A 57,671-nucleotide genomic window follows, 5' to 3' on the forward strand; every position below is an offset into this window, starting at 1 on the left:
CCGTCATGGGCCGAGACCGAGCGTGGAAAGATCTGCCGCAGCAGCATCACGATCTCGCCGATGACGAGCTCGGCGACGCTGCGCGTGTTGGAGAACGGCGCGTTGAAGACCGGAATACCGCGCTTGCGCGCCGCCAGCAGATCGACCTGGTTGGTGCCGACGCTGAAGCAGCCGACCGCAAGGAGCTGATCGGCGGCCGCCAGCACGTCGTCGGTAATCTGGGTGCGCGAGCGGATGCCGAGCAGCGACACGCCCTTGAGCGCCTGGCGCAGCGCCTCGCCGTCCAGGGCCTTGGTCAGACGCTCGACATTGGTGAAGCCCGCGCTCCGGAACAGGTCCACGGCACTGTCATTGACGCCTTCGAGCAGCAGCGCCTTCGCGCTCCGCTCAGGGCTTTGGCCTGGGGCTGGCATAGAATCTCCATGAATGGCGGCTTTGCCGCAGCTCATAAACCGCGGACGAGGCGCAGCACAATAGGGTTTGGATACGGGGAGAAGATGGCGGGGCGGGCGGGTGTGCTTGGCATCCCACCAGCCCCGGCATCCCAGCACACACAATAGCCGCCCCGTCATCCTGAGGTGCAAGTGGCGCGATGCTTGGCAGCGCGCCGGGAGCCTCGAAGGATGAACGGCCCAGATGCAGCCGGGCCGTCGCCCTTCGAGGGCCGCTGAAGAAGCGGCCACCTCAGGGTGACGGTATCCAGAATCAAATCACATAAAACCCGTGCGTCCCGTCGAGCCGGAGCTGCTCGACCAATCCATATTCCCAATCGAGGTAGGCCTGCATCGCACCTTCGGCGACATCGGTCCCCTCATAGGGACGGCGGTAGCGATGCGCCGGATCCGGCTTCGGCAGCACGAGCGGCGGACCGACCTCCAGCGCACCGTCATAGCCGCTCTCGAGCACGTAGACCTCCCAGCCCATCTGCGCGAGCCAGGACGCCGTCATGTCGGCGCGCACGCCCTTGTCGTCGGTCAACAGAATGCGTGCGCCGCGCACCGGTGCGGCCATGTCGGTCTCCTGGACGAGCTGACCGCCCGGATAGTGACGGAAGCCCGGAAGGTGGCCAGCCGCATAGTCCTCCGCATCTCGCACGTCGAAGCGGTAGAGCGTGCGATCGGTCTGCGCGAGCAGAGCAGCCATCTCGCTCGCGCCGATGTGGCGGACGCCGGCGCGATAGGCGACGTCGCGGGCATTGGCCGGACCGCCTTCGAACGGTCCGATCGCCCCGCGCCGGTCGGCGCCATGGTTGAGCGCATGCCGTGCCAGCGTCCAGCCGATGGTGCCGTTGCGCAGCGCGCGGACCTTGTTGGGCACGCCGGCATTGATCAGCGACTGGGTGCCGATGATCGAGCGCGTCCGCCCGGCACAATTGACGATGATGGTGGTGTCGGGATCGGGCGCGGCTTGGCCTGCCCGCAGCACCAGCTCCGCGCCGGGCACGCTGACCGAGCCCGGAATGTTCATGGTCGCATATTCGTCGAAGCGGCGGACGTCGAGGATGGCGATGTTGGCCTTGTCCGCGATAAGCTTGGCGACCTCGTCAGCACTGAATGACGGCGTGTGCCGGCGCGCCTCGACCAGCTCGCCGAACGCTTTCGAATAGGAGTTGACGTCCTCGAACACCTGATAGCCCGCATCGCGCCAGGCCTTCAGCCCGCCATCGAGCGCGCGGACATTGCTGTAGCCGAGCGCAGTCAGGCGTTCTGCTCCGGCCGCGACCAGCCCCTCACCGTCATCATAGAGCACGACCGGCACGTCCTTGCGCGGCAGCCTCACCTCGGCTTCGACCGCAATCCGGTTCGCGGCCATGTTGGCAGCGAACAAGGGATGACCGGTGGCGAACGCGGCCTCGTATCTGAGATCGAGCAGCGCGATCTCCTCGCGCAGCAGCAGCGCGCGGCGGATATCGGCGGGGGTGACGGTCGGGATCGTCATCGGACATGCAGCCTTCGAAGTTTGAACAGGGCGCTTTTGGCCGATTGCGGACCGCTTGACCAGCCCGACGGGGGCATGCCCTTCCGCTCTGCGGCGTGCAATCCCGTGGAGCTGCTGAAAAGAAGCATGTTGTCCGAGGGCGCGGGGCGGGTAAAGCTCCGATTCGTGCGTGGGGGGAGGGGCAGCATGCGAACCATAAAATTCCTGGTGGTGTTTCTGGTGCTTCCGGGTGCGGCCATGGCCGCGCTGACCAATGCGGAGCGCAAGTCCCAATTCGAGCGGGCGATGGCCTCGATCATAGCAGCGACGACGCCGACCGTGTTCGGCTTCGTCCGCGACACGCTGATCAAGGACTACGTCGCCTGCAAACCCAACAAGGGGCAGGCCGTGGAGCTCATCAGCGCGAGCTATTTTCGGTCCTGTGAGCACGAGGACGCGTCGGCCACCGGCGAGCGCTCACTGGAAGCGTGCCAGTTGCGCTATGGCAAGCCGTGCGCCCTGCTGGCGGTGAACGAGGAGATCGTCGCGGAAGGTGAACTGACAGCGCGGGACATGCCGCGCCTGCATTATGCGGGCAAGTATGATCTGTCCCAGATTCCGATCATCCGGCGGGTGACGCGACAGCGCCCCGACGTGCAGAATTACGACAAGGCCATGGAGCCGAAAGCGATGGCCATCCACCCCTGGGGGAAGCTGTTCATCTCGGCGGGCGATGCGAGCTTGAAAGATGCCCAGGCCTCCGCACTTGCAAAATGCAACAGCGATCCCACGCGAAATGGCCGGGATGGCGGCTGCTTTGTCTATGCCGTCAACAACGACGTCATCATTGGTGAACGGCACATGCAGCCGAAGTGACGTGTCGATATCGTGACTCGATCCAGGCGGATTTGAAGAGCGGCTTGTCGGATCACTCGCCCGGAACGAGGCGCCCGAGCGGCGGTTGCGCAGGGCGCCGCAGCTTGCGGCGCGACAAATAGAGCAGGATGCCGGTGACCGAGAACAGCGGCATCAGGGCTGCGGCAATCATGAACGCGAGCTTGCCGGGCCAGCCGAGGACCGCGCCGCGATGGATGTCGAGCACGTTGGCGATGGTCTTCTCGCCGAACGTCTTGTCGGCGTAACGCTCCGCCGAGACCAGTTGACCGGTGACGGCATCGACGCGGAATTCGTCGCGCGTCGTATCGAGCGTGGAGTCCTTCCCCCACGACCTGATCCGGATCGCCGTGCCCGGGCCGGCCGGCAGCGTCAGCAAGGCCCTGGCGAAGCGGTCACCCTCCTCGCGCCGGAACGTCGCCCAGGCACGGTCGAATCCGATCGGCTGGGCGGGCTCGGAAGCGGCCGCCACGCGCGGCGCCTTTGCGGGCATCTTGGGCTGCATTTTCGCGGCGACGACCTCCGGGCGCGACAGCAGCCAGACGACTCCGTCCTTGTACCAGTCGAACGAATACCACAGTCCGGTGAGCGTCATCACCAGATAGATCGGCAGGACCCAGGTGCCGATGACGGCATGCAGCGACCGGTGCAGCCCGCGGCCGCTGAGCCCGAGATTCGGCTTAAGCCACATCTTCACGCTGCCGGCACGGCGTGGCCAGCGCAACACGAGGCCCGAGACCAGCATGACGATCAGGCCGAGCGCGGCGACACCGGTGATCTGGCGCCCCCAGCCCTTGGCATCGCCGGGGATGAGCAGCCAGCGATGCAACCTGCGAACGGTCGCGAAAAACTCTTCGCCGCGCGGCGAGCCCAGCACGCGCGCGTCATAGGGGTCGACATAGAGTGAAGCCGGCCGCCCACCCTGCTCGTCGCGGCCGAAGCGGACACGCACCGCCGCGGCCGGATCGCTCGATAGCGTGAGAGCCGAGACCTTGCCGAAATCCTGCGCCGCCTTCAGCGGCGCGACCAACTCGTCCGGCATCAGCGGCGGCGCGGTCCGCGGTGCGACCTGCATGATGCCGGAGTTGAGATGGTCGACGAGCTCGTCCTCGAAACTCATGATCGCGCCGGTCAGCGCGAGCACGGCAAGCAGCAGCGCGAGCACGAGGCCCGCGATGGAGTGGACCTGGAGCAGGACGGCCTTGATCGCGCGGCCAGGCTCACGCATCGGCATGGCCCCTTCCGGTCGGCGCCGCCTGCGATTCCCGATCCGTGCGTGGCGCGCGCACGGCTAGAACTTCACCGTCGCCGACAGCGAGAAGCGCCGCGCGTCACCGATCGCGACGTTCAAGGCGCTCGCGGTGGTGGAGGTATAGTAGAGCTTGTCGAACAGGTTCTTGACGTTGAACTGGTAGGTCACCGGCAGGTTGTCGATTTTCGTGTCGTAGGTCGCAAAGACGTCCGCGACGGTATATGCCGGCAGAAAGAAGTTGTTGGCGGAGTCGCCGGGCCGGTCGCCGACATAGTGCGCGCCGCCGCCGAGCCGCAGCCGTCCCGGAAGCGCGTCGCCGAAATCGTAGACGAGATAGAGCGAAGCCGTGTTCATCGCGGCGTTCAGCAGCTTGGCGTTGCCGTTGACGGGATCGTTGATCAGGCGTGCGTCGGTATAGCCGTAACTACCGATCATGCTCCAATGGTCCGTCAGCTTGCCCGTCACGTCCAACTCAACGCCGCGCGACCGAGCCTTCGCAGACGTCCGTATTGCGATGTTGTTGTTGCCGAGATCATCCCGCACCAACACGTTCTTCTTCTCGATGTCGTAGACCGCCAGGGTGCCCGACAGCCGCTTGTTGACGTCGAACTTCAGGCCGGTCTCCCATTGGGTTCCCTCTTCGGGCGCAATGGTGGAGTCGACGACGAAGCCGACGGGAGCACCGGTGAAAAGCGCAATCGTCGAGGTCGGCTTCAGCGACTGCGTGTAGCTCACATAATACGAGAGCTGATCGTTCAGCTTGAAGATGACGCCGCCGAGCGGCAGCACCTTGTCGCCCGCCAGATTGGTGTTCGTGACGAAGACAGGCCGGCCCTTTCCGGCGAGTTGCTCGTATTCCATCCAGCGCACGCCGCCAACCACGGACAGCCAGTTGGTCAGATGGAACGTGTCCTGGGCGAAGAAGCCGCGGGTGCCGAGCTTGTCGGTCTGCTCGCTGTCAATCGGCGAAACAGTCGTACCCGGTGTGATCAGCCCGTAGACCGGGTTGTAGAAATTGAAGTTCGGGGTCGCCTGGCGAATCAGGTCGTGGCGATCGATCGTGCGATACAACGCCTCGCCACCGAACAGGATCTCGTTGCGGAAGCCGCCGACCCAGACGTCACCCTGCAGATAGGAGGTGCCGTAGCTGGCGTTGCTCAGCGAGTCGTGGGTACCGTCGTTGCTGCGGGTCTCGACGCCGGTCTTGGCGTTGACGCCGGTGATGCGAAGCTGATTGGCGCTGAAGGTCTCGGTGTTGTAGCTGTAGGCCGCCGTGACCTTCCAATTGTCGTCGAGCTTCTGCTCGACCGAGCCCTGCACGAGGTCGGAGGTGCCCCACATGTTGTTGAAGGGCTCGTCGAGCCGGCGCGTCTTCGGGATCGCCAGCGGAGCGCCGTTGACGAAGGCCGTGCCGCGGTCGAACGGGGAGATGAACTCGCGGTGCTCATAGGTGAGTTGGATCGTCGTGGTGTCGCCGTACCAGGCAAGCGACGGGTTCACCAGCATTTCCCTGTGGCGGCCGAAATTGCGCCAATAGTCCTCGCTGACCCCGTAGCCGATGAAGCGATAGGCGAGACCGCCGTCGCCGATCGGACCGGTGATGTCGAGCGTGCCGTCGGCACCGCTCCGATTGTTCGCATAGGTCGAGCCGAGCAGCGTGACCGAGCCGTGCTGGTAGAGCTCTGGACGTTTGCTGATGGTGTTGACGATGCCGCCGGGATCCATGATGCCATAGAGCAGCGAGGCCGGTCCCTTCAGCACCTCGACGCTCTCGACCGCGGCGTTCAGGCTGCGGCCCTGCACCAGCGGCATGCCGTTGCGCATGATCGAGCCGTCGCGGTTGTCGCCGAAGCCGCGGCGGATCACGGCGTCCTGGGTGCCGGCGAGCGTGTTGGTCTGGGTGATCCCGCTGATGTTGACCAGCGCATCGTCGATGTTGCGCGGCAACTGGTCCTTCAGGACCTGGGCGGGCACGACGTTGACGGTCTGCGAGGTGTCGAGCGGCGATGCGCCCGAACGCAGCGTGGTCGCGCTCGGCATCGCACGGTAGCCGAGCTTGGCGGCTTGCTGCGCGGCGGCCTCCGCGGCGGCGCGCTCCGATGGCGTCGGCGCTGCCGGCGCGGCATTACGATTGCGCTGGCGCGCGGCGGCCTGGGTGCGGCGTGACGACTGCTCCGATGCGCGCGCCGGTTTCGGCCGCTGCGCCGGCGCTTCCACCGTCACCGCTGGCAGCGCCGATTGCGCCTGTGCGGTCGTCGTGTTGGAGGGGCATTCGGCGAGCAGCACGGCTGCTCCGATGAGAAGACCAGCACGTCCCCGGCCGGCACGAATTCGATGACCGCTGACGCGGTCATCCAGATGAGCACGCACTTTCGATTCACTTCCAAGTCAGACACAGCATTGCAGCTGGCGCGTCTAACAGCCGTTGCAGGTGAAGAGAACCGTAGGCGGAATTGAATCGCTCTAGTGTTGAATGGTTCTAAGCGCGGATCAATGCGAACCAGCAATCATGGATTGTTCTCGCGCCGATCGCGACACGCTGCGCGCGAAATTCGCGGCGGCGTGTCGCGACATTGCGGGATTTCATGCGATGGCAGGGCTCGTCAGCTCGTCGAGCTTCCGCTTGAGCGCGGTGCCGTCGGACAAGGCCCGCAGCGGCGGACGCACGCGCAGCCACGCTGCATCGCCGGTCTGCGCGGCGAGAATGGCCTTCAGCGTTGCGAGGAAGGATGGCGTCTTCACCACGATGTCGATCGCGGCTTGCATGCGTGCTTCGACATCCTTGCCGTCGATCATCGCCTTGACCAGCTCCGGCGCGATGTTGGCCATGCCGCAGATGGTGCCGGCACCGCCGGCGGCGATGGCGCGGGCGATGTCGGCTTCGTTGCCGACGGTGATGGCAAGCTCGGGCGCGGCGGCGCGGAACGCCTGGAACTGCTTGAAGTCGCCGCTGGAGTCTTTCAGACCCGCAACCACCTTGCCGTAGCGCTTGCGCAGGCTCGCAGCGACAGTGGTCGGGATCGCAACGCCTGAGATCTGCGGGATGTGATAGAGATAGGCACGCAGGCGATCGTCGGCAACGCCGTCGATGATCGCGGCGAAGGCATCCTCGATACCCTCGGGCGTGACGCTGCGGTCGAAGTAAGGCGGCAACAGCAGCACATGGCGCAGGCCGAGGCCGAGCACGGCGCGCGTCAACGCGATGCTGTCGCTGATGGCGGGGAAGCCGCCGCCGATTCCGATGCGCTCCGGCGCGACGCCGGCCTTGAGCATGGCCTCGATGGTCGCGACGCGTTCGGCGACGTTGAACGAGGTGCCTTCGCCCGTGGTGCCGAACAGCACGACGCCGTCGACGCCTTTGCTGAAGAGCTGCTTGGCGTGGGCGGCGAGCCGGCCGTGATCCACACCGCCGTCGGTCGCCAGCGGCGTCGCCGACGCCACCCAGAACCCGCGAATCGCCTCCGTCATCACACCACCCTTTGCTGCGGTCTCGGACTAAGCCACTGATCCCTAATGATCTTCTGCGCTTAGCGAAGCCTCGTTTTTGCTTTACTTTTCACCTTGTACCTTACATACAAGATGGACGCAAATCCCCATCGCAGCAGACGCGCGACAGACGCGGCCGGATTTTGAGGAGGCCTTGCATGGACATGGTGACCCCCGTGGAGCGTCCCGACCAATTGCTCGCCGCCTTGCGCGACAAGCTCGGCGGCGCCGCCGTGCTGATCGGCGCTGACGTGCCGGCGCGCAATTGCAACGACTGGAGCGCGAGCCTGCCGCAAACGCCGCGTGCGGTGATCCGTCCGCTCGATGCGCAGGGCGTTGCCGAAGCGATCGCCACCTGCCGGCAGGCGCATCTGCCGTTCGTGCCGCAGGGCGGACTGACCGGGCTGTGCCGCGGCGCCTCGCCTGAAGCAGGCTGGGTCGCGATCTCGCTGGAGCGCATGACCGGCATCGAGGAGATCGATCGCGCGTCCGCGACGATGACGGTGAAGGCGGGCACGCCGCTGGAGACGATCCAGAAGGCCGCGGATGAGGCCGGCTTCTTCTTTCCGCTCGACCTCGGCTCGCGCGGCTCCTGCGCGATCGGCGGCAATCTCTCCACCAATGCCGGCGGCAATCGCGTGATCCGCTACGGCATGACGCGCGAGCTGGTGCTCGGTCTCGAAGTGGTGCTGCCGGATGGCACCATCATCACCAATCTCAACAAGCTGATGAAGAACAATGCGGGCTACGACCTGAAGCATCTCTTCATCGGCTCGGAAGGCACGCTCGGGATCATCACCCGCGTGGTGCTGAAGCTGTTCCCGAAGCCGCGTTCGACCATGGCCGCGCTGTGCGCCTTGAAGGACTATGCCGCGGTGATCGCGCTGCTCGATGCTGCGCGCAGCGGGCTCGGCCCGCTGCTATCGGCGTTCGAGGTGATGTGGCCGGATTACTGGGACGTGATCACGACGCGCGCCGGCGTGAAACCGCCGGTCGCCGCGGGTCACGGCCTCTACGTGCTGGTGGAGGCGCAAGGCACCGACGAGAGCCTGGATGCGCCGCGCTTCCAGGCCTGGCTCGAAGAGCTGATGGAGCGCGGGCTGCTGGCCGATGCCGCGGTGGCGCAATCGCTGGCGCAGACGCAAGCCTTCTGGCGGGTGCGCGACATCTGCGCCGAGTTCGGCCAGGTGCTGGGCCCGCACATCTCCTACGACATCGGACTTGCCGTGGCGCGGATGGACGAGTTCGTCACGCGCTGCAAGGCCGCGCTCGCCGACGGCATCAAGGGCTGCGAGAGCGTCTATTACGGCCATATCGGCGACGGCAATCTGCACCTCGTGTCCTGGGTCACGGGCCTCACGGTCGCGCAACAGCCGAAGGAAGAGATGGACACGGTCATCTACGGTCTCGTGCGCGAGATGGGCGGCAGCGTCTCCGCCGAGCACGGCATCGGCACGCTGAAGAAGAAGTGGCTTGGTCATGCCAGGAGCGAGGCCGAGATCGCGCTGATGCGGACGCTGAAGGCCGCGCTCGATCCCGATCATCTGCTCAATCCCGGCAAGGTGATCTGAGAGAGCAATGCGATCGCTCAAGCTCGATACGCCAAAATCGCTGTCGCAGCGGGTGTTGCAGCGGCTGCGGCAGGCGATCATCGACGGCGAGTTCGCGCTCGGCGCTGCGATCTCCGAGGAGATGGTGGCGAATTCCTTCGGCGTCAGCCGGACGCCGGTACGCGAGGCGATGGGCCAGTTGCAGGCGCAGGGGCTCGTGGTGATCCGCCCGCAGGTCGGCAGTTTTGTCTTCACCCCGAGCGACGAGGACATCGCTGCGCTCTGCACCTTCAGGATCGCGCTCGAGCCCAAGGCCGCCGAGCTCGCCTTCCGTCACGATCGCGACGGTGCCGTCGCGACGATGAGCGCCGCGATCGCAGCGATGGAGCCGGCGATTGCGGCACGCGACAACATCGCCTATGGCCGCGCCGATGCCGCTTTTCACGAGGCGCTGTTCGCCCATTGCGGCAACCGCTACCTCGTCGAATCCTACCAGCTCGTCTCCGGCCGCGTCGCCGCGCTGCGCACCAACCTGACCTCGCCGATCGACGTGCGGACCCGCTCGTCCTTCGACGAGCACCGCAAGCTGCTGGATCTGTTCGCGCGCGGCGAGTTTGCGGCGTTCGAAGCGCTGATGACCACGCACATCACCAATTCGGGCGTGGTCTACGCCAAGGCCTTGAAAGTCGAGGCGCTGAAAGTGGATTGAGCGATTCTATCGCCCGTCCTCCGGACCCGGCCTGTCCAGGAAATCCAGCGCGGTGTTGATCTGCTCGAGCTGATGCTCGATCCTGTCGCGGTCCTCGACGGTTTGCACCATCTCGAGTTCCTCTACGAGCTTCTGCTTCCGCGCCAGCAAGTTCTCTATGACCGTACTCACAAGTCCCCCATCACCCCGAAGCGAGCAGCAAGGCAAAAATCCGGTTGCGGGCACTGGCGCCGGGATGGTCCGAGGCGCGCGCGAGCAGAGCTCGCGCCGGTGCCTTCATCAGAATGTTCGCGGGGGCGGTTGGTTCCCGCAAATGAACCGCAACGCGGGGCCTACGTAACTGGCGGCGCAAGCTGACCGCGATCAGAGGCTTCCGCGCGCGATTGGCGTTGCCGAATTGCGCGCCACGCGGGAACCGGAATCGGCGAAGACGGGCCGTTGATCGGTTGTATTCGCGCCTCCGGAGTCCTATGCGTAGGCCCCATGGACATCCAGATCATCACTGCCGAAAAGCCCCTGATGGCCCAGGCCCGCCCGCGCAAGCCGGCGCCGTTCCTGCCCATGAGCCGCACCGAGATGGACGCGCTCGGCTGGGATGCCTGCGACATCGTGCTGGTGACCGGGGACGCCTATGTCGATCATCCGAGTTTCGGCATGGCGATCATCGGCCGCCTGCTGGAGGCGCAGGGTTTCCGGGTCGGCATCATCGCGCAGCCGGACTGGCACTCGGCCGAGCCGTTCAAGGTGTTAGGCAAGCCAAAGGTCTTTTTCGGCGTCACCGGCGGCAACATGGACTCCATGGTGAACCGCTACACCGCGGACCGCCGCCTGCGCCATGACGACGCCTATACGGCCGGCGGCGAAGGCGGCAAGCGGCCGGACCGCTGCACCATCGTCTACGCCCAGCGCTGCCGCGAGGCGTTCAAGGACGTGCCGGTCGTGCTCGGCGGCATCGAGGCATCGCTGCGCCGGATCGCGCATTACGACTACTGGTCCGACAAGGTGCGCCGCTCGGTGCTGGCCGACGCCAAGGCGGACCTGCTGCTCTACGGCAATGCCGAGCGCGCCGTCGTCGAGGTGGCCAATCGTCTTGCCGCCGGCGAAGCGCCGCGCGAGCTCGACGACATCAGGGGCGTCGCGCTGTTCCGCCGCGTGCCCGAAGATTACAGCGAACTGCACGCCGACGATCTCGATTCCGCCGATGAGGGCGCAACGCGCCAGAAGGGCGCCACCGTCATCCGTCTGCCGGCGCTGGAGCAGGTCGAGCAGGACCGCGAGGCCTACGCCAGGGCTTCGCGCGTGCTGCACCGGGAGAGCAATCCCGGCAATGCGCGGCCGCTGGTGCAGCGTCATGGCGACCGCGACCTGTGGCTGAACCCGCCGCCGATCCCGCTGACCAGCGACGAGATGGACGCGGTCTACGACCTGCCCTATGCGCGCGCCCCGCATCCGTCCTACGGCGACGCCAAGATCCCGGCGTGGGACATGATCAAATTCTCGGTGACGATCATGCGCGGCTGCTTCGGCGGCTGCACCTTCTGCTCGATCACCGAGCATGAGGGCCGCATCATCCAGAACCGCTCGGAAGGCTCGATCCTGCGCGAGATCGAGAAGATCCGCGACAAGACGCCGGGCTTCACCGGCGTGATCTCCGACATCGGCGGCCCCACCGCCAACATGTACCGGATGGCGTGCAAGGACCCCAAGGTCGAAGCCGCGTGCCGGCGGCCGTCCTGCGTCTTCCCGGAGATCTGCCCGAACCTCAACACCTCGCATGACGATCTGATCCGGCTCTATCGCAAGGTGCGCGAGACCAAGGGCATCAAGAAGGTGATGGTCGCCTCCGGCGTGCGCTACGACCTCGCGGTGGAGAGCCCGGAATACATCAAGGAGCTCGTCACCCATCACGTCGGCGGCTATCTCAAGATCGCGCCCGAACATACCGAGCGCGGCCCGCTCGACAAGATGATGAAGCCGGGCATCGGCGCCTACAACAAGTTCAAGCGGATGTTCGATGAAGCGGCCGAGCAGGCCGGCAAGAAATACTATCTGATCCCGTACTTCATCGCGGCGCATCCGGGCACGACCGATGAGGATATGATGAACCTCGCGCTGTGGCTCAAGAAGAACCGCTACCGCGCCGATCAGGTGCAGACCTTCCTGCCCTCGCCGATGGCGACTGCAACGGCGATGTACCACACCGGCGTCAATCCGCTGCGCGGCGTGCGGCGCGGCGGCAGCGACAAGGTCGAGGCGATCAAGGGCCTGCGGCAGCGCCGCCTGCACAAGGCCTTCCTGCGCTATCACGACCCCGACAACTGGCCGGTGCTGCGCGAGGCGCTGAAGGAGATGGGCCGCGCCGACCTGATCGGCTCGCAGCCCCACCAGCTCGTCCCCGCGCACCAGCCCCCCGGCACCGGCAAGGCCGCCGGCACGCGGCGGCCGGTGCGGCCGGGCGGCAAGACGCAGCGGTTCACGACCAAGGGTCTGCGGGTGATGAAGTAGGCAAGAGCCGGATGAGATCCGGTTCAGCCTGCGGCTGTCGTGCCTCCAAAACAAAAAAGTCGAAAACAACCCCATGCACAGTAGACGGCATGAGCGGGATCAATAGCTTACGCGCTTTGCGCCGACGTTGACCCGTCGGGCAAAACAGGAGCAGGATGGCATGATCGCGGCGTGTGGGATCGGCGAGCCCCCGGCGCTACTCAGTATCGATATCCTCAAGCTTCACACCGCGTCCCGCGCGCAGACTATTCCGTGCCTGTTCGAGCCGCCGCCAAGCGCCGGAACGACTGTCGCGAATGAACCCTTGCTGCGACCAAGATCCACCCAGAGATATTCGAGCTTGGCTGTCCAGTTTCCGCTGATCACGCCCTGAGCGCCCGCGACAACCGCATAACCGACGCGAAGGTCGGTGTTGGAGAATGCGGCGGCTGCGGCACCGATGGTCTCCGTGGTCTTCGCACCGCCCTTGAATCAGTACTTGTGAATCAGTACTTGGCGACCACTGGTCCGGGCGTGAACTGGTAATTGAAGCCAGCCCGCAGGACATGATCGTGGAACTTGACTGTTGTCTCGTTGACAGTCCCACCGAAGTAGGTGGCCGACGCCAGATCGAGATAGAGGTATTCGAGTTTTGCTGACCAGTTGCGGTTGAATTTCTTTTCGATGCCGGCCCCTGCGGTCCAGCCCCAGCGAGTCTGGCTCTCAGAGACCGCCGCCCCGACAACCGTAACCGGCGCTCCGACGGGCGCGTTGTTACCATCGAACAGTTGCGCGGTCAGCGTCGCCTGAGTTCCGAACTTGACCTCTCCGACCGCCAGACCCCCGGTCGCATAGAGCAGCAGGCTGGGATCGGCCAAAAGTCCGGCGCGACCGCGGAAGGTTGCAAACCACGGAAAATCAGTGCTGCTGTTGGCAGTGCCGGTGATGGCAGCCGAACTGATCCTGACCGCTGCCAGCGTGTCAATCGAACGGCCGCGCTCGCCGGTTCCTTGAATATCGGCCTCGACACCCAGGACCCATTTCGGATCGACCTGCCAGTTGTAGCCGATCTGACCGCCGCCAAGCCCCCCATCAACGTTCTGTCCGATGCTCACAGCAAGTGGGGTGGTCGCCAGGACCGTGGCGTTGGAGCGGCCCCAACTATAGCCGCCGTTGAACCCCGCATAAAACCCCGTCCAATTAAAACCGGGATCGACCATCGGCGGCGCCTTGACGTAGGGCCTCGGCGCCAGGTCAGCAGCCATCGCGCCCGTTGCAAGCAGCGACACCGCCGCTGCCACTCCAATCACAATCCGGTTCATCGAAAACCCCTCAGCACGAATTCCTGAAAGCCGTTAGTCTGGTGCCGCCTCACCACTGATACCGTGCGATGCCCTTGCCGGCGTAGCTGCGGGTGACGTTCGAGAATTCACCTTCGAAGGTGCCGGACAGCGAGATACCGTTCAGCCATTTCAGCTCGGCAGCGCCGGTGAGCAGCGCGGCATCGTGCGCGGAGGCCGCGCCGTTCACCACGAAGCTCGCGCCCGGCAGGGTCTGGAAGGTGGCCGAAATCGCGCGATCCGGATTGAAATCGTGCGCCCACGCGGCACGGCCGCGCAGCGTGAGAACGGCCGTCTCCAGCGCATAGGAGCGATCGGTGCGCAGGCCGAGCTCGCTGCGCGTAGCGGTGACGTCCCTGCCCGCATAATTCAGCGCGAAGGTGTTGGCGCCGGAGATCGCCTGCTCGCCATAGCCCGGCAGGTACAGGCTCGTGAACTGCGCCGCCGCATACGGCGTGATCCCCATCCACGGCGTGACGTAACGATAACCGCCTTCGACGCGGCCCGACAGCGCGTTGGCATTGAACCGGGCCCGCAGATGATCGTTGCCTGCGATGGTCACCGTGCGATCCGTCGTGACGTCCTGCCAGCCATAGGCGAGCGCACCGGCAACATAGGCATTGCCCATGGTGTGGCGGGCATACGCGCCGGCCTGGAACAGGTCGGAGCTTCCGCCGCCGAGCCCGTTGGCCACGCTGAAACTGGTGCCGCCGCCGCCGAGCGCGAAGCCGACCACCGTGTTCGGCGACAGCTGATAATCGGCGCCCGCGGCCACGCCGGCGATGCGGCTGGTTGCGGTGTTCGAGCCGACCACCGCATTGCCGTCAGTGGTCTGCGAGCCGCCATAGCCGGCCGCCCACACGTTCCAGCGCTGTGCGAACAAACCTCCGCGCGCCTTGTCGATCGCCGCATAGGCGTCGCGACCCGCGCTCGCGCGCGTGGCCGCGCCGTCCTCGGCATAGCGCGAAACGCCGCCCGCCGGCGCGTCCGTGGCGTTCCGGTTGCCGAAGAACGGATCGAGCATCGCGTTGAGGAACTGGCCCATGGCACTGAAGGTGCCTTGCTGCGTGCCGGTGGCGGCTTCGCCGGAGGCCTGCGTCAGTCCGTTGAGGAGGTTCTGGCCGGTCGCGTTGAACAGCTTGTTGAAGCCGGTCGTCATCGAGCCACCCCCGATCAGACCGTTGTCGATCGCCGCGGCGACACTCTTCTGGTTAATGTTGGCGAAGCCGGGCAACGACGGCGACAGCAGGCCGGCATCGAGCGTCAGCAGCACGTTGTTGCCCGAATAGCTCACCCGCGCGTTGCGCGCGTAGGCCGAGTTGGTCATCGAGACAGATCCGAACGTCCCGATCGTGTTCGCCGATGTGAGGATGGTGTAGGTCGTGGTCGCCGAGACGCGGCCGGTCAGGTTCACCGCGACTATGCCGGCGAGCTGCGCCGCGCCGAACACCACGGTCTGGCTGGCAGATGCGCCAGAGACCTGGACCATGTAGGTCGCGGCGGAGGTCAGCACCAGATTGCCCTGCACGGTGAGCGTGCCGACCGAGTTGCTGCCCGGCGCCAGCATGCCGTCCGCATTCACCGTGGTGTCGCCGACGGTGCCGATGCCGCCCAGCGTGCCGCCGGTGTTCACAGTGGCGGTGGAGCTCGCGATCGAGCCGTTCACCAACAGCGTGCCGCCGTTCACGGTGGTCGGCCCGGTATAGGTGTTGTTTCCGGTCAGGATCGTGGTGCCCGACAATTGGTTGACGGCGCCGTTGCCGACGATATCAGGCGCGAAAACATAATTCGCCGAGGCATGATTGAAATTGATCGCGCCAGTGCCGGCGCCGAACTGAACCGCGGCTGCCGTCAATGTGCCAGGCGCCGCCGCCGCCGAGCCCGGCGCCGCACCGATGTTGAGATTGCCGATGGAGCCAGCCTGATTCGCGATCACGACCTGGCCATTGGCGGAGACCGCGCCGCCATTGGCGATCGTCAACGAGCCCGTGCCCGCGTCACCGATCCGAAGAAACGCCTGATTGATCCAGGACGATCCCGCGCCGTCGACGGTGACGCTGCCGTTTGAGCCGCCGTTCTGTCCGATCACCGCGTTGATGTTGACCATGCTACCGCCATGCGCGACAGCGACCGAGCCGGTGGTATTGTAGCCGACAGAGAGGTTGCTGACTTGCCATGATGAGCCAGCGCCGTCGATCACGGCCGATCCGCCACGCGCGCCGGGACTCACGCCCATCACAGCAGTGTCGGTTGAGACTAGACCGCCGTTGGAGATCGTCAGCGTTCCCTTGCCGGCGCCCCCGAGCGCCATCACACCGGCGGTGATCCAGCTCGACCCGGCGCCGTCGACGAGCACTGAACCGGTCGAGCCGGATGCCGTGCCGACAGACGCGTTGGCGCTAGCGACAGTGCCGCCATTGGTGATGGTGAGTGTACCGGTTCCGGCGTCGCCGACGTGTAAGGTAGCGTTCGAGGTTAGGCCCAGAGCCGAGCCTGCTCCATCGACCAGAACACTGCCTGTTGCGCCGCCATTGGTACCGATAGTGATAGGCCCCGTGCTCGTCACGAGGCCGCCATTCCTGATCGCAACCGAGCCGGTGGTATTGTAGCCGACATCGAGGGTGTTGAGTGCCCATGACGACCCAGCGCCGTCGATCACGGCCGATCCGCCACGCGCGCCGGGACTCACGCCCATCACAGCAGTGCCGGTCGTCACTGTGCCGCCGTTGGAGATCGTCAGCGTTCCCTTGCCAGCGCCCCCGAGCGCCATCGTATTGGTGGTGGTCCAGCTCGATCCGGTGCCGTCGACGAGAATTGAACCGGTCTCGCCGGCCGCCGTGCCGACAGACGCGTTGACGTTAAAGACGGTGCCGCCATTGGTGATGGTGAGCGTACCGTTTCCGGACTGGCCGACAGATAAGGTAGCGGTCGAGTTCAGGCCCAGGGCCGAGCCTGCTCCATCGACCAGAACACTGCCTGTTGCGCCGGCATTGGCACCGATATTGATAGCCCCTGTGCTCGTCACGAGGCCGCCATGGGTGATCGTCAGCGCGCCGGTGCCGGAGTGGCCGACAGTCAGTCCGGAGCTGATGTCCCAGTTCGAGCCGGCGCCGTCGACGGAGACCGTGCCGGTGCTGTTTGCAAAAAATCCGAGATAGCCGAAGCCGCTGGTGGTGAGGCCGCCGCCGTTCGTGATCGCGAGATTGCCGTTGCCGGAGTTGCCGATGACAAGCTGCTGGGTGGCCGCCGCTCCGCCATTGATGACGGCCGTATTCGGCGTCGTCGTGTCGATGGTCGTGCTAATGTCGGCCGCGCTCGGCACTGACGGCGGACTCCCGCTCCAGTTTCCCGCGATGAACCAGTTGCTCGACGCGGTGCCGAGCCATTGCGGCGTGCCGGCATGGGCCGAGGGCGCCAACGCGGTGGCGGTCAGCGCAGTGGAGGCGACCAGCAGTGCCATCAGCGAGGCCGCGCGTGACGCAAAGCGGCTCCGCGCAAGAGCCCGGTCTATACCTGCCTTGGGGGTGAATGAAAGACGTGGGCCCTTCGGCATGCATGACCTCGTGCGAAACCAATATCAATCCCGGTGCGGACACCGGTCAGGCGATCAGTCCCGGTCACATTGCGGGACTGAATCGCGCTGAAACTGCGTCTGGCATCAGTGAGGTATGCGGTGTTTTCTGTCTTGGAACGCAGCGCCAATCGCTTCACCTTCAGCGCGCTGCGGCCGCGTCGGCGGCTGCCTGGTGCAGAACGGCCACGGGCGGTAGCGCCCACAAGATGGGACTTCACCGCAACTGCTGACTGAACCTGCGCGCATCACTCGCCGCCCGATAGCAGCGCGGTCGAAACGTCGAGACACCGGTTTCACCACGATTGGACTCCAGCGCCAGTCGTGTAGATTGACGCGATATCCGCTGATCCCGGCCTTTCACTTCGGCAGTCTCCGAATATGGTCGCTGTCGCAAGCGAAGGAGTCATGATGCAACAAGCGGGCGTGCCGAATTTCTTTGTCAGCCGTTACACCGGCCTGCCGCGTGGGCGCGATTACGAGAGATGGCGCGAGGAATTGTGCCGGTGCAATTTCCGGGTCGACATCCAGCCGGGCGCCGGCGACAGCATCGACTGCAAAATGCAAGGCAGCTTGCTGGGTGGCATCATGATGGCTGTCGCCAGCGGATCATCGGCTGAAATCTCGCGCACGCACGAAACCCTGAAGGACGGTTACGACGGCCTGTCCCTCGTCATCGCCACGTCCGGCCGCATACTTCTGCGGCACGAGGAACAGTCGATGGAGCTGTCGGAATCGCAAATGGCTCTCGGGGACATGAGCGTGCTCTGCGGTACGCGCATGAGCAACGATTGCGAGGCCAAGGCCATACGTATCCCGCGATCCCTGCTCCTGACGATCTGCCCCAGGGCCGAGGACCGGCTGTGGCTGGTTCTTGGCAGTCAAGCTCCCATCAGAGATGCGATCGCACGCTACCACGCACTTGCTGCCAATATCGGCCCGCATACGGACGTGGTCGGCCAGCACCTGATGGCACAACACATGGTCGATCTCGTCGGGCTGCTGCTGGGGACGGATGCCGACCGCACTGAACTCGCGAACAACAGAGGGCACTCTGCGGCACGGCTCGACCTGATGCGCGCCGACGTCATGGCCAATCTGGGCCGAGGCGATCTGACGATCTATTCGGTCGCCCGGAATGCCGGCCTCAGCCCGCGCAACGCCCAACGCATTTTCGAACAGACCGGAACCACGTTCACCGAATTCCTGCTTGAACAGCGCCTGCTGCTGGTGCGCAAGCTGCTGCTCGATCCGCTCAACCGATGGCGCAAGGTCAGCGACCTCGCTCATTCGGCGGGATTCCCCGATGTGTCCTATTTCAACCGCGTGTTTCGACGGCGCTTCGGCATAACACCGTCCGACATGCGCGGGGCTTGAGATGCCGCCGCAGCCAAAATGCTCGACTGCGACAACTGCTCCAACCGGAGCCGACCGTCTGCACTGCAGACTGAATCTGTCTACGTGGCTTCGCCACGATTGGACTCCAGCGTCAATCGTTTAGATTACAACGATAACCGCCGGTCCCGGCCTTTCGCTTGCGCAGTCTCCGAATATGGTGGGTTGTCGCAAACGAAGGAGTCATGATGCAACAAGCGGGCGCGCCGAATTTCTTCGTCAACCGTTACTCGGGTCCGCCGCGAGGGCGGGACTACGAGAGATGGCGCGAGGAATTGTACCGGTGCACGCTCCGGGTCGACGTCCAGCCCGGCGCCGGCGACAGCATCGACTGCAAATTGCAGGTCAGCCTGCTGGGTGGCATCCTGTTAGGTGCCTCCAACGGAACGTCGGCTCAATTCTCGCGCACCCCCGACACACTGAAGGATGGCTACGACGGCATGTGCCTTGTCATCGCCACGTCCGGCCGCGTGCTCATATCGCACGAGGAACATTCGATCGAACTGTCGGAATCGCAAATGTGTCTCGGGGACATGAGCGTGCTCTGCGGCACGCGCATGAGCAGCGACAGCGAGGTCAAGACCATCCGCATCCCGCGATCCCTGCTCCTGACGATCTGCCCCAGGGCGGAGGACCGGCTGGCGCTGGCTCTCGGCGATCAAGCGCCCATGCGAGAAGCGATCACACGCTATCACGCACTTGCCGCCAGCCTTGGCCCGCACACGGACGCGGTCGGCCAGCACCTGATGGCGCAGCACATGGTCGATCTCATCGGACTGCTGCTGGGGACCGATGCCGACCGCAACGAGCTCGCGAACTTGAGGGGGTATTCCGCCGCACGGGTCGACCTGATGCGCGCCGACATCATCGCCAATCTGAGCCGAGGCGATCTGACGATCTATTCGGTCGCCCGGAATGCCGGCCTCAGCCCGCGCAACGCCCAACGGATGTTCGAACGGACGGGAACCACGTTCACCGAATTCCTGCTTGAACAGCGCCTGCTGCTGGTGCGCGGGCAGTTGCTCGATCCCCTCAACCGATGGCGCAAGGTCAGCGACCTCGCCCATTCGGCCGGATTCCCCGACGTGTCCTATTTCAACCGCATGTTTCGACGGCGCTTCGGCGTGACACCGTCCGACATGCGCGGCGCTTGAGATGCCGCCGTTGGGGTCCGGTCGGAAGATTGGATGTCCTGGATCAGTGACTCCGCAACAACGGGTTCGCAGCACCGGTATCGGACACCATCCTGAAATCCGGAAAGCGGGTCAGGAGTGCCTCTTTCAAAAAGCGGAAATGCTTGATGTTCTGCGACAACCGCTCCAACCGGAGCCTGCCGTTTGCGATTTCCGTGTCGAGCAGATCTTGGTGATAGGTGTCGAGCGAATCGCGGCTCAGGTACTCGTCGAAATCGTTGCCACTCGTCACCGCGGCGCGCGCCAGGACATCGTCAATTCGCGAATTGACCCCCGACCGTTCGGCTTCTGCTATAACGAGCGCGTCGTCGATCGAGCGGACGATCGAGGCCACGCACAGAAACTCCGTCTCGACGTCGCACACCATCAACCGCACCACCTGCTTGAAGCGAATCCCGTCCAACCTTCTGACGAGGCGCATGAGAACGTCCCGTATGTTAACAATCATTGCGTCACACCGTTGCCGTGGTCCAGTTAAGCAGCATCGCGATACGATATCGGCCAGGCGATCCGCCGGGGCTCAATCGTTCCGAAGCTGACAATTCCTACCGGGCTGAGGCCTTCATTGTCTTGGAATTGAACGGCAAACGTTCAGCCGGCCACGTCAGGCAATCACGTTGGTAAATGGACGATGCCGATGACATCAAGATTCATCAGGCTATAGCGTCACCGATCCACCGGCACGCCCGGCCCGAGATGATACCGACTTGAAAAGAACACCAGCGGCGTGGTGTCGCTGTAATCGCAGCTCGAGACTTCGGCGATGATCAGGGTGTGGTCGCTGACGTCGACGTGGCGTGTGACCTCGCAGGCGAAATAGGCCATGCAGCCCTGAAGGCGCGGCAGGCCGTCGACGATGTCGTAATCCGGCACGGCGCCGGCGTTCGGCTGGCTCGCGAAATGCCGCGACAGGTCCCGGCCATGCTCGGGGAGGACGTTGACGCAGTAGCGTCCGGTCGCCGTGATCGCGCGGTGCATCCGGCCGGGCATGACCGAGACCAGCACGGTCGGCGGCGACAGGCTGACGGTGACGAAGCTGTTCGCGGTCATGCCGCAGACGCGGCCGTGCTCGTCCAATGCGGTCAGCACCGCGACGCCGGTCGCAAAGCGCGACGCGGCTTCGCGGAATGATGCGGGATTGACGCGCGGCATCTCACTCCTCGCCCGCATCGATCCTCACGCAATCGCCCTGACCGGCTCTGATGGTGCCGACATGCGTTCGATCCAGGACTGGATGCGCTGCGGCGTGGCGATGCGATCCCACTGCCGGTCCGGATAGTTGAAGTTCTCTGTGAACTCGTTGGCCAGCGCGGGATTCTGGCTCATCGCGCCGATCAGCATGCCCAGCGCTTCCGTGGGCGGCTGGAGCATCACGTTGGTCCAGCGCGAGGCCGCCAGCACGCGATCCTGCCGCTTCAAATCGATCTTCTCGCAGAGGCGCGCGTCGAGTGCGGCGGCGTTGACGATCTCCTCGCCGAGCACGAACGCCGCATAGGAGGCGACATTGGCGCCCTGCCCCATCATGGGATCGACGATCGCATGAACGTCGCCGAGCGCGATCGCGCATTTGCCGTCGTCGAACTCGACCACGGTGTTGCGCACCGTCGGGACCACGCCGCCTTGCAGCAGGTCCTGCGGCTGCGCGAGATCGAAGCGCGCGGCGTCGATGCGATCGTAGGTGGTCGGGTGATGCTTCTCCAGCTTGCCCAGGAGCACCTTCAGGAAGTGCTTCGGGTTGTCGTCGTAGCTGAGCGTTGCCAGCTCCTCCATGTCGCCGCCCGGCACGTTCTCCATCAGCAGCGCGTTGGCGATGCCGCCGAAGGTGATGGTCGGAATCACGATCATCTCACCATGTCCTGGTGACACCGAGAGCGTGACGTTCATGGGATCGGGCTGCCGCACACCGGTGTAGAGCCCGACGCACAGCCGGCGTTGCGGCTGCGAATAGGGCGTGTGCTCCGGCCGGTAGCTGAAGAGCTGGCCCAGCGGCCCCTTGCCGGTCGAGACGACCAGCAGATCGAAGCGCGCAACCAGCGGACGGATGTCGCGCTCCTCGATGCGGCGGTATTCGATCCTGCCGCCGCGCTTCATGAAGTCCTGCATCAGCTCGGGGAGATATAGCCGGTAGTCGACGGCGCGGCTCGGCTTCGAGAAATCACCGCGAAAGCTCAGCGGCTGCGGAAAATTGAAGACATGATCGTGGTAGTAATAATGGTCCTTCGGATCGGTCCAGTGATTGACGCCGAGATAGTCCTCGCGCGCGATCGTCACGTGGTGGTGCGCGACGGTGTTGAGCAGCCGGATGTTGCGATAATCCTCCGGCGGCCGGTCGGTGATCACAGTGGCGTCCACGCCATGCTTCTGCAGATAAAGCGCGAGATGCAGGCCGGCGATTCCGGCGCCGACAATTCCGATGTTGCGTGCCATGTCGTCCCCTCCCCTGTTTCCTTGCCCTGTGATTGCTTGTTTTGAGGGAGCCTAGCGGCCCGCCGTCTTGCTCACCACGGAATAAATTGGATATAATTTATTCCAGATTGGAATGAATTATGGACCGGATCGATTGCCTGCGCGCGTTCGTGCGCACCCTCGAGGGCGGCAGCTTCTCGGCGGCGGCCAAGGAGCTCGGCATCGGCCAGCCCGCGATCAGCAAGCGCATCGCGATGCTGGAGGGCGAGTTCGGCACGCAGCTGTTTTCGCGCACGACGCGCACGCTGAAGCCGACGGCGGAGGCGCACCGGATCTACGATCTCGCGCGGCAGATCCTCGACAGCTTCGACATGGCACGGTCGAGTGTCGAACAGGCGGCGCCCCGCCCGACCGGCACGCTCCGGATCGGCCTGCCATCGTCGTTCGGACGGCGCTACATGATGCCTGTGATCGCCGAATATGTGCGGAATTATCCGGAAGTTCGGGTCGACATTCGCTTCAGCGAGCGGTTCGTCAACCTGGTGGAAGAAGGCATCGAGCTTGCCTTGAGGATTGGAAACCTGGAGGCGAGCACGCTCGTCGCCCGCCGGCTCGGCACCGTGCAGCGCTACCTGGTCGCGACGCCGACCTATCTGCACGGCCGCCCGCTGCCGCGGACGCCGGACGATCTCGGCTCGCATCAGTGCATCGTCTATTCGCGGATGTCGCCGGCGCAGCAATGGGCCTTCGAATCCGAACACGGCCGTCACGTCGCATCGATCAACGGGCCCATTCACGTCGACGATGCCGATGCGATGCAGGAGGCGACGATGCATCATCTCGGCATCGCCATCCTGCCCGAGTGGAATGCAGCGGAGGGTCTTCGCAGCGGCGAGCTCGAGCATGTGCTGCCGGACTACAGCATCGCCGCGCTGCCTCTGCATGCGGTCTATCCGGAGACGCAGTGGATGTCGCTCCGCGCGCGAAGTTTTCTGGATCTCCTGGTCGAACGCGCCGAGCATTTCGTGCCAGCCCCGTCGCATACCGGCACCGCCGGCGCAGACGGTTGACGCCGCCCCTGCCCGCCCAACGTCATGCCAGCTAACAAGGGCAGCCTTTGACCCAAAGCGGCGCGTCAAGAAGTCTGGACACGGCTCATTTCATAGTTCGCCAGCTATAGCACTCCGATGCGGCTGATGTTTTCGCACGTGCGGGAGCATCACCGACGTTAACCCTGTCGGCAAATGATTCGTCGCAAGTCGGCAGCCGTCGACAAGTTGCCTCATTGGCGCGGAGAATTTTCAGCGGCACGAATCTGGGTCAGAGGCGCATTATGCTGAGAATGGCGTTGTTGGGCCTCCTCATCCTGTTGAGTGTAGGAATGCTGTCGGCAATGGAGCTGAGCGCGCCACCGCGTCGCGCGGCCGCGATCGTGCAGCCGCTTGCCGAGCAAGACGCCGGCACTTCTACTTCACACGACGCCCTGGCGAAGGCTGACCGCCTTGACGTTGCCGCCGTGAGCAGCGCGATGCCGACACAGACTGCTTCGGTGAAAGACCGCGTTGCTCCGCCAGAAGACGCCCATATCGGCTCGTCCGAGCCGGAGCCGATCGTCCGTCATCGGCATAATCCGAAAAAGATCGCGACCGCTGAACGTCCCAAGCCGAAGGCACCCGTTGTCAAGCGAACTGCCAACTTCCAGCGCTCAAAGGCCGCAAGCAATGCGGAGCCCTGTCGGCTCAAGGCGTTTGGTGGCTTGCGCAAGGCATTGAATTTGACCGGTTGCGACATCTGAGGACGCTTCTCGGCGTGGCCGATTGAAGTTGAGCGATCTGAGTTCGTGGCCCGCTGTCGGGCAGCAGTCCAAACCGCACCTAATCTGCTTTCCCCCAAAAAGAGGGCTTACGGGTGCACACCCTGTATCGCCATCTTTCCTCCGATCGACGTCTCGCAAACTCTTCCGATCATCCATATGTTGCCCCCATGAAAAAGATCGGATTTCTGTCCTTCGGACACTGGACGCCCTCGCCGCAGTCGCAGACCCGCTCGGCGGCGGACACGCTGCTGCAATCGATCGAGCTTGCGGTTGCGGCAGAAGAGCTCGGCGCGGACGGCGCCTATTTCCGCGTGCATCACTTCGCGCGCCAGTTGGCCTCGCCCTTTCCCCTGCTTGCCGCCGTCGGCGCCAGGACCAGCACGATCGAGATCGGCACCGCCGTGATCGACATGCGCTACGAGAACCCGCTCTACATGGTGGAGGACGCGGGCAGCGCCGACCTGATCGCCGGCGGACGGCTCCAGCTTGGCATCAGCCGCGGCTCGCCGGAGCAGGTGATCGACGGCTGGCGCTATTTCGGCTATCGGCCGGCCGACGGCCAGAGCGACGCCGACATGGGCCGCCGCCACGCGGAGGTCTTTCTCGACCTCCTGCGCGGCGAAGGCTTTGCGGAGCCCAATCCGCAGCCGATGTTTCCGAACCCGCCGGGGCTGCTGCGCCTCGAGCCGCATGCGCAGGGCCTGCGCGAGCGGATCTGGTGGGGCGCCGGGTCGAACGCCACGGCGGTTTGGGCGGCGAAGCTCGGCATGAACCTGCAGAGCTCGACGCTGAAGAACGACGAGACCGGCGAAGCTTTTCACGTGCAGCAAGCCGCCCAGATCCGTAGCTTTCGCGCCGCATGGAAAGAAGCCGGCCACACCCGCGAGCCGCGCGTGTCCGTCAGCCGCAGCATCTTCGCGCTGATGAACGATCGCGACCGCGCCTATTTCGGCGGCGAGCGTGGAGGCGAAGACCAGATCGGCTTCATCGACCCGCAGACGCGGGCGATCTTCGGCCGCTCCTATGCCGCCGAGCCTGATGTGCTGATCGAGCAGCTGCGGCAGGACGAGGCGATTGCGGAGGCCGATACGCTGCTGCTGACCATTCCGAACCAGCTGGGCGTCGCCTACTGCGCGCATGCGATCGAGGCGATCCTGACGCACGTCGCGCCGGCGCTGGGGTGGCGGTGAGACAGTCCACCGGCTCGCTGCGCAAGTCAGGCCGGCTGTTGCTGGCCCCTCATTTTGTCGAGCCAGGCCACCAAACGTGGGTGCCGCGCATATCGGCCTTCCAGGCTTGCCAGTTCCTGCTGAAAGACGGGCAACGACAGCAGCCTTTCGATATCGGGCTCCCTGATCTTCCAGATCGCCGACGGAAAGAAGCCATGCACTTTGAGCTCATAGAGCTCGAAGATCGAGTGGATGATCTCATGCACGGCCCGTCGCTCTTCCGCTGTGATCTCAATGTCGCCGGCAGCCCCGCGCTCGAGGAATACCGTGACTGGAAGGCGGCGTCGCAGGTCGGAGACCCGGTCGGAATACCGAAGGAAGATGTCCGCGCCCAGACGCCGATTGTTGGTGTGTAGCGCCGTGTAGATCGCAACACTGCCGACGATGACCGTCCCGAGCGTCATGAATCTGAGAATATGGTCGAGCACGCGTCCGTCTCCTTGCGCGGGGCATCGGAGCTGAAAATGTAGACCACACCGCGGGCTGATAAAATGGGGCGGCCGAGGCCTGCGGTGACCGCCCATTCTATGAGAGCCAATGAGATCACATGACAGTCCCGTTCGAGCGACCGGTTGATTTGTCATGCGCGCGCGCCGCCACGCCGGCGGCTAGCGCGGAGGCGAAGATCAGATCGGCTTCATTGACTCGCAGACGCGGCGATCTTCGGCCGCTCCGATGCGGCGGAGCCGGATGTGCTGATCGAGCAGCTGCGGCAGGATCAGGCGATCGCGGAGGCTGACACGTTGCTGCTAACCATTCCCAACCAGCTCGGCGTGGACTACTGCGCGCATGCGATTGAGGCGATCCTGACACACGTTGCGCCTGCGCTCGGCTGGCGCTGAGAGATCTGGCGAAAGCCGTGCATCACATGTCGGCCAATTCGCCACCGTGGATCTGTTGACCCGATGCGTCAAAGGCGTGTCGGCCCATCATTGATGGGCAACCGCCACCCAGGCGTTGGAACTTCGTCGCATCGCCCGCAGACCGGCGAACGGACGCCATGACACGCGACCTGCCAGCTGCTCCGCCGTCTTCTCGCCCCCATTGTCATTCAGGGAGCTAGGCGGGGCGGCGCTATGGCGGGCATAGTTCCCAAAGGTTCCGTGTGATCGTCCGACATCTTCTACAACGCGACTCTCATCATTCCCTTTCGCGCCGCGCGCTCCTGCGCGGGCTTGTCTCGGCAGGCAGTATTCTCGCGCTGGGCGGATGCGCAGGCTTGGGCGCGACCGGCGCGCGCTACGACGCGTCGTCCCTTTCCGCTGATCCCACGCTGCTCGTCGCCACCACACGAAAGCCCGTGAAGGGCGGCCGCACGAAACCCTGGTTCGGGCCGGAGCGCGCGACCGCAATGACGGTCGCGCGGGCAAGGCTGGTGGCGCCGGACGAGAGCCGACTTTCCCTCGCCTCGGTCGGACTGGGCGATTGGCGCCTTGATCAGGTCGAACCGGTGCAAGCCGAAATTGGCGATCTCCTTGCACAGGGCGGCGCGGGAGGAGACGTGCTGATCTATGTGCACGGCTTCAAGCAGACATTCGAGACGGCCGCGCTCGACGCCGCCCATCTCTCCGATGGGATCAAGTTCCGCGGCCGGACCATGGTGTTCTCCTGGCCCTCCAAGGCAGGATTGTTCGACTATGCCTATGACCGGGACAGTGCGATGTGGTCCCGCGACGATTTCGAACGCGTGCTCTCGTCCCTCGTGTCGACGTCAGGCGGCGGCCGCGTGCACATCGTTGCGCACAGCATGGGGACCATGCTGACGCTCGAGAGCCTGCGTCAGCTCTATGCGCGATACGGCGACACTGTCACGAGCAGGATCGGGACGGTCGTGTTTGCCGCACCCGACATCGACATGGACGTGTTCACGTCGGCGGTCCACCGCATCGGCCCGCTTGCCGGTAAGATCACCGTGATCGCCGCGACGAACGATCGCGCGCTGGCTCTGTCGGGACAAATCGCGGGTGGAATGACCAGGGTCGGCGCCGCCGAGAAGGCTGTCATCCAGCGGCTCGGCGTGCGCGTGGTCGATGCTTCCCAGGAAGGCTGGAGCATCATCAATCACGATCTGTTTCTATCGAGCGCGGAAGTGCAGCGGGAGATCCGCCGTTCGATCGACAGTACGGCCACGTAAGAGCGTGCACTTGCGGCGCATTAGAGGCCGCCTGCGCCGCCTTCTTCGCCGGCTTCATGTCGCGGCCGTGCTGTCGCTGATGATCGGCCGGCGGCCGGTGCAGCCCGTGCTCGCCGCGGCGTGAGCGTGAATTGCCCGGGGGATGCGCAAGTCTTCAGGCGACGGCCGCAACCTTCGGAAAGAGGCGGCTGAGCGCATCCGTGTCAACGCCACCCGCGCCTCGCCACCAGATGACCGGGTAGGACCAGTCGTTGGTGTGATCGGCATCGGCCGCAGCGCTCAGCTGATGTTCAGAAGGATCCGCCCCGACTCGCCGCTGCGCATCAAATCCAGCGCGTCGTTGATGTCATCGAGCGCGAACTCGTGGGTCACGATCCCGCGGTAGCTCACCTTGCCGGCATCGCTCAGACGAACCAGACGTGGAATATCGCGCGCGGGCTGGCATTGCCCGCCTTCCGAGCCCTTCAGCACCTTCTCGAAGTGCAGCGGCAGCGTATAGATTTCGGCCTTCTCGCGGGGAACACCGACGAGGATGCAGCGGCCCTTCTTCGCCGTGATCTCGTAGGCGAGCTCGATCAAGTTCTTGACGCCGGTGGTCTCGACGACCTTGTCGGGTCCGTCGGCCCCCGTGATGGACCGAACCTCGGCGGCCACATCCTTCACCGCCTCGGAGTTGATGGCGTGGGTGGCGCCGAACTGCCGGGCCATCTCGAGCTTGTTGTCGAGGCGGTCGATCGCGATGACCGGCCAGGCGCCGACCATCGCGGCAAATTGCACGATGTTCAACCCGACGCCGCCGACGCCGAACACGACGACGGCTTCGCCGATGGCGATTTGCGCGTCGTTGTTGACGACGCCGAGCGCGGTCGTCACCGCGCAGCCAAGCAGCGGCGCGCTGCTGCGATCGATCGAGGGGGGAACGGGCGTGACGCGATTTTCCGACACCACGGCATATTCGTTGAAGGTGGTGACCCAGCCCGCGTTGAGACGCTTGCCGCGCCAGGAATAGACCGGCGTGTTGGACTGGATGCCCTTACCCGGCCGCCAATGCATGACGACGGTGTCGCCCTGCTTGCAGGAGACGACGCCGGGCCCGGTTTCGACGATGGTTGCCAGCGCTTCGTGCCCCAGAAGGTGCGGCAGGAATTTGTCGACGCCCTTGACGGCGTCGATCTCGTTGATCTGTGCGCCGCAGATGCTCGACGTATGCACGTGCGCAAGCACCTGGCCGTGCTCGAGCGTATCAGGCAGGGTGAACTCGTCGACGATCAGCGGCTTGCCCGATTCGACCAGAATCGCCGCCTTGGCAGTCTTGATATCCATGAGCCGCGCCCGGTCACTCGAAATAAATGAATTCGTAATCGCCGGTGTAGCCGAGCTTTCCGTAGAGCCAGATCCATTCGGAGGTGTGCAGGATGGACTCCGCCGTCAGCGCCCAGCATTCGAGATTGTGCAGCTCGGCAACGGTCCGGTAGCCCTCGACCATGACGTATTTGTTCTTCCCGACCCGCTCGATCTCCTTGAGCGCCGCATCGAGCTCGTAGAGCCTGAGATTGTGCAGGGTGCCGAGCGAGATGACGAGGTCGAAACTGTCGTCGCCATAGGGATAGACGTCCTGGGCGCGATAATTGAACAAATACGGCCTCACCTGCTCGTGCGAATTCGCAAGACCGTGTCTGGAGATATCGAAGCCGACCACCTTCAAACCCGGAAGGATCTTTTGCATCTCGTACAACAGGAAGCCCTTGCCGCAGCCGACGTCGAGCACGCTGGAGCCATCCTTCAGGCCATAGGTCTCGATCAGCGCCTTGGCGACCGGCGCCCAGCGCCCTTCGATGAAGCGGTAGCCGCCATAGCCGAAACGACGATCACCATCCCAGTAATCGGCCTCGTATTCCCGCGCCTTCAGCGAGCAGCCGATCTTGTCGTCGTTCATGCGACCCATGTAGTCGCGCTTGGTCGCGGTATGCAGTGGCGTCACAATATTCAGTAGTCGTCCCATTGAGCCCTCGGATTCCAACACGCGCTGATTCTCTTGACCGGCCTGGGGAGCCCAGCGTCGTGACCTGCGACTCGACCTAGCATTTGTGCTGAAGATCGTCATTGTTTCAGATCAATGATCGCGCAGCGACGCCGCCGACAACGTGCCGACGCGCACGACCGACGTCGGCCGGTCAGGGATCGAAGGATTCCTTCATCGATGGGACGAGTTCGGACCACCTGCTTCGACAGGCCTTCGCGGTGGCGCGGCCCCGATGTCAGGCGGACGCTTCAGCCGGCTCTGACATCGTCACCCTGTTCTTGACGCTGGGGCGCTCCTGCATCCGGGCGTACCAGGCGCGAAGAGCCTCGCACTCCGCGGGCACCGGCAGCTTCAGGAGGTCCGCAAAGATCAAGCCGCCGATGACCGCAATGTCGGCCATCGAGAAGGCCTCGCCGGCGACGAATGGCTGCTGTCTCAGAATGCCGTCGAAGTAATGCATGCCTCTGAAGGCCTTGTCGCGCTGACGCAAGCCCCACTCGGCGTTCTGATAGATCTCGACCTCGGGCCCAAGCCCGGGGGTTGCGTGATGAAAGTACACGCTGATCGCATCGAGCAGCTCCAGCTCGGCGCGCTTGTTCATCATGTGGATCACGCCCTTCTCGCGCGGCGTCCTGCCGGTGAGCACGGGCGCGCCGTCGAGCGCGTCGAGATATTCGGTGATGGCGGTGCATTCGCCGATGAAGGTGCCGTCCTCGAGCTCGAGCACCGGCAGCGTGCCGGAGTAGTTCTTGGCGAGGAACTCGGACTTCTTGTGCTCGCCCTTCCACAGGTTGACCGACACGAAGGTGACCTGCGGCCGCAGATTCTTCTCGGCGATGGCGATGCGGACGCGGGCCGGATAAGGGCCGGTGGCCCAATCATGAATCTTCATCGCTGAACCTCTTCGCATTTCTCTACCTGCCACTTGGTAGGCAACTATAGCCTTCAAAATTTGGCGGTCAAAGCCTATCTGTCAGTTGGTAGATAACGAAGCGGTGAGGCGCCGACATGAGTTCCAGCGCGCGGGAAGCCATCCTGGCGGCCGCCAAACGCACCGCACAGGCGCACGGCTATGGCGGCCTGAACTTCCGCGACCTCGCCGCTGAAGTCGGCATCAAGGCCGCCAGCATCCACTATCATTTCCCGAGCAAGGCCGATCTCGGCGCGGCCGTCGCGAGGCGCTACTGGGAGGATACCGCGGCGGCGCTCGAAGCCATGCTGGCCGAAACCCCGGATCCCCTGCGCTGCCTGCACCGCTATCCCGACGTCTTTCGCAAGGCGCTCGAGAACGGCAACCGCATGTGCCTGTGCAGCTTCATGGCTGCCGAGCACGACGACCTGCCGGACGCGGTGAAGCGGGAGGTGCAGGCCTTTGCGGACGTGAATGTCGCCTGGCTGAGCAAGGTTCTGTCCGCTGCGGCGCTGGGCGGTTCCGGGGAGAGCGATCGGCGCGCCCGCGCGATCTTCGCCGCCATCGCCGGTGCCCAGCTCCTGGCGCGGAGCCGGTCGGATCTCTCGCTCTACGACGCCTTGATCGACAGCTACCGCGCGGCCGGCCTGCTGCCGGCCTAACGGATGGTTCCCGCGGGATCGCCCCGATCACGCCATGAGAGTGGCGGCAAAGCACGATTGCGTGCACCATGACGGCCGATTCGAACGTCGTGGACGCCTGCGGCGCCCGTCATGGTGCCGCGGACGATTTCGGTGTCGGGGAGGACTTCATGCGTAAGCCCGAACGCAAGCTCGGCTAGCGTTGGCCGAAATGCATCATCATGCGGCTTCTCACGATCCCGTTCTGGTCGCGTTATCGATTCTGATCGCGGCCCTCGCCTCCTATACCGCGCTGGACCTGGCGACCCGAATGCGGGCTGCCTCAGGGAGGGCCCGCCGATCCTGGCTGGCAGCCGCGGCGATCGCCATGGGCGGCGGCATCTGGTCGATGCATTTCGTCGGCATGCTGGCCTTCAGCCTGCCTGGGATCGAGATCTCCTACGATTCATTCCTGACTCTGCTCTCGCTGGTCATTCCGATCGTCGTCGCCGCTGCCGCCTTTACCGTTGTCGGACGACGCCCGCAGGCGCTGCTCGCATCCGGCTTCGCGATGGGACTTGGCATCTCCGGCATGCACTATACCGGCATGGCCGCGATGCGGATGGCGGCCCTCATCCAATATGATCCCCGCTGGGTCGTGGCCTCGATCCTGATCGCGATCAGCGCCTCGATCGTGGCGCTCTGGCTCGCCTTTCGAAACACCAACGCGGTCCAGCGGCTGTTCGCGGGCCTGGTGATGGGCCTTGCGATCTCCGGCATGCACTATGCTGCAATGCAGGGCGCCATGTTCGTGCCGACGAGCACCATGGCCCGGCAGGCAGGACATCTCGGCGTCGGTCAGGCGCCGCTCGCGTTCCTGCTCGCCGGCATCACCATCATGATCCTGAGCATCGGAATCGCGGCTGCCGTCTATGACAGGGCATCGGCGGAGCGCGCCCAACGCGAGGCCGACGCACTGAGGCGCAGCGAAGAACGCTTTCGGCTGCTCGTCGAAGGTATCGTCGACCACGCGATCTTCATGCTCGATCCGGACGGGCGCGTGGGCAACTGGAATCTCGGCGCGCGCCGGCTGATGGGCTATGGCGACGACATCGTCGGGACGAGCTACGCCATTTTTCACACCGAGGAAGATTGCGCGGCCGAGGCGCCCGCGCGTGCGCTCGTTGAAGCCGAGCGGGAGGGCAAGTCCGCCATCGAAGGCTGGCGGGTGCGCAAGGACGGCAGCCGCTTCTGGGCGGAGGCAACGATCGTCGCGATCCGGAACGAAAGCGGCGCAATCGCCGGCTTTGCCAAGATCGTGCGCGACGTCAGCGAACGAAGACGGGCGCAGGAAGCGCTGGATCGCGCGCGCGAAGCACTGATGATGTCGCAGAAGATGGAGACCATCGGCCAGCTCACCGGCGGCGTGGCCCACGACTTCAACAACCTGCTGGCGGCCGTTCTCGGCAGCCTCGAGCTCTTGAAGAAGCGCCTGCCGACCGGCGATCCGAAGGTCCAGCGCCTGGTGGAGAACGCGATGCAAGGCGCGGCGCGCGGCGCCTCCCTGACCCAGCGCATGCTCGCTTTCGCGCGTAAACAGCACCTCAAGCCGGCGGTCGTCGACGTCGGCGAGCTGGTACGCGGCATGGCGTCATTGCTGAAATTCGAAGCCGGGATTGCTGTCGAGACCCGGTTCCCGATGCATCTGCCGAAGGTGAAGGTCGACGCCAACCAGCTCGAATTGGCGATCCTCAACCTCGCGGTCAACGCGCGCGATGCGATGCCGGACGGCGGCCTGATCACTATCGCCGCGCACGAGGAGCAGGGCGAAGGCGGCCCCTCGAGCAGCGGTTATGTCGTGCTCTCGGTGAGCGACACGGGCTGTGGCATGAGCGAGGAGATTCTCAAGCACGCCCAGGAGCCGTTCTTCACGACCAAGGGCGTCGGCAAAGGCACCGGGCTCGGCCTGTCGATGGTCCACGGACTTGCCGAGCAGTCCGGCGGCAGGCTCGTCCTGAAGAGCCGTCCCGGCGAGGGCACGAAGGCCGACATCTGGCTGCCGATCGCCGAGGCGACCGCGGAGCCGGACCCGCGCACGGCGGCTCCGGCCCCCGTGGCCCGGGCCAGCCGGCAGCTTTCCGTGCTCGTCGTCGACGACGACCTCCTGGTGCTCGAGAACACGGCAGCGATGCTGGAGGATCTCGGGCACATCGTGGTCGAGGCGCGCTCGGGCGATGAGGCACTGGCGTTGCTCCGCCGCACGCGCACCGTCGACCTGGTCGTGACCGACTATGCCATGCCGGGCATGACCGGCCTGCAGCTTGCCGGCGCCATCGCTGCGGAGCGCCCGGAGACGGTCATCCTCCTCAGCACGGGATACGCGGACCTCCCGAGCGACGCGCGGTCCAGCTTGCCGCGCCTGGCAAAGCCGTTCGACCAGGCCGCACTTGCGAAGGCGATCGAGGCGGCGATGGGCGAGGACGAGCCGGCCGGATCCGTGGTCGCGTTCCGGCCGAAGAGCGCATGAATGCCTGATGATGAATGGCGCGCCGTCCGGAACAAAACCACGAACTCCTACACAGTTGAAACTCCTTGTGATGTTGCAAGTGCTCACGGCGCAGCGACCCTCGCCGCCGATTTCGGCCTTAAGCACGCCTCATAACTCTGCGCGCCATGGCGGCTTCGAGATGCTAGTATCGTGAAGGCCGCAAGACCGACGCGATTGAAATACGGTCGAGACGATGGCGCGCGCAGAGACGCACTTCAAAAACAACGCCTGACCGCATTTGCGATTCGTCGGCCGGGATATGGAGGACGCTATGGCATGGCGCGACGACAAGGCCCGGGCAACTCTGATCCACGACGCGGCGGAAAGCGTGCAGCCGGGCAAGGCCCCCCGGACCTTTGCCGAGCTTCTGTTCGGCTACACCAATAGCGAGGATCTCGCCAACTACGATGCCTCCTCGCTTGCCCTCCTGGCGGAGCAGGCCTGGGAGCACGTGCAGCGGCGCACGGCCGGTCGTGCCGATATCCGCATCGTCAATCCGATGATGCCGGATGGGCGCGAGATCTCCGTGCTCGAAATCCTCAACGACAACATGCCCTTCCTGTTCGATTCCACCATGGCTGAAATCGCCGAGCAGGGCATCGAAGTCACCCTCGTCGCTCACCCCATCATCGCGGTGGAGCGCGATGACCAGGGCAAGCTGCTGCACTTCTACGGCGAAGCCCTCCCGGAGGGATCAAAGGGCGCGCGCGAAAGCCTGATTCACCTCCACATCACCCGCCTGGACGCCGACGCTGACCGCGACAGGCTGATTGACGGCCTCACCAGGACGCTCGGCGACGTGCGCGCCTGCGTCGTCGACTGGCGTGCCATGCGCGACCGGGTCGAGGACGCGATCAAGACTTTCTCGTCCAATCCGCCGCCGCTGCCGATCGACGAGGTCGCCGAGGCCAACCAGTTCCTGCAATGGCTGTGCGCGGACAATTTCACCTTTCTCGGCGTGCGCGAATATCGCTTCTCGCCCGAGAGCGACGTGTCGGATGACATCACGACCGCCGAAGGCCTCGGCATCCTCCGCGATCCCGATGCGAAGGTCCTGCGCCGCGGCAACGAAATGGTGGTGATGACGCCGGAAATTCGCGAGTTCATGCGCGAGCCGACCCTGCTGATCGTCATCAAGGCCAATGTGAGCAGCCGTGTTCATCGCCGCATCCGGATGGACTATGTCGGCATCAAGCTCTACGCGCCCGACGGCCGGCTCGAGGGCGAATTGCGTGTCGTCGGCCTGTTCACCTCGGGCGCTTATACGCGCTCGGCACGACAGATCCCCTATATCCGCCACAAGGTGACACGGGTGCTCCAGCGCGCCGGCTTCGACCCGAACAGCCATTCGGGCAAGGCCTTGATGCATATGCTCGAGGACTATCCGCGCGACGAGCTCTTCCAGGTCGACGTCGACACTCTCTTCAATTTCGTCATGGAGATCTTGATCCTGTATGAGCGCCCCCGCGTCCGGGCGCTGGCCCGGGTCGACAAGTTCGATCGCTTCGTCTCCATCCTCGTCTTCATTCCGCGCGACAAATACGACACCGACGTGCGCACGCGCGTCGGCGCCTTCCTGGCGCAGATCTACAAGGGGACGCTGTCGGCCTCCTACGTGTCCTTCCCCGAAGGAGCATTGGCGCGCGTCCACTACATCATCGGCCGCTACGAAGGTAAGACTCCCGCCGTCGAGCGCGCCACGCTGGAAGCCGGGATCAGCGCCATTGCCGCGACGTGGGCCGACAAGCTGAAGGCCGCGCTGGCTGCGTCGACCGATGGCATGCGGGCGCGCATGCTCGCCAATCGCTATGCCCAGGCCTTTACCGGCGGCTATACCGAGGTGTCCACGGCGGAACAGGCGATCGCCGATATCGCGACCATCGAAAGGCTGACCCCAGCCCGCCCGGTGACGATCTCGGTCCACCGCGACAAGGGCGAGGATGATCCCAGGCGCTTCGGCCTGAAGGTGTTTTCGGACGCGGCACCGTTGTCGCTGTCCTATCGCGTACCGGTGATTGAAAATCACGGCCTGCGCGTGGTCGACGAACGCACCTATCAGATCGTGCCCGGTAACAGGCCCGAGCCTGTCTGGCTGCACGACATGACGATCGAAACCAGCGATGGCCGGCCAATCGAGATCAGCCGGGAATTCAGCCATCGCCTGGAAGCCTCGATCATGGCAGTGGTCGGCGATCGCGCCGAATCCGACGGATACAACGCCCTGATCCTGCGCACGGCCCTGGGCTGGCGGGAAGTCTCGACCATCCGGGCGCTATCCCGCTATCTGCACCAGATCCGCGCGCCGTTCAGCCAGGACTATATGTGGCTGACTCTGCGCAAGAACGCCGCGATCACAGCCAACCTCGTCGCGCTGTTCCAGGCCCGCCGCGATCCGCGCCTCGTCCTTACCGATCGCGAGCGTTCGGCGCGCGAGACAACTCTGCTTGCCGAGATCGAGGAGCAGCTCAAATCCGTCGCCTCGCTCGATGAAGACCGCATCCTGCGCCGTTTCACCAATCTGGTGCAGTCGACCATCCGCACCAATTTGTGGCAGGTCGGCGAGGACGGACATCCGCGTCCGGTGATCTCCTTCAAGTTCGACGCGCGCAAGATCGATGACCTGCCCGCTCCGCGACCACTCTATGAGATTTTCGTCTATTCACCCCGCGTCGAAGGCATTCACCTGCGCTTCGGCAAGGTTGCGCGCGGTGGCTTGCGCTGGTCCGATCGGCCGCAGGATTTCCGCACCGAGATCCTCGGCCTGGTGAAAGCGCAGCAGGTCAAGAACGCCGTGATCGTGCCGGTCGGCGCCAAGGGCGGCTTCGTGCCCAAGCGCCTGCCGCCGCCCTCCGATCGCGAGGCGTGGCTCGCGGAGGGTACCGAAGCCTATCGCATCTTCGTTCGCTCGCTGCTCGAACTCACCGACAATCTCGACGGCGACGTCGTCGTGCCGCCCGACCTGACCGTGCGGCATGATGGCGACGATCCGTATCTGGTCGTCGCCGCCGACAAGGGCACCGCCACCTTCTCCGACGTCGCCAACGCGATTTCGGCCGAGAAGCACCATTGGCTCGGCGATGCCTTCGCCTCCGGCGGCAGCCAGGGCTACGACCACAAGAAGATGGGGATCACGGCGCGCGGCGCCTGGGAGGCGGTCAAGCGCCACTTCCGCGAGCTCGGCACCGACATTCAGACCATGCCTTTCACCGTGGTCGGCGTCGGCGACATGTCCGGCGACGTCTTCGGCAACGGCATGCTGCTCTCGCCGGCGACGAAGCTCGTCGCGGCATTCGATCACCGCGACATCTTCATCGATCCCTCGCCTGATCCGGCGAGCAGCTTCGCCGAACGCAAGCGCCTGTTCGACCTGCCGCGATCGAGCTGGCAGGACTACAACAAGACGCTGATCTCGCAGGGCGGCGGCGTGTTCTCGCGCTCGCTCAAGGCTATACCGCTCGCACCGGAAGTGCGCGCACTGCTCGATCTCGACAAGGAGCAGGCCACGCCGTTCGAGGTGATGACGGCGATCCTGAAGGCGCGCGCGGACTTGCTGTGGTTCGGCGGCATCGGCACCTACATCCGGGCGTCGGCGGAGAGCGACGATCAGGCCGGCGACCGCGCCAATGATCCGATCCGCATCACCGGGACCGAGGTTCGCGCCAGGGTGATCGGCGAAGGCGCCAATCTCGGCGTCACCCAGCGCGGCCGCATCGAAGCGGCGCAGGGGGGCGTCAAGCTCAACACCGACGCGATCGACAATTCGGCGGGCGTGAATACCTCCGACGTCGAGGTCAACATCAAGATTGCATTGGCGCGTCCCGAGCGCGAGGGACGTCTCAGCCCGGCTGACCGCAACACCCTGCTCGCCGCGATGACCGACGAAGTCGGCACGCTGGTGCTGCGCAACAACTACCTCCAGACGCTGGCACTCTCGCTTGCCGAACGCAAGGGCGTGGCCGAGACCGGCTTCCTCACCCGCCTGATGCAGTCGCTCGAGCAGCGTCACCTGCTCAGCCGCGCCGTGGAATTCCTGCCCGACGATGCAGCGATCGTCGAGCGCACGAGGCGCGGCCAGGCCCTGACACGGCCGGAGCTTGCCGTATTGCTCGCCTACGCCAAGCTGACACTCTACGAAGACCTGCTCCTCACCGGCGTGCCGGATGATCCTTATCTCGCTCGCAGACTGTCCCTGTATTTTCCGCGCGAGATCCTCGACAAATTCCCGACCGCGGTCGAACTCCATCGCCTCCGACGCGAGATCATCGCGACCAGTCTCGTCAATGCCGTGATCAACCGCGGGGGCCCGGCCTGCATCGTGCGCCTGACCGACGAGACCGACGCCGATATCTCGACCATCGTCATGGCGCAGGTGGCGGTGGACGCGATCTACGAGCTCAGGCGGCTCAATGACGCGATCGACGCGCTCGACACGCGTATCGACGGGCAGTTGCAGCTCAGCCTCTACGCGGCGATCCAGGATCTCCTGCTCTCCCGCATGGTCTGGTATGTGCGCAATGTCGATTTCAAGGACGGGCTGAGCGCGATCAACGCCCGGTTTGGCCCGGCCGTCCGCGAGATCGCAGCCTCCCTCGACGACGCCCTGCCACCGGACCTGCATGCCGCGCGCGGCAAGCGCCGGCAGGAGTTGAGCGATGCCGGCGTCCCGACCGGCCTCGCCGGCGAATTGGCGGACCTCGACGCGCTGGTCTCGGCGCCTGATATCGTGACGGTCGCCGAGCGCACCAGCCGCAGCATCCGCGATGCCACTGCGACGTTCTTTGCCACTGAGGCCAATTTCCGCCTCGACCGCATCGTCGCCGGCGCGCGCAGCGTGCCGACCAGCGATCATTTCGAACGCCTGGCCATCGACCGCGCCGTCGAACTGATCGCGGCAGCCGAAAGACGCCTGACCGCAGATATGCTGGCAACCGGCCAATCCGGTCAGCAGGCTGTAGAGACCTGGCTTGCGGCTCATCCCGAGGCGACGCGCATCCGCCGCGCGGTCGAGGAGATAGCCGCCGGTGGCCTGACGCTCGCCAAGCTCATGGTGGCCGCGAACTTGCTGGGGGATCTGGTCAAAGCCTAGAGGGAGGAATCCAATGATTCACGCCACTTGCCATACCGCCGACAATGTCCGCTGTATCGAGTTCGATGCCACACCGTGGTTCAACGAGGCTGCTGCTCCGAGCATCATCGATTTGGCCCAACGAGGATGGACCAGCACGGCGATCGCAGAGTCCCTCGAGCACCGACGAGGATACGAAGGCTTGCACGACCTCGTCGAGTATGCGGCAAAGCGGCTGCAATCGGAATCCCTGGAGGATCCAACCTGGGAAACCTTCGAGTGCGTCGTCGATGGACCTGAGGCCGTCGCCTGGCTCAAGCAGAACCGGCCCAACGTCGTGGCAAGCATCCCGTAAGCCACGGGAAGCACAGCAAAGGCCACCATTGATTGGCGGCATCGCAAACGAAGCGGAAATGGCGCACCACGGTCGATGAAGATGGGTACTATTGTTTCGCTGTGCCACTGTGCGTAGTCTGACGCTCTATCCAGCAGAGCCACGGGCGGGTGCACCGGCGCTGTCACGCGGCGCCGTTACAGTTTTCCATAGACTCGCCCGGCGACCGCCTTCAGGCGCTCAACCGAGCCGGACTCAGGATGCGGCTTGTCCGGCGCGAACAGGATCGAAGCCTGCCTGCCGTTCTTCCAGACATAGATGTTGACGGCGTTGCCGTTGCCCTTGGTGCAGGAATGCTCGCCGAACGCTTCACTGCCGAGCTCGGGTATCGCCACGTGTTGGCACGGGCCCGTGCGCTTCATCATGCTGATGACGGTGTCGCGCGAAATCGCGATCACCGCGACGGTCATGGTGTTGGCCTCGCGATCGAACATCATGCAGCTGCCCGCGCCGGTCCGCTGGACCGTCAGCGTGCCCTTGTCGAGAAAGCCGTCGGCATCCGCGGCCGTGAGCCACTCGCAATTGCCGAACCGCTCGCTGCTCTTGCTCACCTTCCCGATGGCAACGCGCGCTGCTTCGGTGATCGGTCCGAGCAGCGCATCGTCGGCACGCCGGCCGATCGGATAGACGCTGATCTGCAGGATGTAATCACCGGACAAGGCGACGACCGAGGCCTCCTGGCGCTGCGCGCCGGCGGCGCTCGTTCCGCCCTGGCCTTCGTCGCCGATCCCGGACACCGCGTTCAGCGGCATGCGCTCGCCGAGCGTCTTGACGAAGGTCGCATACAATTCCCTGGCGCGGTCCTTGTCGGGATTGCGGAACACGCTCAACATCATCGTGTCGCCGCGGCCGGCCTGGTAGATGCAGCCGCGGCCGTCCTGATTTGAAATCAGCGACCATTTGAGCGCCGGCATCGCGCTGGCGAGCTCCTGGGCGCTGATGAACGGGCAGGTTTCGGCCGCGCGCGCGGGAAGGACCGGGACGGCTGCGATTGCAAGAAACAGGACGAGGCAGGAGAACAGACGATCGATTGGACGCATGGGACAACTTACTACCGAAATGGCACGCCGCGCTCGATGAAGATGGGCACTATTCGTTCGCCGTGCACCCTATCTTGGTGGACCATGAGCGGAAATGGGCAGTCGGCCGGTGGGGTGAGATCATGCTGTTAAGCAGGAGTCTAGGGGTCCACTCATTTACCCCATCTCTATGAGAGTGATGCAAGTCACAGAATGGCAGTTGCGTTTGTCCATTCTGCGAATACTCTGGTCACATAGTGATTTGGGGTTGTGATGGGCGTACTTCGCATCTTTTCCATAATCATTTTCTTTGCCTGGCTTGGGTGTGAACCGGCGCTCGCCCAAAAGCGCGTCGCCCTCGTTATCGGCAACTCCGCCTATAAGACCGTTCCGCGGCTCGGCAACCCGATCAACGATGCAGGTCTGATCGGCAAGATGTTCCAGACTGCCGGTTTCGATGTGGTGGACGTCAAGCTCGATCTTAATACTGCCGAGATGCGCAGGGCGCTGCGCGAGTTTGGCACGAAAACGCGCGATGCCGAGATGGCCGTGGTTTACTATGCCGGCCATGGCCTCGAGGTCGACGGCAGCAACTACCTGATTCCCACGGACGCGGTTCTCGAGACCGATACCGATGTATATGACGAAGCCTTTCCTCTGGATCGGGTGTTGGTAACGATCGAACCTGCCAAGCAGCTTCGTCTCGTCATTCTGGATGCTTGTCGCGATAATCCCTTCGCCAAAACGATGAAGCGCACGCTGTCCTCGCGCGCGATTGGACGGGGGCTGGCAAAGGTTGAGCCAAACAGCGCGAACACGATGATCGCCTTTGCGGCCAAGGCTGGATCGACAGCGTCGGACGGCGACTCGAAGAACAGCCCGTTTGCTTCGGCCCTCGCCGATCATCTAACGAAGCCCGGCCTTGATCTGCGCAAGGCGTTTGGGTTTGTCCGTGACGATGTGTTGAAGAACACGAGCTTCAAGCAGGAGCCTTATGTCTATGGCTCGCTCGGTGGCAATGACGTTACGCTTGTGCCGGCCAAGCCGGTCGCAGCTGGCCCGCAGGCGAGTCCGCTGGAAACAGTCCGCAAGGATTACGAATTCTCATTGCAGCTCGGTACAAGGGATGGCTGGACTGCTTTTCTCGCGCAATATCCGGAGGGGTTTTACGCCAATTTGGCCAAAGGCCAACTGAACAAGATCGCTGCCGAGGAGGCACGCGCGGCGGCTGCAGAAAAGGCTCGGCAGGCCGACGAGGAGAAAGCCAGGTTGGTCGCAGAGCGTGCGAAGAAGGCCGATCAGGACAGGGCAGCTGCCGCAGCCAAGTCTGCCGAGGAGCACCGTCTTGCGGCGGAAAAGGCCAAGCAGATCGAGGAAGCAAAGGCAGAAGCGGCCGAGCAACGAAGGAAAGAAGCGGAGGCCGCCGTGGTCAAGGCGCTAGCCGAAAAGCAAGCGGCGGAGAAGGCGCTCGCTGACAGACTTGCGAGTGAAAAGGCTGCGGCGGAGCAGGCCGTAAAGCAGGCTGCCGATAAGAAGTCGGCTGATGAAGCCGCTCAGAAGATTGCCGCCGTCCAGCCGACGGTCTCGCAACCCAGTCTGTCGCCGCAAGAAATGGCGAAGCTCGCTCAGCTGGAGCTGCGCCGCGTCGGATGTTTGACGACTGCCGCGGATGGCGACTGGAATGCATCGTCGCGCCGTTCGCTGAGTCTGTTCAATAAGTATGCCGGTACCGAATTCGACGTGCAGGCCGTATCCATCGACACCATCGATGCGATCAAGGCTCGTGCGCCGAGGGTATGCCCGCTTGTCTGTGACCATGGTTACCGGGCAGAGGGAGACGCTTGCACGAAGATCACCTGCAAGAGCGGCCTCGAGCTGCAGGATGACGGAAACTGTGCGCGTCCCAGGAAGAACATATCTTCGAGAGCTCCGGACGAATCATCAGCGGGAAGTTCGAAGCCGCAGAGGTCTCTGCCGCCGACCGAATTTTCTCCCAATCGCCGATTGCCGGGTGAGCCGCCCGATGGATCAATTCCGACCGGCCAGCGAATCATCGTCCAAAGCAGCGCCTGCCCGCGAGGACAAGTCCTCGAACTGATCGGAGGATCACAGGCTCACGGGGTCCGTCGTCAAAAGCGATGTATCGCGACGAACTAGCGTTGCTGCAGGCACATCACCCGAGCTGCATCGTGGATTCTTCTCCAAAGCGACACGAAAGTGTCGATCGGCGGAAGTCTATGCGCAAGCCATTCGGAAACTGGCGCGCCCTTCAGAACAAAACCGAGGACTCATATATATTTGAAATTGTTATATAAATTCAAGCCGCTGGGAGGGTCGGCTCACTGAAGGCTACCTACGCCCCCCAACGGCGTATGCTCCAAGGGCGGCTCCTTGGCCGACCGCTTTGACTGGGATCCGGCCGCCTTAGCTTCTTCGGCGACCACGCCCATCTCGCCAAATCCCCAATGCTTCGCGGCCTCTCTGGCGCCACTGCGCAAGCGGAGCGGGTCGTCTACGCAAAGCGGCCGTTCGGCGGGCCCGATAAACCTCGTGACGCTCGCGCCTTCTCGAATGTCCAAAGGACGGCCGACTGGGGACGAATTGTCGCGAAACGAGCAATCTCGCCAGACTTGATAACTTGCTTATGATATCGCGAAGGTAGCTTGATCGCAGCTGTCCGCTTTTCTCGGAAGAGCGAAAAGCGGACGCTGTGGCTCTGCCGGTTTACCGTGGGTAAGCTTTATGCGATGAAAAATGACACCGCTCGAACCAACGCCGACGCCTTGACCGAGAGAAGCCTCGCTCAAACGAAGCCTCACGAAGGCCCGCCACGCACGGATGTCGGGACGATAACGCTCCATTGGGCGACCGCGCTCGCGTTCGTCGTAAGCCTCGTTACCGGCATACGCATCGCAGCGGACGCGCTGCACGCCCCCTTCTCGAAATGGCTCGCTCCCGTCCTGCCGCAGGGCGAGATCTTCTCCTGGCATTTCCTCGCGGGACTCGCCGTCTTCTTCTGCGGGTCGGCCTACGTCGCCTACCTCGCGCGGAGCGGCCTCGTCGAGCGCAACAGCCCCAAGAAGACGCGGATCCTCGCGATGCGCGCTCCGGCTCGCCTCAAGTGGGGGGCCGTCAACGTCATCCTGCACTGGTTCGTCTATGCGCTCGTGATCTTCCTCACGGCGACGGGCGTCATGATGTATCTCGGCTATGGCGGCTGGTGGGCTTATCTCCACTCGACCGCCGCCTATGTCGCGCTCGCCTATATCTTCGCGCATGTCGCCGCGCATTATCTCTATGGCGGCTGGCTGCAGATTTTCCGCGTGTTTCGGCCGGCCCCGCTCGCGATCACGAAGGCCCTGCGGCCGAGGCCTCTTCTCGTCGCCGCTGCAATCGGGGTGGCAGTCGCGTGCGGCGTCGCCGGGCTCGACTGGGTGACGCGCGATACGCTCGTCGTCGCGCGGGTGAGCGACGCGCCCAAGCTGGACGGCGCCATGGGCGATCCCGCCTGGTCGCGCGCGCGCCCCGTCTTCATCCGCACGCAGCAGGGTGCCAATCTCGGCGGATCGGGCGAATCGCTCGTGGAGGTGCGCGCCCTGCACGACGGGCAGAAGATCTATTTCGCCTTCCGCTGGGAAGATCCCACGCGCTCCCTGCGCCGCATTCCGATCATCAAGAAAGAGGATGGCTGGCACGTCCTCGACGAGCGTGCGGGCCTGCAAGACGCCGTCGACTTCTACGAGGATAAACTTGCGGTCATTTTCTCGGATAATCCATCGCTCGGCGGCGCAGGCGCGACGGATCTCGGCACCAACCCGCTGCCCGGCAAACCGATGCCGATCAACGGCCGGGGCTTCCACTACACGACGGATGGCAGCTACATAGACATGTGGCAGTGGAAGGCGTCGCGCGGGGGCATGCTCGGGCGTGTCGACAGCCAATATATCGGCCCGCCCTACGCCCCGACCCTGGACGAGCAAAATTACGATGCCCGCTACCAGGGCGGCTATTGGAACAAGCCTGGTCGCACTCTTTATTCGTATAATTTCAAGTTCATCCGCAGGAACGACAAGGGGCCCGTCACGGTTCTGCGGCTTCCCAAGGACTGGAAGGCGCAGGTCGCCGCCCTCAGCAAATTCGATCTTAATCCCGACAGCAGCGACGACGAGAACGGCCGCTGGTACATGTTCGACTGGGAGAGCGAACCCTACACTCCAGAGGCCGACGCGAGGATTCCCGTTGGCACGACCCTGCCTGGCGTGATTATTGCCGGCGACACCGAGGGAGAGCGGGCCAATGTCACTGGGGTTTCAAGATGGAGCAACGGACATTGGACGCTCGAGCTGACGCGCAACATGAAAAGCGATGGCAGATATGACAAAGCCTTCGTGCCAGCCCGCGATCTCTACATGTGGGTCGCTGTCTTCGACCATGCACAGACGCGGCATGCGAGCCATAACCGCCCGGTGCGTGTCCTCACGCAGGACTAGGCGTCTCATGGGGGGCGACGTGCTCGACCGGAGGCCACTACGGCGCGGCGAGCAGCGGCCTGCTCGCAGAAATTCGTGGCGCCCAGAGGGCTCGCGATGAAGACGCATTGTCGGCTCGTCCTCAACGGCAAGCCCGTCGAAGCTCGCGCCGGCGAAAGCCTGATCGACGCGGCGCTCGGCGGCTCGATCCTCATTCCACACGACTGCAGATCGGGACAATGTCAGAGCTGTCGGGTGACGGTCGTTTCGGGCTCGGTCGATGACGGCGGCTCGGGTCATGGCCGCACTGTGCTCGCCTGCCAGGCCGCGGTCGCAGGCGATGCGGAGATCGAATTCGAAGAATTGCCGCTACCGATGAAGCGGGCGTGCGCCGTAACCGAGATCAACGAGCTCTCGCCAGAGATCGCCGAAGTCGTGCTGACGACCTCGGCGCCGCTCGAGTTTCGGCCGGGCCAATATGTGCGCGTCAAGTTTTCCGGCTATCCTGCGCGCGAGTTCAGCCCGACCTTCAGACTCGATGGTTCCTTCAAGCAAGTCGAACTCGTCTTCCACATCCGGCGCCTGCATGACGGCACCGTGTCGGGGCAGTTCGGCAAGGCCATCAGGCCCGGCCATGCGGCGCATGTGCAAGGCCCCTTCGGACAAGCCTATCTACGACAGGGCCAGGGGCCGCTAGTGCTGGTCGCCGGCGGAGCAGGCTGGGCCCCGATCTGGGCGCTGGCCCGCTCGGCGCGCTCGACCCAGCGCAACCGCGAGATGGTGGTCGTCGCCGGCAGCCGGGATGCCGATAACCTCTATATGCTTCCCTCGCTGCAGTGGCTGATCGACGACGGTGTCCGCGACGTCATTGCGGCGACGGAGGTCGGATCTACCCTGCCGATCAGGCCCGGGCGCCCATCGCACTACCTGCCCCTGCTCGGGCTGGAGGATACGGTCTACGTCGCCGGCCCCGCTGGTCTCGTCGATATCGTGAAGAACAAGGCGCGCTCGGCCAATGCACAATGCTACGCCGATCCTTTCCTGCCGAGCTCTCAAACCTCATCGCTGGTGGACAAGGTCACCCGTCTATGGCGAAGCCGGGAGCAGCCTCATCGCCCCGGTCTGTGAGCCGATGCCGTGCTCAGCGGCGCCGGCGGCCGGCGAGCCCCGGCGGCTCACGGCTTGACGGGCAGACTCCCGAGGCTGGTGATGACGTCGGCCGCCTTCTGCGTATCGGCAAAGCGTAGAAAGGCCAAGGCGTCCGGATCCTGCAACGTGCTTAAATAGATCAGCGCCAGCACCACACTCGAGGGATAATCCGCGTCGGTCGGGTAGTGGCCGTCCACGCGAAGCACGGTGAGCCCTTGTTCCAATGGCCGCGAGAAGGGGCCGAAGCCGATCGCGCCTTGAACATCGCGAACCGTCTCGATCGCTTCCTGTGTGGTCGTCGCCGTCTTCGATTTCTCGGTGATCTCGAGATCATGCCAGCCGGGCATGCTGGCCCGTAGCACGGTGAGAGTGCTGTCCTGGTCCTCGCGCCGGACGACGCGGATGCGCATATCGGTGCCGCCCAGCTCCTTCCAATTCGCGAGTCGGCCCGAATAGATCGCAACGAGCTGATCGCTTGTGACGGCACTCACTCCACAGCCGGGATGGACGATGAAAGCCGAGGGCAGGCGGGCGATCGCCTTGTAGACGATGCCGGAAGCCGCTTCGGCGTCGGTCAGGCGGCGTGCGATGCGCCCTAGGATCGCCTTGCCGGACCCCACGGCCGCGATGCCTCCGCCAGAACCGATGCTCGGCGGGACCTCGATCCGTGCCGATCCCTCCTGCTGCATGAAGCTCGCGGCGACGACGCGCAGGACATCGATGCCGTCTCCGGTCCCGACGATGTCGAGCCTGCGTGTTTCGGCGCTAGCGGCATTCACCCCCGCAAGGCAGAGGCCCAAGATTACCGCCGTTATCCTCGAAAATGCCATGGCAAACCCCTTCGAACGACGAGGTGCGCAATCTGGCAAAGAAACCTAAACCATCTGTTGTCGCAACGCCGTGCCTTTTGGAGTCATCTGTGGCGGACAGAAAGTAAAAAGCACAAAATCTGATGGTTAAGAAAAACCATTTGCTAATTAACCGGCCACAAATAGACGATCAAATTGACGATTTTGGGTATTTCACTCGCCTAAGGTTGGCGCCTGGAAGGGGCCCCAATGAGCGACATTGGCCGGCCCCCGTAAGCTCAAGGTGCTGGCGGTGGTGGCGACTGACCCGGATATGGCAGAGGCATCGAGGGCGCCGCCCCGCTGGCGTCGCTGGGCCGTTCTGTCCGGGATTCCGGGTTTCCCCTCGTCTATCGCCATGCGCCTTGTTGCCGTCGTGCTCGCGACCGGCGTCCTCGGGCTCGGCGTCATCGGTGGCTTGACGGTGCTACGCCTGCAGCAGCAACTGAGGCATCAGGCTGCGGCACTGGGCGAACTCTCGGAAGACCAGCTCGCTCATCGCCTCGACGGCGAGGCGCAGTTGGCGCGAGCGCGAATCGAGGTCCTGGGCGCAGAAACCGCATCTGGCCTGCGTCAGATCACTCAGCGCGCCGATGTCGCCAAGGCGGTCGCCTCGAACAACGATGTGACTATCCGCGAGCTGCTCAGCGTCGTTGCTTCGACCTCCGGCTTCGAAAGGCTGATCGCCTTCGACGGAACCGGTCGCGTGATCGGCGCCAATACGCCCCTCGACCTCCTCGCGCTGAACCGGGCGTTCGAGGGTACCGCTCTCTCTGTCAGCCTCAACGCGATCCTCAAGGACAATAGCCGCTCGCACCCGCGGGGTGAGGAAGGCACCTATGAGCTCAAATTGCGTGAATTGTCAGCGCTCGGCCTGCCGCAGCGCCACACCATAGCGCACACCGCGATCGAGCCCGTGTTCGACGACTTCGGCGACCTCATCGGCGCGCTTGCCGCCGTCCGACCGCTCGGCCGCACGGAACGGACTCTCGAGAACTTCACTTCGCTAGCCAATGCCGGCGTGGTCATCATCACGGGTGACAACGAGATCGTGTCTTCCGCGGGGCCTGAAGGGGTGAGATTCAGCGGCGCCGGGACGCGTTTGGCCGGGCTGCAGCGCTCGGATGACGGCAACTACGTCGCGCGCTGTGTCGATTACGAGGCGACGCTCAAGGTGTGTACGTTCGCGAGCGCATCGCTGGTGACGACGACACGCGATCAGATGTTCCAGATCGGCGCATCCCATACGCGTTCGCTGATGTGGCAGTTCCTGGCATCCGCGGCGCTGGCGCTCGGTGCCTTGGTCGTCGCGCTATTGGCCGCCGTGAGGCACCTCACGAAAGGACTTTCAGCGCTCGCCAAGACCGCCCAGGAAATCGCAGGTGGCGATCTTGACGTTCAATTCCGCGCAACGGGCATCGGCGAGGTCCGCGGCCTCGGCCTCGCATTCGAGCGAATGCTGACGCATTTGCGGGCCAGCACTCGAAGAATCCGTCAGCTCGCTTTCTACGACACGGTGAGCCGCATTCCCAATCGGGAGAAGATGCGCATCGATGCGCCGGCGCTCATCGGCGCGGAAGAGGGCGGAGCGCTGTTCTTCCTCGACCTGGATGGCTTCAAATCCATCAACGACACTTTCGGGCACAAGGCTGGCGACGAGCTGCTCAGGATGGTGGCCGAGCGCTTGAGCAATTTGCTGACGTCCAAGGGCGCTGCCGGCAAATATCTGCTCGCCCGGGTCGGGGGCGACGAGTTCGTCGCCATCATCGCCGGGGTGAAGACGATCGAGGCCGCGAGCCTCAGTGCCCGCGAGATGATCGAGACGCTGCAGGTTTCCTTCAAGCTCCAGAGCAACCATGCGACCATCGGCGTCAGCATCGGCATTGCGATCTGGCCCACCCACGGCACAACCTATGACGATCTCCTGATCCGTGCCGACCTTGCGATGTACGTCGCGAAGAGCTCGGGACGCAATACCTACGCGTTCTTCACTCCGGATCTCGCAGAGGTCGCGCGTGCCCGCCATGCGCTCGAAACCGACCTCGCCCTGGCGATCCGCAATGAAGAGCTCGTCGTCCATTACCAGCCCAAGGTGTCCTGCACGGATGGCCGCATCCTAGGGGTGGAGGCGCTGGCGCGCTGGCATCACCCGAAGGAGGGCGACATTCCTCCTCAGCGCTTCATCAAGATCGCGGAAGAGATCGGCCTCATCATGGAGATCGACCGCTTCGTGCTCAGGCGCGCGCTCGCCGAAATCGGGGGCTTGATCCGGGCCGGCTCGAACCTCGTGCTCGCCGTAAATGTCGCGGCGACGGAAATCGAAGACCCGCTGTTCATCAGGGATATCATCACGACCGTTCGCGAGGCCGACTTCCCGCCGCCCAAGCTCGAGATCGAGATCACAGAGTCGGTCGCGATGCGCAATCCTGACGTCGTGCGCGAGAGAATAAGCCTGCTCAGGCAATTGGGCATACGCTTCGCAATGGACGATTTCGGAGCCGGCTATTCGAATCTTTCGACGATGGCGAGGCTCCCCTTCGACGCCGTGAAGCTCGATCGCACGCTCGTGGCGGGTGTCGCGGAAGACCGCGAAAAGCAGACGATCCTTCGCCTGGCGCTCGGACTTGCGGACGAATTGGGGTTCGAAACGGTCGTAGAAGGTGTTGAAACGGCCGAAGACCTTCGGTTCGCGGCCGAAAACGGCGCGACCATGGCGCAAGGTTATCTTTTTTCTCCGCCGCTACCGCTCGAAGAGTTCGCCGTCCTGCTCCAGCCGCGCCGTTTGGCTTCGGCGGCCGAAGTGGTGCCCAGGCGAGACGGAGCGGAGCGGAAGACCATGATCCGCTGAGGCGTCGGCGACGACACCGGCCACCGATCCCAGACGGGAGCTCTGCGACAGTTCGCGGTTTTGTACTGAATGGTGGAAAATGGCGCGCCCGGAACGATTCGAACGTCCGACCCTCAGATTCGTAGTCTGATGCTCTATCCAGCTGAGCTACGGGCGCGTTTTCGCGAACAGCGTTTGCGGGCGGGGCCCGCACGCAGCCTCCGGACAGCGCCGGAGGGGTGCGAAAGAGCGCTCTGACTAACCGCTCTTGCCCCGGTTGGCAAGGTCCGGGATGGGGAGATTTTGCAGGGAGATGACGGTTTCCGTTGTCATTCCGGGGCGATGCGGAGCATCGAACCTGGAATCTTGCGCCAAAACCTCCGGATTCCGGGTTCGGCGCGCTGCGCCGCCCCGGAATGACAGCGATGAGCCCTACGCCCTTGCCCGCTCGTTGCGGATGGAGAGCAGTTCCACGGGGCGGTCGGGGATGACGATCCGGAAGGTGGCGCCGATGGTGCCTTCGACCAGGTGGATGTCGCCGCCATGGGCGCGGACGAGCTCGGCGGCAATGGCGAGGCCAAGCCCGCTGCCGCCGGGGCGCCCCGAGGTCTGGAACGCCTCGAACAAATGGTCGCGGGTCTTCTGGGGGACGCCGGGGCCGGTGTCGGAGACCTCCAGGATGGCGACGGCGCCCTCGCGCTTGCCCGTGATCCGGATCTGCTGCACGCCACCCTCGCCGGAGGAATGGCTTTCCAGCGCCTGGGCGGCGTTGCGGACGAGGTTGAGCAGCACGCGGAAAAGCTGGTCGGGGTCGGCATCGACCGCGAGCCCGCGCTCGATCGCGGCGACCCAGGCGATCGAGGCATCGCTGGCAAGGCCCGCGGTCTCGCGCACTTCCAGCACGACCGGCTCGATCATGATCATGCGGCGGTCGGGCGAGGCCTCCTGGGCGCGGCCGTAGGACAGCGTCGACTGGCAGAAGGCGATGGCGCGCTCGAGCGAGCGCACGAGCTTGGGCGCAAAGCGCTGCACCCGCGGATCCGGCACGCTGGCGAGCTGGTCCGACAGAAGCTGCGCCGACGCGAGCAAATTGCGCAGATCGTGGTTGATCTTGGAGACGGCGAGGCCGAGCGCGGCAAGCCGGCTCTTCTGATGCAGCATCGACATCAAATCGCGCTGCATGTCGGACAATTCGCGTTCGGCCACCCCGATCTCGTCGCTGCGCTGGCTCGGCACGATGATCCGCGCCGAGCTCTCGGGGTTTTCGTGGAAGCCGACCAGGCTCGCGGTCAGCCGCCGCATCGGCCGCACGAAGAGATAGTGGAGCGCGAGATAGACGAGGCCCGCGGTCAGCACCCCGATGATCAGCGCGACCACGACGACATTGCGGGAGAATCGGTACATCGACTGCCGCAGCGGCAATTCGTCGGTCACGATCTCGACGAACTGGGCATTGCCGACGCCGGGGCCGACGATACGGATGGCCTGGTTGCCGGTCTCCAGCATCATCTGGAACGAGCCGGTGATCGCCTCCCATACGGTCATGTCGCGGAGGTCAACGTCGTGCTCGATCGCAGTGGGCAGATTGTCGCTGGCGAGCAGCCGGCGCTGCTGGCCCATCTTGATGGCGACGGCGCGGGCATTGATGCTTTTCAGGATCTCGCGCGACAGCGAATCGGGAACCATACCGAGCGGCGCGGCGTCGAGCACCAGCGCCGCCGTGTTGGCCGCGGCCACGCGGTCGTTCAGCCGGTTGACCCAGAAGTTGGCGATGGCAGGCACATAGAGCAGGATGGCCGCGATCATCACCAGGGGGACGGTGAGCAGCAGCAGCTTGCCCGACAGCCCAAGCCCGGCAGGCCCACGCGGCCGGATCGCCGGCGGGTCCCCCTGATCCGTATCCTGGATCGGCTGGAGGTCTGTCGCTGCCACGAAATTCGTCCTCACTGATTTGGCCGGTGAACGATCTGGCGGAGGAAGGATGCGGCCCCGCCCCCGGTCCGGTCAAATTACGGATCGCTAATCTCCCAATGTGGGATGTAAGCGCTGATACGGCGAGTCGCTACCTCACCGATTAAAAACCCCGCACAAACAGCGATATTCACCGCAATCCTGCGCTCTTGTGGCGTTGACGAAAAGGGGGCGCTCGCATATAAGCCGCGCGAATTGTCCGCGATGACCCGGTGTAACGCCGGGAGCGGCTCTCTTGGGGCCGAAAAAGGGCCCGTTTTGGGCCGCATCTTCCGGACTTTACCATCAATTCTACAGGCAAATTGCCCGGTCAGCGGAGAAAAACCCGTGAAGCGGACTTATCAACCCAGCAAACTGGTGCGCAAGCGCCGTCACGGTTTCCGTGCCCGTCTCGCCACTGCCGGCGGCCGCAAGGTTCTCGCCGCCCGCCGCGCCCGCGGCCGCAAGCGTCTGAGCGCCTGAGCCAGACCCCCTTTTTGGGATTTCATCATGGATCGGCTGAGGCAGCGGGCGGATTTCCTCGCCGTTGCCAATGGCGCGCGGGTGAATAGTCCCGCGTTCGTCCTGCAAAGCCGCCCTCGCGACGACGGTGGCCCGATCCGAGTAGGCTTCACCGTCACCAAAAAGAACGGCAACGCCCCCGCGCGCAATCGCATCCGGCGCCGGCTTCGCGAACTGGTGAAGCGGCTCGATCCGGTGTCAATGCAGCCCCATCATGACTATGTACTGGTCGGCCGAAGGGACGCGCTCTCGCGCCCCTTCGCCGCCATGCTCGACGATCTGCGCATAGCGTTCTCGAAGCCCGCGCGGCATACGGCCAAGGGATCTCACACGGGATCTCACAAGGGACAGTCAAAGGGACGCGGCCCGAGAACCGAGTGCATTGGGCCCGGCACCGCTCCTGCTGCCAGCCGCAAACCGGATTGATGACGAGACATTAGATGATGACCGACAATCGCAATACCATCCTCGCCGTCATTCTATCGGGCCTCGTGCTGATCGCCTGGCAGTATTTCTACAACGTGCCGGCGATGGAGAAGCAGCGCGCCCAGCAGCAGGCGCAGGCCGAGCTTCAGAAGACCACGCCGCAGCCGACGGCCTCCGCAACGCCGGGCGCCACGCCGCAATCCGGCGGCACGCAGCCGTCGACGCCGGCAGCGAACCAGCAGGCCCAGCCGGTCGTCGCCCGCGACACCGCGATTGCGGCCAGCCCGCGCGTGAAGATCGACACGCCGCGGATCGCCGGCAGCATCTCGCTGAAGGGCGGCCGCATCGACGATCTCGCGCTGGTGCAGTATCGCGAGACGGTCGATCCGAAGTCGCCGCCGATCATCCTGTATTCGCCCTCGGGCACCGCGGAGCCCTATTACGCCGAGTTCGGCTGGGTGCCGGCTACGGGCGTGACGGCCAAGCTGCCGGACGCGCAGACCGTCTGGCAGCAGGACGGCAGCGGCAGCCTGACGCCGACGACGCCGGCGGTGCTGAAATGGGACAACGGCGAGGGCCTCACCTTCCGCCGCACCATCTCGGTCGACGACCACTATCTCTTCACCATCAAGGACGAGGTGAGCAATGTCGGCAACGCGCCGGTCACGCTCTATCCGTTCGCGCTGATCTCACGCCACGGCACCCCGCAGGTCTCCGGCTACTACATCCTGCATGAAGGCCTGATCGGCTATCTCGATGGCCTGCAGGAATACGCCTACAAGAAGATCGACGAAGCCAAGTCGGTGAACTTCAAGGCCACCAATGGCTGGCTCGGCATGACCGACAAGTACTGGGCCTCGGCGCTGCTGCCGGACACCAGCGCCCAGCTTCAGGCGCGCTTCTCGTCGAACCCGAGCGGCAACGTCCACACCTACCAGACCGACTATCTGCTCGATCCCGTCACCGTCGCGATCGGCGGCAGTGCGACGGCGAACGCGCGGCTGTTTGCCGGCGCCAAGGAAGCCGGCGTCGTCGGCATCAACTTCCCGCTCGCTGGCCACGGCGGCTACAACAAGGAACTCAGCCTCAACCATTTCGACCTGTTGATCGACTGGGGCTGGTTCTATTTCATCACCAAGCCGATGTTCCTCGGCCTCGACTTCTTCTACCGCTTCTTCGGCAATTTCGGCATCTCGATCCTGCTCGTGACCGTGATCGTGAAGCTGTTGTTCTTCCCGCTGGCGAACAAGTCCTATGCCTCGATGGCGAAGATGAAGTCGATCCAGCCGCAGCTTCAGGCGCTGAAAGAGCGCTACCCCGATGACAAGGTGAAGCAGCAGCAGGAGATGATGGAGATCTACCGCAAGGAGAAGATCAATCCGGTCGCCGGCTGTCTTCCCGTCGTGATCCAGATCCCGGTGTTCTTCTCGCTCTACAAGGTGCTGTTCGTCACCATCGAGATGCGGCACGCGCCGTTCTACGGCTGGATCAAGGACCTCTCCGCGCCGGACCCGACCAATCTGTTCAACCTGTTCGGGCTGATCCCGCTCGATCCGACCACGATTCCGGTGTTCGGCCACTACCTCGCGCTCGGCATCTGGCCGATCATCATGGGCATCACGATGTGGTTCCAGATGAAGCTGAACCCGACGCCGCCGGATCCGACCCAGCAGATGATCTTCAACTGGATGCCGCTGATCTTCACCTTCATGCTGGCGGGCTTCCCGGCGGGCCTCGTGATCTACTGGGCCTGGAACAACACGCTCTCGGTGCTCCAGCAGAGCTTCATCATGCGCCGCAATGGCGTGAAGGTGGAGTTGCTCGACAACATTCGAAGTTTGTTCAAAAAAAAAGTGACGACTGAGGCGACGTAGCCTCCGACACTGCCAGGCAAACTGCCTCCACATCGTCATGCCCGGGCTTGTCCCGGGCATCCACGTTTAGGAGGGCGCCCCGCAGACAGGCGTGGATGGCCGGGACAAGCCCCCGGCCATGACGAGAGGATGGACCGCTCGCATGAACGACAAGACCGACGAGCGACTGATCGAGACCGGGCGAAAGCTGTTCGCGCGCGACTGGCAGTTCATCTGGGCCTCGCCCTCGATCCAGACGCTGCCGCCGATGGACGGGCTGGAGATCGCCTTTGCCGGCCGCTCCAATGTCGGCAAGTCGAGCCTGATCAACGCGCTCACCGGCCGCAATGCGCTGGCGCGCACCTCGCACACGCCGGGCCGCACGCAAGAGCTGATCTTCTTCGAGGTCCCCGGGAAAACCGACCTGCGCCTCGTCGACATGCCCGGCTATGGCTATGCCAAGGCGCCGAAGAGCCAGGTCGCGTCCTGGACCGAGCTGATTCACAAATTCCTGCTGGGCCGCGCCAGCCTCGCGCGCGTCTATGTGCTGATCGATGCGCGACACGGGCTGAAGGACGTCGATCTCGAGATCCTCGGGACGCTCGACCGCTCCGCCGTGAGCTATCAGATCGTGCTGACCAAGGCCGACCAGGTGAAGCCCTCCGAGCTTGCCTCGCGCATTGTCGAGACCGAGGCCGCGCTGGCCAAGCATCCGGCCGCGTTCCCCAACGTGCTCGCGACCTCGTCGCGGAGCGCGACGGGCATGGCCGAGCTGCGCGCCGCGATGGCGAAGCTGCTGGAAGAGCGGAGCTCGTGATGGCCGCGCACCGCCTGTTGATTGGGCTTGCCGGTTTGATGGGCGCCGCCGGCGTCGCACTGGCCGCCGCCTCCGCCCATGGCGGCGATGCGAGCCGGCTTGCCTCGGCGAGCGCCATGCTGCTGTTTCATGCAACTGCCATACTTGCGGTGATCGGATTGCTCGCGCGCGGCCTTCTGCATGGCGGAATTGGCCTCATTGCCGCGACCGGCTTCGTAGGCGGCGCCGCGCTGTTCGCGGGCGATCTCACCTTGCGGCAATATGCCGGGCACTCGCTGTTTCCCTATGCGGCGCCGACCGGCGGAACGGTGATGATCGCGAGCTGGCTGGCGGTGACGCTGGCGGCGGTGGTGGCCAAGCGCTGACCCGTAGCCCGGATGGAGCGCAGCGTAATCCGGGGCCTGCGTCTGCGGCACGAACCCGGATTACACTTCGCTCCATCCGGGCTACATGTCAGGCATACTTTGCGCTGCCCCCGCCAATCGGATAGAACGCGGCCCGACAGTCCCGCCAGCGAGATCCGCCTCATGACCGACATCTCCCCGCTCGACCAGGCCCGCATCCTGTCCGAAGCGCTGCCGCACATGCAGCAGTATGACGAGGAAACCATCGTCATCAAATATGGCGGCCATGCCATGGGCGACGAGGAGACGGCGAAGAACTTTGCCCGCGACATCGTGCTGCTGGAGCAGACCGCGATCAACCCGGTGGTGGTCCATGGCGGCGGGCCGCAGATCGCGACCATGCTCAAGCGCCTCGGCATCCAGTCGGAGTTCGCAGCAGGCCTGCGCATCACCGATGCGGCGACCATCGAGATCGTCGAGATGGTGCTGGCCGGCTCCGTCAACAAGCAGATCGTCGGCTACATCAACGAAGCCGGCGGCAAGGCCGTGGGACTCTCGGGCAAGGACGCCAACATGGTGAAGGCGTCGAAGACGACGCGCACCATCGTCGATCCGGGCTCGAACATCGAGAAGGCGATTGATCTCGGCTTCGTCGGCGACCCCGAGAAGGTCGACCTCACGCTGCTGAACCAGCTGATCGGCTACGAGCTGATCCCGGTGCTGGCGCCACTCGCGACCTCGAAGGAAGGCCAGACGCTGAACGTCAACGCCGACACCTTTGCCGGCGCGGTCGCCGGCGCGCTGAAGGCAAAGCGCCTGCTGCTGCTCACCGACGTGCCGGGCGTGCTCGACAAGTCGAAGAAGCTGATCCCGCAGCTTTCGGTGAAGGACGCGCGAAAACTGATCGCCGACGGCACCATTTCCGGCGGCATGATTCCGAAGGTCGAGACCTGCATCTACGCGCTCGAACAGGGCGTGGAGGGCGTCGTCATCATCGACGGCAAGATGCAGCACGCGGTGCTGCTCGAGCTGTTCACCAACCAGGGCACGGGGACGCTGATCCACAAGTGATGGGCTGGACGCATCGACGAAAGAACGTCATGGCCGGGCCTGTCCCGGCCATCCACGATCTTTCTCGCGGCGCAGACGTGGATGCCCGGGTCAAGCCCGGGCATGACGAAACGAGAATGCAGCAACGCCGTCGTTCTCCATTGACCCGCTTCCTGATGACGCTGCCGGCCGCGGCCGTCTCGTTCCTGTTCTCCTCCGCGCCGGCCTTGGCCGACCTCAAGATCTGCAACCGCATGTCCTATGTCGTCGAGGCCGCGATCGGCATCGACGACAAGGCGGCGACCGCGACGCGCGGCTGGTTCCGGATCGATCCCGCCACCTGCCGCGTGGTGGTGCAGGGCACGCTGACCGCCGACCGCATCCTGCTCAATGCCCGCGCGCTCGGCGTCTATGGCGCCTCGCCGATCCCGCAGAACGGCAGCGACATGCTGTGCGTCGCCCAGGACAATTTCGTCATTGCGGCTGCGCGGCAATGCCGCAGCGGCCAGACCCAGGCCGCCTTCACGCAAGTGACGCCGACGCAAGGCGACGACGGCAATCTGGTGACGTATCTTGCCGAGGATTCCGAATATGACGATGAGCAGGCGCGCCTCGCCGGCATCCAGCGGCTGCTGGTGATCATCGGTTATGACGTCGGCGCGATCGACGGTGTCGACGGACCGAAGACGCAAGCAGCACTGGCTGCGTTCCTGAAGAGCCGCGGGCTCTCGTCCGACGCCGTGTCGTCGCCGAATTTCTTCAAGACCATGGTCGATGCGACGCAGACGCCGTCGCCGAGCGGCCTGACCTGGTGCAACGACACCCCGCACAAGGTGATGGCGGCGATCGCCACCGACGACGGCAAGTCGGTGACGAGCCGCGGCTGGTACCGCATCGACCCCGGCAAATGCCTGCACCCCGACGTGAGCGGCCAGCCGAAGCAGACCTTCAGCTTCGCGGAAGCCGTCGATGCCGACAACCGCGCCATCAAGCTGAAGGACAAGCCGCTGAACTGGGGCGGCGACCGGCAGCTCTGCACGCGCGAGACCAAGTTCGAGACCGTTGAGCAGACCGATTGCGGCGCGCGCGGGTTTGCAGCGATGGGTTTTGGCGCGGTGGACATGTCGAGCGGCGGCAGGACGCTGCGGTTTGCGATGCCGTGATGGCGGTGGTGTGATCGTGCCGGTGCCACGCATTCCGCCGTCGTCCTGGCGAAAGCCAGGACCCATTACCCCAGGATTGGGTTTGGCGAAGAACGACGACCAGAGTGCCCCAATGATCGGTCACGGAGTATGGGTCCTGGCTTTCGCCAGGACGACGATTGAGGGCGGAGCCGCCGCCTCGGTCAACGGATAGAGAGCCTTGATGAACCCACCCCGCACCTTTGCCCATGTCGATACCTGGGTATTCGACCTCGACAACACGCTGTATCCGCATCACGTCAATCTGTGGCAGCAGGTC

Annotated in this window: 44 protein-coding genes, 1 tRNA gene and 1 pseudogene (2 of these 46 cut by a window edge); 27 read left to right on the forward strand and 19 right to left on the reverse strand. The window is 64.4% G+C overall.

Annotation, left to right across the window (positions count from 1 at the left end; translation table 11 throughout):
• Both serA and A3M7_RS0107990 read right to left on the reverse strand, forming a co-directional pair.
• Positions 1-413, reverse strand: partial view of a phosphoglycerate dehydrogenase gene (gene serA, locus A3M7_RS0107985; protein ID WP_027543465.1) — the beginning only. It extends 832 nt beyond the left edge of the window; 413 of the gene's 1,245 nt are visible here — the first part of the coding sequence; its start codon is at positions 411-413; the stop codon falls past the left edge of the window.
• Between the two features lie 292 nt (positions 414-705).
• Positions 706-1,938, reverse strand: coding sequence for a rhodanese-like domain-containing protein (locus A3M7_RS0107990; protein ID WP_027543466.1), 1,233 nt, complete (start codon positions 1,936-1,938; stop codon positions 706-708).
• Positions 1,939-2,043: 105 nt separating this feature from the next.
• Here A3M7_RS0107990 and A3M7_RS0107995 point away from each other — a divergent pair, with 105 nt between their 5' ends.
• Positions 2,044-2,793 carry a hypothetical protein gene (locus tag A3M7_RS0107995; protein WP_198033716.1) on the forward strand — a complete coding sequence of 250 codons (750 nt, stop codon included), beginning with the start codon at positions 2,044-2,046 and terminating at the stop codon, positions 2,791-2,793.
• Between the two features lie 52 nt (positions 2,794-2,845).
• Here the strand turns inward: A3M7_RS0107995 and A3M7_RS0108000 are convergent, their stop codons facing one another.
• The 3 genes from A3M7_RS0108000 to A3M7_RS0108015 form a co-directional block, all read right to left on the reverse strand.
• Positions 2,846-4,039: a PepSY domain-containing protein gene (locus A3M7_RS0108000; RefSeq protein ID WP_027543468.1), complete on the reverse strand. Its 1,194-nt coding sequence runs from the start codon at positions 4,037-4,039 to the stop codon at positions 2,846-2,848.
• Between the two features lie 63 nt (positions 4,040-4,102).
• Complete coding sequence (locus tag A3M7_RS0108005) at positions 4,103-6,433, reverse strand: TonB-dependent siderophore receptor (RefSeq protein WP_027543469.1); 2,331 nt, start codon at positions 6,431-6,433, stop codon at positions 4,103-4,105.
• Between the two features lie 213 nt (positions 6,434-6,646).
• Positions 6,647-7,531 carry a dihydrodipicolinate synthase family protein gene (locus tag A3M7_RS0108015; RefSeq protein ID WP_027543470.1) on the reverse strand — a complete coding sequence of 295 codons (885 nt, stop codon included), beginning with the start codon at positions 7,529-7,531 and terminating at the stop codon, positions 6,647-6,649.
• Positions 7,532-7,707: 176 nt separating this feature from the next.
• Between A3M7_RS0108015 and A3M7_RS0108020 the strand changes: the two genes are divergently transcribed.
• Both A3M7_RS0108020 and A3M7_RS0108025 read left to right on the forward strand, forming a co-directional pair.
• The gene (locus A3M7_RS0108020; protein WP_027543471.1) at positions 7,708-9,120 is read left to right on the forward strand and encodes an FAD-binding oxidoreductase; all 1,413 of its coding nucleotides are present in this window, start codon (positions 7,708-7,710) and stop codon (positions 9,118-9,120) included.
• A 7-nt stretch (positions 9,121-9,127) separates the two neighbouring features.
• Positions 9,128-9,808, forward strand: coding sequence for a GntR family transcriptional regulator (locus A3M7_RS0108025; RefSeq protein ID WP_027543472.1), 681 nt, complete (start codon positions 9,128-9,130; stop codon positions 9,806-9,808).
• A 6-nt stretch (positions 9,809-9,814) separates the two neighbouring features.
• Here the strand turns inward: A3M7_RS0108025 and A3M7_RS49595 are convergent, their stop codons facing one another.
• On the reverse strand, positions 9,815-9,979 hold the full coding sequence (locus tag A3M7_RS49595) for a hypothetical protein (RefSeq protein WP_198033717.1): 165 nt from the start codon (positions 9,977-9,979) through the stop codon (positions 9,815-9,817).
• 312 nt (positions 9,980-10,291) lie between these two features.
• Between A3M7_RS49595 and A3M7_RS0108035 the strand changes: the two genes are divergently transcribed.
• Entirely contained in the window at positions 10,292-12,313 is a 2,022-nt protein-coding gene (locus A3M7_RS0108035; RefSeq protein WP_027543473.1) for a YgiQ family radical SAM protein, read from the forward strand.
• A 485-nt stretch (positions 12,314-12,798) separates the two neighbouring features.
• Here A3M7_RS0108035 and A3M7_RS0108045 read toward each other — a convergent pair whose 3' ends face one another.
• Together A3M7_RS0108045 and A3M7_RS43785 are read right to left on the reverse strand one after the other, a co-directional pair.
• Entirely contained in the window at positions 12,799-13,614 is an 816-nt protein-coding gene (locus A3M7_RS0108045; protein WP_027543475.1) for an outer membrane protein, read from the reverse strand.
• 49 nt (positions 13,615-13,663) lie between these two features.
• On the reverse strand, positions 13,664-17,092 hold the full coding sequence (locus A3M7_RS43785; RefSeq protein WP_049823254.1) for an autotransporter domain-containing protein: 3,429 nt from the start codon (positions 17,090-17,092) through the stop codon (positions 13,664-13,666).
• A gap of 519 nt (positions 17,093-17,611) precedes the next feature.
• Between A3M7_RS43785 and A3M7_RS0108055 the strand changes: the two genes are divergently transcribed.
• Positions 17,612-18,580 carry an AraC family transcriptional regulator gene (locus A3M7_RS0108055; RefSeq protein ID WP_245284211.1) on the forward strand — a complete coding sequence of 323 codons (969 nt, stop codon included), beginning with the start codon at positions 17,612-17,614 and terminating at the stop codon, positions 18,578-18,580.
• 203 nt (positions 18,581-18,783) lie between these two features.
• Positions 18,784-19,752: an AraC family transcriptional regulator gene (locus A3M7_RS0108060; RefSeq protein WP_245284212.1), complete on the forward strand. Its 969-nt coding sequence runs from the start codon at positions 18,784-18,786 to the stop codon at positions 19,750-19,752.
• A 43-nt stretch (positions 19,753-19,795) separates the two neighbouring features.
• Here A3M7_RS0108060 and A3M7_RS43790 read toward each other — a convergent pair whose 3' ends face one another.
• The 3 genes from A3M7_RS43790 to styA all read right to left on the reverse strand — a co-directional run bounded on the left by A3M7_RS43790 (position 19,796) and on the right by styA (position 22,218).
• Positions 19,796-20,212 (reverse strand): hypothetical protein, encoded by a 417-nt coding sequence (locus A3M7_RS43790; RefSeq protein WP_156936831.1) that lies wholly within the window; start codon positions 20,210-20,212, stop codon positions 19,796-19,798.
• Positions 20,213-20,457: 245 nt separating this feature from the next.
• Entirely contained in the window at positions 20,458-20,943 is a 486-nt protein-coding gene (gene styB, locus A3M7_RS0108070; protein ID WP_027543478.1) for a styrene monooxygenase NADH-dependent flavin reductase subunit StyB, read from the reverse strand.
• Between the two features lie 24 nt (positions 20,944-20,967).
• Positions 20,968-22,218 carry a styrene monooxygenase subunit StyA gene (gene styA / locus A3M7_RS0108075; RefSeq protein WP_027543479.1) on the reverse strand — a complete coding sequence of 417 codons (1,251 nt, stop codon included), beginning with the start codon at positions 22,216-22,218 and terminating at the stop codon, positions 20,968-20,970.
• 119 nt (positions 22,219-22,337) lie between these two features.
• On the opposite strand from styA, the gene A3M7_RS0108080 reads away from it, so the two are divergent.
• The 3 genes from A3M7_RS0108080 to A3M7_RS0108090 all read left to right on the forward strand — a co-directional run bounded on the left by A3M7_RS0108080 (position 22,338) and on the right by A3M7_RS0108090 (position 25,203).
• Entirely contained in the window at positions 22,338-23,267 is a 930-nt protein-coding gene (locus A3M7_RS0108080) for a LysR family transcriptional regulator (protein ID WP_027543480.1), read from the forward strand.
• Between the two features lie 311 nt (positions 23,268-23,578).
• A complete protein-coding gene (locus A3M7_RS0108085) occupies positions 23,579-23,992 on the forward strand; it encodes a hypothetical protein (RefSeq protein WP_245284213.1) in 414 nt (137 codons plus the stop codon).
• Positions 23,993-24,180: 188 nt separating this feature from the next.
• Positions 24,181-25,203, forward strand: coding sequence for an LLM class flavin-dependent oxidoreductase (locus tag A3M7_RS0108090; protein ID WP_027543482.1), 1,023 nt, complete (start codon positions 24,181-24,183; stop codon positions 25,201-25,203).
• Positions 25,204-25,229: 26 nt separating this feature from the next.
• On the opposite strand, the gene A3M7_RS0108095 is transcribed toward A3M7_RS0108090, so the two are convergent.
• A complete protein-coding gene (locus tag A3M7_RS0108095) occupies positions 25,230-25,670 on the reverse strand; it encodes a hypothetical protein (protein WP_156936832.1) in 441 nt (146 codons plus the stop codon).
• Positions 25,671-25,860: 190 nt separating this feature from the next.
• On the opposite strand from A3M7_RS0108095, the pseudogene A3M7_RS46255 reads away from it, so the two are divergent.
• Positions 25,861-26,084: pseudogene (locus A3M7_RS46255) on the forward strand (LLM class flavin-dependent oxidoreductase); the annotation flags it as partial.
• Between the two features lie 263 nt (positions 26,085-26,347).
• Positions 26,348-27,376, forward strand: a complete 1,029-nt coding sequence (locus A3M7_RS0108105; protein WP_027543484.1) for an alpha/beta hydrolase — start codon at positions 26,348-26,350, stop codon at positions 27,374-27,376.
• A gap of 279 nt (positions 27,377-27,655) precedes the next feature.
• Here the strand turns inward: A3M7_RS0108105 and A3M7_RS0108115 are convergent, their stop codons facing one another.
• From A3M7_RS0108115 to A3M7_RS0108125, 3 genes are all read right to left on the reverse strand, one after another.
• A complete protein-coding gene (locus tag A3M7_RS0108115; protein WP_027543485.1) occupies positions 27,656-28,699 on the reverse strand; it encodes a zinc-binding dehydrogenase in 1,044 nt (347 codons plus the stop codon).
• 13 nt (positions 28,700-28,712) lie between these two features.
• On the reverse strand, positions 28,713-29,399 hold the full coding sequence (locus tag A3M7_RS0108120; RefSeq protein WP_084301830.1) for a class I SAM-dependent methyltransferase: 687 nt from the start codon (positions 29,397-29,399) through the stop codon (positions 28,713-28,715).
• A 235-nt stretch (positions 29,400-29,634) separates the two neighbouring features.
• On the reverse strand, positions 29,635-30,291 hold the full coding sequence (locus tag A3M7_RS0108125) for a glutathione S-transferase (RefSeq protein ID WP_027543487.1): 657 nt from the start codon (positions 30,289-30,291) through the stop codon (positions 29,635-29,637).
• A gap of 116 nt (positions 30,292-30,407) precedes the next feature.
• Here A3M7_RS0108125 and A3M7_RS0108130 point away from each other — a divergent pair, with 116 nt between their 5' ends.
• The 4 genes from A3M7_RS0108130 (at position 30,408) to A3M7_RS0108150 (ending at position 38,897) form a co-directional block, all read left to right on the forward strand.
• Positions 30,408-30,971 carry a TetR/AcrR family transcriptional regulator gene (locus tag A3M7_RS0108130; RefSeq protein ID WP_027543488.1) on the forward strand — a complete coding sequence of 188 codons (564 nt, stop codon included), beginning with the start codon at positions 30,408-30,410 and terminating at the stop codon, positions 30,969-30,971.
• Positions 30,972-31,161: 190 nt separating this feature from the next.
• Complete coding sequence (locus tag A3M7_RS0108140) at positions 31,162-33,456, forward strand: MHYT domain-containing protein (protein ID WP_027543489.1); 2,295 nt, start codon at positions 31,162-31,164, stop codon at positions 33,454-33,456.
• A 280-nt stretch (positions 33,457-33,736) separates the two neighbouring features.
• On the forward strand, positions 33,737-38,563 hold the full coding sequence (locus A3M7_RS0108145) for an NAD-glutamate dehydrogenase (protein WP_027543490.1): 4,827 nt from the start codon (positions 33,737-33,739) through the stop codon (positions 38,561-38,563).
• Positions 38,564-38,576: 13 nt separating this feature from the next.
• Positions 38,577-38,897, forward strand: coding sequence for a hypothetical protein (locus tag A3M7_RS0108150; protein WP_027543491.1), 321 nt, complete (start codon positions 38,577-38,579; stop codon positions 38,895-38,897).
• A gap of 176 nt (positions 38,898-39,073) precedes the next feature.
• Here A3M7_RS0108150 and A3M7_RS0108155 read toward each other — a convergent pair whose 3' ends face one another.
• On the reverse strand, positions 39,074-39,976 hold the full coding sequence (locus tag A3M7_RS0108155) for a hypothetical protein (protein WP_027543492.1): 903 nt from the start codon (positions 39,974-39,976) through the stop codon (positions 39,074-39,076).
• 252 nt (positions 39,977-40,228) lie between these two features.
• Between A3M7_RS0108155 and A3M7_RS43795 the strand changes: the two genes are divergently transcribed.
• From A3M7_RS43795 to A3M7_RS0108175, 3 genes are all read left to right on the forward strand, one after another.
• The gene (locus A3M7_RS43795) at positions 40,229-42,112 is read left to right on the forward strand and encodes a DUF6719 family protein (RefSeq protein ID WP_049823256.1); all 1,884 of its coding nucleotides are present in this window, start codon (positions 40,229-40,231) and stop codon (positions 42,110-42,112) included.
• Between the two features lie 590 nt (positions 42,113-42,702).
• The gene (locus A3M7_RS0108170) at positions 42,703-44,445 is read left to right on the forward strand and encodes an ethylbenzene dehydrogenase-related protein (RefSeq protein WP_027543494.1); all 1,743 of its coding nucleotides are present in this window, start codon (positions 42,703-42,705) and stop codon (positions 44,443-44,445) included.
• A 96-nt stretch (positions 44,446-44,541) separates the two neighbouring features.
• Positions 44,542-45,552 carry a 2Fe-2S iron-sulfur cluster-binding protein gene (locus tag A3M7_RS0108175; RefSeq protein ID WP_027543495.1) on the forward strand — a complete coding sequence of 337 codons (1,011 nt, stop codon included), beginning with the start codon at positions 44,542-44,544 and terminating at the stop codon, positions 45,550-45,552.
• Positions 45,553-45,599: 47 nt separating this feature from the next.
• On the opposite strand, the gene A3M7_RS0108180 is transcribed toward A3M7_RS0108175, so the two are convergent.
• Complete coding sequence (locus tag A3M7_RS0108180; RefSeq protein ID WP_027543496.1) at positions 45,600-46,403, reverse strand: PstS family phosphate ABC transporter substrate-binding protein; 804 nt, start codon at positions 46,401-46,403, stop codon at positions 45,600-45,602.
• A gap of 262 nt (positions 46,404-46,665) precedes the next feature.
• On the opposite strand from A3M7_RS0108180, the gene A3M7_RS0108185 reads away from it, so the two are divergent.
• Positions 46,666-49,269, forward strand: coding sequence for an EAL domain-containing protein (locus A3M7_RS0108185; protein WP_027543497.1), 2,604 nt, complete (start codon positions 46,666-46,668; stop codon positions 49,267-49,269).
• An 80-nt stretch (positions 49,270-49,349) separates the two neighbouring features.
• On the opposite strand, the gene A3M7_RS0108190 is transcribed toward A3M7_RS0108185, so the two are convergent.
• Together A3M7_RS0108190 and A3M7_RS0108195 are read right to left on the reverse strand one after the other, a co-directional pair.
• Positions 49,350-49,426, reverse strand: a tRNA-Arg gene (locus A3M7_RS0108190).
• A 254-nt stretch (positions 49,427-49,680) separates the two neighbouring features.
• Positions 49,681-51,180 (reverse strand): HAMP domain-containing sensor histidine kinase, encoded by a 1,500-nt coding sequence (locus A3M7_RS0108195; protein ID WP_027543498.1) that lies wholly within the window; start codon positions 51,178-51,180, stop codon positions 49,681-49,683.
• 366 nt (positions 51,181-51,546) lie between these two features.
• On the opposite strand from A3M7_RS0108195, the gene rpmH reads away from it, so the two are divergent.
• The 8 genes from rpmH to A3M7_RS0108235 form a co-directional block, all read left to right on the forward strand.
• Positions 51,547-51,681: a 50S ribosomal protein L34 gene (rpmH, locus tag A3M7_RS0108200; protein WP_008542748.1), complete on the forward strand. Its 135-nt coding sequence runs from the start codon at positions 51,547-51,549 to the stop codon at positions 51,679-51,681.
• Positions 51,682-51,708: 27 nt separating this feature from the next.
• A complete protein-coding gene (gene rnpA, locus A3M7_RS0108205) occupies positions 51,709-52,146 on the forward strand; it encodes a ribonuclease P protein component (RefSeq protein WP_027543499.1) in 438 nt (145 codons plus the stop codon).
• Positions 52,147-52,163: 17 nt separating this feature from the next.
• A complete protein-coding gene (gene yidC, locus A3M7_RS0108210) occupies positions 52,164-54,020 on the forward strand; it encodes a membrane protein insertase YidC (protein ID WP_027543500.1) in 1,857 nt (618 codons plus the stop codon).
• 142 nt (positions 54,021-54,162) lie between these two features.
• Complete coding sequence (yihA, locus tag A3M7_RS0108215) at positions 54,163-54,816, forward strand: ribosome biogenesis GTP-binding protein YihA/YsxC (RefSeq protein WP_027543501.1); 654 nt, start codon at positions 54,163-54,165, stop codon at positions 54,814-54,816.
• Entirely contained in the window at positions 54,816-55,181 is a 366-nt protein-coding gene (locus A3M7_RS0108220) for a DUF423 domain-containing protein (RefSeq protein ID WP_027543502.1), read from the forward strand. Before yihA ends, A3M7_RS0108220 begins: the two co-directional genes overlap by 1 nt.
• 162 nt (positions 55,182-55,343) lie before the next feature.
• Positions 55,344-56,231: an acetylglutamate kinase gene (gene argB / locus A3M7_RS0108225; RefSeq protein ID WP_011090823.1), complete on the forward strand. Its 888-nt coding sequence runs from the start codon at positions 55,344-55,346 to the stop codon at positions 56,229-56,231.
• Positions 56,232-56,386: 155 nt separating this feature from the next.
• Positions 56,387-57,373, forward strand: coding sequence for a DUF1036 domain-containing protein (locus A3M7_RS0108230; protein WP_027543503.1), 987 nt, complete (start codon positions 56,387-56,389; stop codon positions 57,371-57,373).
• Between the two features lie 202 nt (positions 57,374-57,575).
• Positions 57,576-57,671 carry the beginning of a pyrimidine 5'-nucleotidase gene (locus tag A3M7_RS0108235; RefSeq protein WP_027543504.1) on the forward strand. The gene runs 600 nt beyond the window's last position, so 96 of the gene's 696 nt are visible here — the first part of the coding sequence; it begins with the start codon at positions 57,576-57,578; the stop codon falls past the right edge of the window.

The organism is Bradyrhizobium sp. WSM2254, assembly GCF_000472645.1.
Lineage (GTDB): Bacteria > Pseudomonadota > Alphaproteobacteria > Rhizobiales > Xanthobacteraceae > Bradyrhizobium > Bradyrhizobium niftali.

Coding starts and splice junctions, on each gene's coding strand:
- A3M7_RS0107990 (WP_027543466.1), bottom strand. CDS start 1,938: ATGACGATCCCGACCGTCACCCCCGCCGATATCCGCCGCGCGCTGCTG.
- A3M7_RS0108000 (WP_027543468.1), bottom strand. CDS start 4,039: ATGCGTGAGCCTGGCCGCGCGATCAAGGCCGTCCTGCTCCAGGTCCAC.
- A3M7_RS0108015 (WP_027543470.1), bottom strand. CDS start 7,531: ATGACGGAGGCGATTCGCGGGTTCTGGGTGGCGTCGGCGACGCCGCTG.
- A3M7_RS0108020 (WP_027543471.1), top strand. CDS start 7,708: ATGGACATGGTGACCCCCGTGGAGCGTCCCGACCAATTGCTCGCCGCC.
- A3M7_RS0108025 (WP_027543472.1), top strand. CDS start 9,128: ATGCGATCGCTCAAGCTCGATACGCCAAAATCGCTGTCGCAGCGGGTG.
- A3M7_RS0108035 (WP_027543473.1), top strand. CDS start 10,292: ATGGACATCCAGATCATCACTGCCGAAAAGCCCCTGATGGCCCAGGCC.
- A3M7_RS0108045 (WP_027543475.1), bottom strand. CDS start 13,614: ATGAACCGGATTGTGATTGGAGTGGCAGCGGCGGTGTCGCTGCTTGCA.
- A3M7_RS43785 (WP_049823254.1), bottom strand. CDS start 17,092: ATGGCACTGCTGGTCGCCTCCACTGCGCTGACCGCCACCGCGTTGGCG.
- A3M7_RS0108055 (WP_245284211.1), top strand. CDS start 17,612: ATGATGCAACAAGCGGGCGTGCCGAATTTCTTTGTCAGCCGTTACACC.
- A3M7_RS0108060 (WP_245284212.1), top strand. CDS start 18,784: ATGATGCAACAAGCGGGCGCGCCGAATTTCTTCGTCAACCGTTACTCG.
- A3M7_RS43790 (WP_156936831.1), bottom strand. CDS start 20,212: ATGCGCCTCGTCAGAAGGTTGGACGGGATTCGCTTCAAGCAGGTGGTG.
- styB (WP_027543478.1), bottom strand. CDS start 20,943: ATGCCGCGCGTCAATCCCGCATCATTCCGCGAAGCCGCGTCGCGCTTT.
- styA (WP_027543479.1), bottom strand. CDS start 22,218: ATGGCACGCAACATCGGAATTGTCGGCGCCGGAATCGCCGGCCTGCAT.
- A3M7_RS0108080 (WP_027543480.1), top strand. CDS start 22,338: ATGGACCGGATCGATTGCCTGCGCGCGTTCGTGCGCACCCTCGAGGGC.
- A3M7_RS0108085 (WP_245284213.1), top strand. CDS start 23,579: ATGCTGTCGGCAATGGAGCTGAGCGCGCCACCGCGTCGCGCGGCCGCG.
- A3M7_RS0108090 (WP_027543482.1), top strand. CDS start 24,181: ATGAAAAAGATCGGATTTCTGTCCTTCGGACACTGGACGCCCTCGCCG.
- A3M7_RS0108115 (WP_027543485.1), bottom strand. CDS start 28,699: ATGGATATCAAGACTGCCAAGGCGGCGATTCTGGTCGAATCGGGCAAG.
- A3M7_RS0108125 (WP_027543487.1), bottom strand. CDS start 30,291: ATGAAGATTCATGATTGGGCCACCGGCCCTTATCCGGCCCGCGTCCGC.
- A3M7_RS0108130 (WP_027543488.1), top strand. CDS start 30,408: ATGAGTTCCAGCGCGCGGGAAGCCATCCTGGCGGCCGCCAAACGCACC.
- A3M7_RS0108140 (WP_027543489.1), top strand. CDS start 31,162: ATGCATCATCATGCGGCTTCTCACGATCCCGTTCTGGTCGCGTTATCG.
- A3M7_RS0108145 (WP_027543490.1), top strand. CDS start 33,737: ATGGAGGACGCTATGGCATGGCGCGACGACAAGGCCCGGGCAACTCTG.
- A3M7_RS0108150 (WP_027543491.1), top strand. CDS start 38,577: ATGATTCACGCCACTTGCCATACCGCCGACAATGTCCGCTGTATCGAG.
- A3M7_RS0108155 (WP_027543492.1), bottom strand. CDS start 39,976: ATGCGTCCAATCGATCGTCTGTTCTCCTGCCTCGTCCTGTTTCTTGCA.
- A3M7_RS43795 (WP_049823256.1), top strand. CDS start 40,229: ATGGGCGTACTTCGCATCTTTTCCATAATCATTTTCTTTGCCTGGCTT.
- A3M7_RS0108170 (WP_027543494.1), top strand. CDS start 42,703: ATGAAAAATGACACCGCTCGAACCAACGCCGACGCCTTGACCGAGAGA.
- A3M7_RS0108175 (WP_027543495.1), top strand. CDS start 44,542: ATGAAGACGCATTGTCGGCTCGTCCTCAACGGCAAGCCCGTCGAAGCT.
- A3M7_RS0108180 (WP_027543496.1), bottom strand. CDS start 46,403: ATGGCATTTTCGAGGATAACGGCGGTAATCTTGGGCCTCTGCCTTGCG.
- rnpA (WP_027543499.1), top strand. CDS start 51,709: ATGGATCGGCTGAGGCAGCGGGCGGATTTCCTCGCCGTTGCCAATGGC.
- yidC (WP_027543500.1), top strand. CDS start 52,164: ATGACCGACAATCGCAATACCATCCTCGCCGTCATTCTATCGGGCCTC.
- yihA (WP_027543501.1), top strand. CDS start 54,163: ATGAACGACAAGACCGACGAGCGACTGATCGAGACCGGGCGAAAGCTG.
- A3M7_RS0108220 (WP_027543502.1), top strand. CDS start 54,816: ATGGCCGCGCACCGCCTGTTGATTGGGCTTGCCGGTTTGATGGGCGCC.
- argB (WP_011090823.1), top strand. CDS start 55,344: ATGACCGACATCTCCCCGCTCGACCAGGCCCGCATCCTGTCCGAAGCG.
- A3M7_RS0108230 (WP_027543503.1), top strand. CDS start 56,387: ATGACGCTGCCGGCCGCGGCCGTCTCGTTCCTGTTCTCCTCCGCGCCG.